The 55,768-nt window shown below is 72.2% G+C and carries 57 protein-coding genes (2 of these 57 cut by a window edge); 26 read left to right on the plus strand and 31 right to left on the minus strand.

Annotated features, from left to right (window positions below):
- Both IF655_RS05070 and IF655_RS05075 read right to left on the minus strand, forming a co-directional pair.
- On the minus strand, positions 1-1,080 hold the 5' portion of the coding sequence (locus IF655_RS05070; RefSeq protein WP_199582278.1) for an exonuclease SbcCD subunit D. Its footprint begins 84 nt before the window's first position; the window shows 1,080 of its 1,164 coding nt (coding positions 1-1,080); its start codon is at positions 1,078-1,080; the stop codon falls past the left edge of the window.
- Positions 1,081-1,234: 154 nt separating this feature from the next.
- On the minus strand, positions 1,235-1,861 hold the full coding sequence (locus IF655_RS05075; RefSeq protein ID WP_199582279.1) for a YigZ family protein: 627 nt from the start codon (positions 1,859-1,861) through the stop codon (positions 1,235-1,237).
- Positions 1,862-1,985: 124 nt separating this feature from the next.
- On the opposite strand from IF655_RS05075, the gene IF655_RS05080 reads away from it, so the two are divergent.
- Positions 1,986-3,968, plus strand: a complete 1,983-nt coding sequence (locus IF655_RS05080) for an amino acid transporter (protein ID WP_199582280.1) — start codon at positions 1,986-1,988, stop codon at positions 3,966-3,968.
- 6 nt (positions 3,969-3,974) lie between these two features.
- Here the strand turns inward: IF655_RS05080 and IF655_RS05085 are convergent, their stop codons facing one another.
- Entirely contained in the window at positions 3,975-4,544 is a 570-nt protein-coding gene (locus IF655_RS05085; protein WP_307814860.1) for a histidine phosphatase family protein, read from the minus strand.
- Positions 4,541-5,281, minus strand: coding sequence for a hypothetical protein (locus tag IF655_RS31010; protein WP_307814861.1), 741 nt, complete (start codon positions 5,279-5,281; stop codon positions 4,541-4,543). The genes IF655_RS05085 and IF655_RS31010 overlap by 4 nt, the downstream gene beginning before the upstream one ends.
- 164 nt (positions 5,282-5,445) lie before the next feature.
- Between IF655_RS31010 and IF655_RS05090 the strand changes: the two genes are divergently transcribed.
- Complete coding sequence (locus tag IF655_RS05090; RefSeq protein WP_199582282.1) at positions 5,446-5,856, plus strand: CoA-binding protein; 411 nt, start codon at positions 5,446-5,448, stop codon at positions 5,854-5,856.
- Between the two features lie 147 nt (positions 5,857-6,003).
- Positions 6,004-7,038 carry a cation diffusion facilitator family transporter gene (locus tag IF655_RS05095; protein ID WP_199582283.1) on the plus strand — a complete coding sequence of 345 codons (1,035 nt, stop codon included), beginning with the start codon at positions 6,004-6,006 and terminating at the stop codon, positions 7,036-7,038.
- Here IF655_RS05095 and IF655_RS05100 read toward each other — a convergent pair.
- From IF655_RS05100 to IF655_RS05110, 3 genes are all read right to left on the minus strand, one after another.
- Entirely contained in the window at positions 7,031-7,588 is a 558-nt protein-coding gene (locus tag IF655_RS05100) for a YbaK/EbsC family protein (protein WP_199582284.1), read from the minus strand. The genes IF655_RS05095 and IF655_RS05100 overlap by 8 nt on opposite strands.
- An 18-nt stretch (positions 7,589-7,606) precedes the next feature.
- The gene (locus IF655_RS05105; protein ID WP_199582285.1) at positions 7,607-8,182 is read right to left on the minus strand and encodes an XRE family transcriptional regulator; all 576 of its coding nucleotides are present in this window, start codon (positions 8,180-8,182) and stop codon (positions 7,607-7,609) included.
- A gap of 157 nt (positions 8,183-8,339) precedes the next feature.
- Positions 8,340-9,104: an acyltransferase gene (locus tag IF655_RS05110; protein ID WP_199582286.1), complete on the minus strand. Its 765-nt coding sequence runs from the start codon at positions 9,102-9,104 to the stop codon at positions 8,340-8,342.
- A 175-nt stretch (positions 9,105-9,279) separates the two neighbouring features.
- Here IF655_RS05110 and IF655_RS05115 point away from each other — a divergent pair, with 175 nt between their 5' ends.
- On the plus strand, positions 9,280-9,807 hold the full coding sequence (locus IF655_RS05115; RefSeq protein WP_199582287.1) for a gamma carbonic anhydrase family protein: 528 nt from the start codon (positions 9,280-9,282) through the stop codon (positions 9,805-9,807).
- 86 nt (positions 9,808-9,893) lie between these two features.
- On the opposite strand, the gene IF655_RS05120 is transcribed toward IF655_RS05115, so the two are convergent.
- Positions 9,894-10,547: a DedA family protein gene (locus tag IF655_RS05120; RefSeq protein WP_199582288.1), complete on the minus strand. Its 654-nt coding sequence runs from the start codon at positions 10,545-10,547 to the stop codon at positions 9,894-9,896.
- Positions 10,548-10,828: 281 nt separating this feature from the next.
- The gene (locus tag IF655_RS05125; protein ID WP_199582289.1) at positions 10,829-11,281 is read right to left on the minus strand and encodes a DUF4442 domain-containing protein; all 453 of its coding nucleotides are present in this window, start codon (positions 11,279-11,281) and stop codon (positions 10,829-10,831) included.
- Between the two features lie 74 nt (positions 11,282-11,355).
- Here IF655_RS05125 and IF655_RS05130 point away from each other — a divergent pair, with 74 nt between their 5' ends.
- Together IF655_RS05130 and IF655_RS05135 are read left to right on the plus strand one after the other, a co-directional pair.
- A complete protein-coding gene (locus tag IF655_RS05130) occupies positions 11,356-12,354 on the plus strand; it encodes a hypothetical protein (RefSeq protein ID WP_199582290.1) in 999 nt (332 codons plus the stop codon).
- Between the two features lie 198 nt (positions 12,355-12,552).
- Complete coding sequence (locus tag IF655_RS05135; RefSeq protein ID WP_242488565.1) at positions 12,553-13,755, plus strand: MFS transporter; 1,203 nt, start codon at positions 12,553-12,555, stop codon at positions 13,753-13,755.
- Between the two features lies 1 nt (position 13,756).
- On the opposite strand, the gene IF655_RS05140 is transcribed toward IF655_RS05135, so the two are convergent.
- From IF655_RS05140 to tuf, 3 genes are all read right to left on the minus strand, one after another.
- A complete protein-coding gene (locus IF655_RS05140; protein ID WP_199582292.1) occupies positions 13,757-14,560 on the minus strand; it encodes an alpha/beta fold hydrolase in 804 nt (267 codons plus the stop codon).
- 103 nt (positions 14,561-14,663) lie between these two features.
- Complete coding sequence (locus IF655_RS05145; RefSeq protein WP_199582293.1) at positions 14,664-15,509, minus strand: spermidine synthase; 846 nt, start codon at positions 15,507-15,509, stop codon at positions 14,664-14,666.
- Positions 15,510-15,594: 85 nt separating this feature from the next.
- Positions 15,595-16,764, minus strand: coding sequence for an elongation factor Tu (gene tuf, locus IF655_RS05150; RefSeq protein WP_199582294.1), 1,170 nt, complete (start codon positions 16,762-16,764; stop codon positions 15,595-15,597).
- Between the two features lie 321 nt (positions 16,765-17,085).
- On the opposite strand from tuf, the gene IF655_RS05155 reads away from it, so the two are divergent.
- The 4 genes from IF655_RS05155 (at position 17,086) to lnt (ending at position 22,152) form a co-directional block, all read left to right on the plus strand.
- Positions 17,086-17,886, plus strand: a complete 801-nt coding sequence (locus IF655_RS05155) for a TVP38/TMEM64 family protein (protein ID WP_199582295.1) — start codon at positions 17,086-17,088, stop codon at positions 17,884-17,886.
- A gap of 156 nt (positions 17,887-18,042) precedes the next feature.
- Positions 18,043-18,921 (plus strand): undecaprenyl-diphosphate phosphatase, encoded by an 879-nt coding sequence (locus tag IF655_RS05160; RefSeq protein WP_199582296.1) that lies wholly within the window; start codon positions 18,043-18,045, stop codon positions 18,919-18,921.
- A 129-nt stretch (positions 18,922-19,050) separates the two neighbouring features.
- A complete protein-coding gene (locus IF655_RS05165) occupies positions 19,051-20,445 on the plus strand; it encodes a HEAT repeat domain-containing protein (RefSeq protein WP_206775408.1) in 1,395 nt (464 codons plus the stop codon).
- A 120-nt stretch (positions 20,446-20,565) separates the two neighbouring features.
- Positions 20,566-22,152 (plus strand): apolipoprotein N-acyltransferase, encoded by a 1,587-nt coding sequence (gene lnt / locus IF655_RS05170; RefSeq protein WP_206775409.1) that lies wholly within the window; start codon positions 20,566-20,568, stop codon positions 22,150-22,152.
- Here lnt and IF655_RS05175 read toward each other — a convergent pair.
- Both IF655_RS05175 and IF655_RS05180 read right to left on the minus strand, forming a co-directional pair.
- Positions 22,070-22,981, minus strand: a complete 912-nt coding sequence (locus IF655_RS05175; protein ID WP_199582297.1) for a Gfo/Idh/MocA family protein — start codon at positions 22,979-22,981, stop codon at positions 22,070-22,072. The genes lnt and IF655_RS05175 overlap by 83 nt on opposite strands.
- A gap of 8 nt (positions 22,982-22,989) precedes the next feature.
- Complete coding sequence (locus IF655_RS05180) at positions 22,990-24,168, minus strand: FAD-dependent monooxygenase (RefSeq protein ID WP_199582298.1); 1,179 nt, start codon at positions 24,166-24,168, stop codon at positions 22,990-22,992.
- A gap of 113 nt (positions 24,169-24,281) precedes the next feature.
- Between IF655_RS05180 and IF655_RS05185 the strand changes: the two genes are divergently transcribed.
- Both IF655_RS05185 and IF655_RS05190 read left to right on the plus strand, forming a co-directional pair.
- Positions 24,282-24,866 (plus strand): TetR/AcrR family transcriptional regulator, encoded by a 585-nt coding sequence (locus IF655_RS05185; RefSeq protein WP_199582299.1) that lies wholly within the window; start codon positions 24,282-24,284, stop codon positions 24,864-24,866.
- Positions 24,867-24,921: 55 nt separating this feature from the next.
- The gene (locus tag IF655_RS05190; protein ID WP_374100166.1) at positions 24,922-25,482 is read left to right on the plus strand and encodes a DinB family protein; all 561 of its coding nucleotides are present in this window, start codon (positions 24,922-24,924) and stop codon (positions 25,480-25,482) included.
- An 827-nt stretch (positions 25,483-26,309) separates the two neighbouring features.
- Here IF655_RS05190 and IF655_RS05195 read toward each other — a convergent pair.
- From IF655_RS05195 to IF655_RS05225, 7 genes are all read right to left on the minus strand, one after another.
- Positions 26,310-26,798, minus strand: coding sequence for a hypothetical protein (locus IF655_RS05195; RefSeq protein WP_199582300.1), 489 nt, complete (start codon positions 26,796-26,798; stop codon positions 26,310-26,312).
- A gap of 148 nt (positions 26,799-26,946) precedes the next feature.
- Positions 26,947-27,633: a uracil-DNA glycosylase gene (locus tag IF655_RS05200; RefSeq protein WP_199582301.1), complete on the minus strand. Its 687-nt coding sequence runs from the start codon at positions 27,631-27,633 to the stop codon at positions 26,947-26,949.
- Positions 27,634-27,726: 93 nt separating this feature from the next.
- On the minus strand, positions 27,727-29,304 hold the full coding sequence (locus tag IF655_RS05205; RefSeq protein WP_199582302.1) for an ABC transporter substrate-binding protein: 1,578 nt from the start codon (positions 29,302-29,304) through the stop codon (positions 27,727-27,729).
- A gap of 217 nt (positions 29,305-29,521) precedes the next feature.
- Positions 29,522-30,283 carry an SDR family oxidoreductase gene (locus IF655_RS05210; protein WP_199582303.1) on the minus strand — a complete coding sequence of 254 codons (762 nt, stop codon included), beginning with the start codon at positions 30,281-30,283 and terminating at the stop codon, positions 29,522-29,524.
- Positions 30,284-30,336: 53 nt separating this feature from the next.
- The gene (gene fabG, locus IF655_RS05215; RefSeq protein ID WP_199582304.1) at positions 30,337-31,098 is read right to left on the minus strand and encodes a 3-oxoacyl-ACP reductase FabG; all 762 of its coding nucleotides are present in this window, start codon (positions 31,096-31,098) and stop codon (positions 30,337-30,339) included.
- A gap of 144 nt (positions 31,099-31,242) precedes the next feature.
- Positions 31,243-31,692, minus strand: coding sequence for a DUF3037 domain-containing protein (locus IF655_RS05220; protein WP_199582305.1), 450 nt, complete (start codon positions 31,690-31,692; stop codon positions 31,243-31,245).
- Positions 31,689-32,453, minus strand: a complete 765-nt coding sequence (locus IF655_RS05225; RefSeq protein ID WP_199582306.1) for a HipA family kinase — start codon at positions 32,451-32,453, stop codon at positions 31,689-31,691. The genes IF655_RS05220 and IF655_RS05225 overlap by 4 nt, the downstream gene beginning before the upstream one ends.
- Positions 32,454-32,525: 72 nt before the next feature.
- On the opposite strand from IF655_RS05225, the gene IF655_RS05230 reads away from it, so the two are divergent.
- The 4 genes from IF655_RS05230 (at position 32,526) to IF655_RS05245 (ending at position 35,472) form a co-directional block, all read left to right on the plus strand.
- Positions 32,526-32,915, plus strand: a complete 390-nt coding sequence (locus tag IF655_RS05230) for a VOC family protein (protein ID WP_199582307.1) — start codon at positions 32,526-32,528, stop codon at positions 32,913-32,915.
- An 89-nt stretch (positions 32,916-33,004) separates the two neighbouring features.
- Complete coding sequence (locus tag IF655_RS05235; RefSeq protein WP_199582308.1) at positions 33,005-34,306, plus strand: cytochrome P450; 1,302 nt, start codon at positions 33,005-33,007, stop codon at positions 34,304-34,306.
- Between the two features lie 155 nt (positions 34,307-34,461).
- Positions 34,462-34,902, plus strand: coding sequence for a Rieske (2Fe-2S) protein (locus IF655_RS05240; protein WP_199582309.1), 441 nt, complete (start codon positions 34,462-34,464; stop codon positions 34,900-34,902).
- A 99-nt stretch (positions 34,903-35,001) separates the two neighbouring features.
- On the plus strand, positions 35,002-35,472 hold the full coding sequence (locus tag IF655_RS05245; RefSeq protein ID WP_199582310.1) for a pyridoxamine 5'-phosphate oxidase family protein: 471 nt from the start codon (positions 35,002-35,004) through the stop codon (positions 35,470-35,472).
- 68 nt (positions 35,473-35,540) lie between these two features.
- Here IF655_RS05245 and IF655_RS05250 read toward each other — a convergent pair whose 3' ends face one another.
- The gene (locus IF655_RS05250) at positions 35,541-36,443 is read right to left on the minus strand and encodes a LysR family transcriptional regulator (RefSeq protein ID WP_199582311.1); all 903 of its coding nucleotides are present in this window, start codon (positions 36,441-36,443) and stop codon (positions 35,541-35,543) included.
- Positions 36,444-36,481: 38 nt separating this feature from the next.
- Between IF655_RS05250 and IF655_RS05255 the strand changes: the two genes are divergently transcribed.
- Positions 36,482-37,516 carry a DMT family transporter gene (locus IF655_RS05255; RefSeq protein ID WP_374100167.1) on the plus strand — a complete coding sequence of 345 codons (1,035 nt, stop codon included), beginning with the start codon at positions 36,482-36,484 and terminating at the stop codon, positions 37,514-37,516.
- An 89-nt stretch (positions 37,517-37,605) separates the two neighbouring features.
- Here the strand turns inward: IF655_RS05255 and IF655_RS05260 are convergent, their stop codons facing one another.
- Positions 37,606-38,934 carry an aminotransferase class I/II-fold pyridoxal phosphate-dependent enzyme gene (locus tag IF655_RS05260; RefSeq protein ID WP_199582313.1) on the minus strand — a complete coding sequence of 443 codons (1,329 nt, stop codon included), beginning with the start codon at positions 38,932-38,934 and terminating at the stop codon, positions 37,606-37,608.
- Between the two features lie 49 nt (positions 38,935-38,983).
- Here IF655_RS05260 and IF655_RS05265 point away from each other — a divergent pair, with 49 nt between their 5' ends.
- Complete coding sequence (locus IF655_RS05265) at positions 38,984-39,682, plus strand: pyridoxamine 5'-phosphate oxidase family protein (RefSeq protein ID WP_199582314.1); 699 nt, start codon at positions 38,984-38,986, stop codon at positions 39,680-39,682.
- A gap of 26 nt (positions 39,683-39,708) precedes the next feature.
- Here the strand turns inward: IF655_RS05265 and IF655_RS05270 are convergent, their stop codons facing one another.
- Together IF655_RS05270 and IF655_RS05275 are read right to left on the minus strand one after the other, a co-directional pair.
- Positions 39,709-40,608, minus strand: a complete 900-nt coding sequence (locus IF655_RS05270; RefSeq protein WP_199582315.1) for an EamA family transporter — start codon at positions 40,606-40,608, stop codon at positions 39,709-39,711.
- On the minus strand, positions 40,605-41,315 hold the full coding sequence (locus IF655_RS05275; RefSeq protein ID WP_199582316.1) for a nitroreductase family protein: 711 nt from the start codon (positions 41,313-41,315) through the stop codon (positions 40,605-40,607). Before IF655_RS05275 ends, IF655_RS05270 begins: the two co-directional genes overlap by 4 nt.
- A 140-nt stretch (positions 41,316-41,455) precedes the next feature.
- Between IF655_RS05275 and IF655_RS05280 the strand changes: the two genes are divergently transcribed.
- Positions 41,456-41,941, plus strand: a complete 486-nt coding sequence (locus tag IF655_RS05280) for a MarR family winged helix-turn-helix transcriptional regulator (protein ID WP_199582317.1) — start codon at positions 41,456-41,458, stop codon at positions 41,939-41,941.
- 83 nt (positions 41,942-42,024) lie between these two features.
- On the opposite strand, the gene IF655_RS05285 is transcribed toward IF655_RS05280, so the two are convergent.
- The 3 genes from IF655_RS05285 to IF655_RS05295 form a co-directional block, all read right to left on the minus strand.
- Entirely contained in the window at positions 42,025-42,975 is a 951-nt protein-coding gene (locus IF655_RS05285; RefSeq protein WP_199582318.1) for a DMT family transporter, read from the minus strand.
- A 190-nt stretch (positions 42,976-43,165) separates the two neighbouring features.
- Positions 43,166-44,167, minus strand: coding sequence for a DMT family transporter (locus IF655_RS05290; protein WP_374100168.1), 1,002 nt, complete (start codon positions 44,165-44,167; stop codon positions 43,166-43,168).
- Positions 44,168-44,315: 148 nt separating this feature from the next.
- Complete coding sequence (locus IF655_RS05295; RefSeq protein ID WP_307814862.1) at positions 44,316-44,858, minus strand: Clp protease N-terminal domain-containing protein; 543 nt, start codon at positions 44,856-44,858, stop codon at positions 44,316-44,318.
- A 224-nt stretch (positions 44,859-45,082) separates the two neighbouring features.
- Here IF655_RS05295 and IF655_RS05300 point away from each other — a divergent pair, with 224 nt between their 5' ends.
- Positions 45,083-45,253, plus strand: a complete 171-nt coding sequence (locus IF655_RS05300) for a hypothetical protein (RefSeq protein WP_199582321.1) — start codon at positions 45,083-45,085, stop codon at positions 45,251-45,253.
- Positions 45,254-45,260: 7 nt separating this feature from the next.
- On the opposite strand, the gene IF655_RS05305 is transcribed toward IF655_RS05300, so the two are convergent.
- Positions 45,261-45,914: a PadR family transcriptional regulator gene (locus IF655_RS05305; RefSeq protein ID WP_199582322.1), complete on the minus strand. Its 654-nt coding sequence runs from the start codon at positions 45,912-45,914 to the stop codon at positions 45,261-45,263.
- 219 nt (positions 45,915-46,133) lie between these two features.
- Here IF655_RS05305 and IF655_RS05310 point away from each other — a divergent pair, with 219 nt between their 5' ends.
- Both IF655_RS05310 and IF655_RS05315 read left to right on the plus strand, forming a co-directional pair.
- On the plus strand, positions 46,134-47,231 hold the full coding sequence (locus IF655_RS05310) for a protein kinase family protein (protein ID WP_199582323.1): 1,098 nt from the start codon (positions 46,134-46,136) through the stop codon (positions 47,229-47,231).
- Positions 47,232-47,329: 98 nt separating this feature from the next.
- Positions 47,330-48,142 (plus strand): PhzF family phenazine biosynthesis protein, encoded by an 813-nt coding sequence (locus tag IF655_RS05315; RefSeq protein WP_199582324.1) that lies wholly within the window; start codon positions 47,330-47,332, stop codon positions 48,140-48,142.
- 46 nt (positions 48,143-48,188) lie between these two features.
- Here the strand turns inward: IF655_RS05315 and IF655_RS05320 are convergent, their stop codons facing one another.
- Entirely contained in the window at positions 48,189-48,929 is a 741-nt protein-coding gene (locus IF655_RS05320; protein WP_199582377.1) for a CPBP family intramembrane glutamic endopeptidase, read from the minus strand.
- A gap of 425 nt (positions 48,930-49,354) precedes the next feature.
- Positions 49,355-50,872 (minus strand): glutamate--cysteine ligase, encoded by a 1,518-nt coding sequence (locus tag IF655_RS05325; RefSeq protein ID WP_199582325.1) that lies wholly within the window; start codon positions 50,870-50,872, stop codon positions 49,355-49,357.
- 594 nt (positions 50,873-51,466) lie between these two features.
- Here IF655_RS05325 and IF655_RS05330 point away from each other — a divergent pair.
- The 4 genes from IF655_RS05330 to IF655_RS05345 all read left to right on the plus strand — a co-directional run.
- The gene (locus IF655_RS05330; protein ID WP_199582326.1) at positions 51,467-52,051 is read left to right on the plus strand and encodes a hypothetical protein; all 585 of its coding nucleotides are present in this window, start codon (positions 51,467-51,469) and stop codon (positions 52,049-52,051) included.
- 383 nt (positions 52,052-52,434) lie between these two features.
- Positions 52,435-52,641 carry a DUF5999 family protein gene (locus tag IF655_RS05335; protein ID WP_116152356.1) on the plus strand — a complete coding sequence of 69 codons (207 nt, stop codon included), beginning with the start codon at positions 52,435-52,437 and terminating at the stop codon, positions 52,639-52,641.
- 295 nt (positions 52,642-52,936) lie between these two features.
- Positions 52,937-53,467 (plus strand): universal stress protein, encoded by a 531-nt coding sequence (locus IF655_RS05340; protein WP_199582378.1) that lies wholly within the window; start codon positions 52,937-52,939, stop codon positions 53,465-53,467.
- Positions 53,468-53,876: 409 nt separating this feature from the next.
- Positions 53,877-55,768, plus strand: the 5' portion of a protein-coding gene (locus IF655_RS05345) for an APC family permease (RefSeq protein ID WP_199582327.1). The gene runs 61 nt beyond the window's last position; the window shows 1,892 of its 1,953 coding nt (coding positions 1-1,892); its start codon is at positions 53,877-53,879; the stop codon falls past the right edge of the window.

A 55,768-nucleotide genomic window follows, 5' to 3' on the forward strand; every position in this document is an offset into this window, starting at 1 on the left:
TCCGGCGCCGCGCACATGGGCGACGAAGTCCTCGGCGACCTGCTGGTCGTCGCGTCCGGCGAGGCGGCGGGCGTAGGAGACGGCGGGGTCGTCGGGGGCGCGCTCGGGTGCGAAGACGAGGCTGAGGGTGTGCGGGAAGCGGGCGGCGATGCGGGCCATGGGGTCGGCGGGGCGGATCGCGTCGGTGAGCGTTGCCTCGACCCAGGCGTCCTCGTGGCGGTCCAGGCGCGGGTCGGCCAGCAGGTCCTCCAGGGTGCCCCGGATGCGGGCGAGCGGGCGCGGGACCGGGCAGTCGAGGCGTTCGGCGCCGACCGAGCCGTCGGCGCCGAGGTCGATCAGCCACATGCTCTTGCGGTGGTCCGCCTCGGAGAAGGAGTAGGCGAGCGGGGAGCCGGAGTAGCGGACGCGCTCGGTGAGGGTCTGGCAGCCGTGCAGATGGCCGAGGGCGACGTAGTCCACGCCGTCGAAGACCCCGGCGGGTACGGCGGCCACTCCCCCGACGGTGATGTCCCGCTCGCTGTCGCTCGCCTCGCCGCCGGTGACGAAGGCGTGGGCGAGGACGACGGAGCGGGTGCCGGACGGGCGGGCGGCGAGGTCGGCGCGGACCCGGTCCATGGCGGCGGCGAGCACGGCTTCGTGTCCTGCCTTGGTCACCCCGAACTCGTCCTTGACGAGGGCGGGTTCGAGGTAGGGCAGGCCGTAGAGGGCGACCTCGCCGTGGGCGTCCGCGAGGACGACGGGGGTGCCCGCGGCGGAGGGTTCGGTGCGCAGGTGGATGCCCGCGCGGTCGATGAGTCCGGCGCCGACGCCGAGGCGGCGGGCGGAGTCGTGGTTGCCGGAGATCATCACGGTGGGCACGCCGAGGTCGGCGAGGCGGTGCAGGGCGTCGTCGAACAGCTCGACGGCGGCGAGCGGCGGGACCGCGCGGTCGTACACGTCCCCCGACACGACCACGGCGTCCACGGCGTGCTCGCGCACGGCGTCGACGAGGTGGCCGATGAACTCGGCCTGCGCACCGAGCATGTTCACCCGGTGGAAGGACCGGCCGAGATGCCAGTCGGAGGTGTGCAGGAGTCTCATGATTCCCGAGACTAACGGGAGGGTCCGACAACGGGCTCCGTCGCTTGCGTACCGACCGCCCCGTGCTTGACCGTTATGCCCGTTTCATCCCAATTGCCGGGCACTGTCGCCCGCTTCCCTGCTCAGACGTTCCCCTCCTCGCACGCTCCCCGGCTCAGACGTCCCCGTAGGCTTCCCCGCCCAGCTCGAAAGCCGCCGTCCCCGCCGTCGCGTCCGCCAGCCAGCCCCGGAAGGCGGCCACGTCGGCGTCCGGGAGGGCGATCTCGATGGCGACCGCCTCGCCGTAGCGCACGTCACGCACCTCGCGCCCGGTGGAGCGCAGGTCGTTCTGCACCTTGCCCGCGCGCTGGTGGTCGACGGTCACCGTGGCGAGCCGGTAGCGGCGCCGGGTGCGGCTGCCGACCGCGTCGAGTGCCTCGCCGACCGCGCCGCCGTAGGCCCGGATCAGTCCGCCCGCGCCGAGCTTCACGCCGCCGTAGTAGCGGGTGACGACGGCGACGACGTACCGCATGTCGCGGCGCAGCAGCATCTGGAGCATCGGCAGACCGGCGGTGCCGCCCGGCTCGCCGTCGTCGCTCGCCTTCTGCACCGAGGCGTCGGCGCCGATGACGTACGCCCAGCAGTTGTGCGTGGCGTCCGCGTGCTCCTTGCGGACAGCCGCGACGAACTCCTGCGCCTCGCGCTCGGTGGCGGCCGGGGCGAGCGCGCACAGGAAGCGGGAACGGTTGATCTCGGTCTCGTGCGTGCCCGCGCGGGCGACTGTGCGGTACTCGTCCTGCATCCCGCCAGCCTATGCGGAGCGCCGCGCTGGCCCGTGCCCCGGTGTGCGGGTGAGGATGCGGGGCATACGCGCCGAGCGATCAGGCGACCGGGGTCCCGGGCGCCGTACGAGGAGGCAGCACCGTATGACCCGCGTCCCCGTGCACCCCGACGCCACCGGCGCGGCCGGGCGGCACGGCGTGCTCCCCCGGTGCCGCTCCTGGCTCCTGGAGGGTCTGAGCGAGCAGACCGCCCGGCACCCGGGACCACACCGCACCCCGAGCCCGGAGCAGAAGGGCCACCCGTGGTGGCGGGTGATGTGCCTGACCGGTGTCGACTACTTCTCCACGCTCGGCTACCAGCCCGGCATCGCCGCCCTCGCGGCCGGGACGCTCTCCCCGCTGGCCACCCTGGTGCTGATCGCGCTGACCCTGTTCGGCGCGCTGCCGGTCTACCGCCGCGTGGCGCACGAGAGCCCGCACGGCGAGGGGTCCATCGCCATGCTGGAGCGGCTGCTGTCCTGGTGGTCGGGGAAGATCCTGGTGCTGGTGCTGCTGGGGTTCGCGGCGACCGACTTCATGATCACGATCACGCTGTCCTCGGCGGACGCCGCCGCGCATGTGCTGGAGAACCCGTTCGCCCCGCACTGGATCGAGGGCACCAACACCTGGATCACGCTCGTGCTGATCGGGCTGCTCGGCGCGGTCTTCCTCAAGGGCTTCAAGGAGGCGATCGGGATCGCGGTCACCCTGGTGGCCACCTATCTCACGCTCAACGTGGTGGTGCTCGCGACCTGTGCCTACGAGGTCCTCAGCCGCCCGGTGCGGATCTCCGACTGGACGCACGCGATGACCACCGCGCACTCCTCGCCGCTCGCCATGGTCGGCGTCGCCCTGCTGGTCTTCCCCAAGCTCGCGCTCGGCATGTCCGGCTTCGAGACCGGCGTCGCGGTGATGCCGCAGATCAAGGGCGCCCCCACGGACACCTGGGAGAACCCGGCGGGGCGCATCCGGGGCGCCCGCAAGCTGCTGACCACCGCCGCGCTGATCATGAGCTGTCTGCTGCTCCTGTCCAGCCTGGCGACGACGATCCTCATCCCGCAAGCGGACTTCAAGTCCGGCGGCCCCGCCAACGGCCGCGCCCTCGCCTATCTGGCCCACAAGTACCTGGGCGAGATCTTCGGCACCGTCTACGACCTCTCCACCATCACGATCCTGTGGTTCGCGGGCGCCTCCGCCATGGCGGGTCTGCTCAACCTCGTCCCGCGCTATCTCCCCCGCTACGGCATGGCTCCCGAGTGGACCCGTGCCGTACGCCCGCTGGTGCTGGTCTTCCTGGTCGCGGCCGTGCTGATCACCCTCTGGTTCCACGCGAGCGTGGACGAGCAGAGCGGCGCCTACGCCACCGGCGTGCTGGTCCTGATGCTCTCGGCGGCCTTCGCCTCCACGGTCGCCGTGCACCGCCGACGGCACCGGGGCGCCACGATCGGCTTCGGGCTGATCACCGCCGTGTTCCTGTACACCCTGGTCCTCAACGTGATCGAGCGACCCGACGGCATCAAGATCGCGTCCATCTTCATCGTGGCGATCATGCTCACGTCCTTCGGCTCGCGCGTGCACCGCGCCTTCGAACTGCGCGCCACCGACGTGGTCTTCGACGAGACCGCGCTGCGCATCGTCGACGCCGCCGCCGAGCGCGGTCCGCTCCAGCTCATCGCCAACGAGCCGGACGAGCACACCAGGCGCGCCTACCGCGCCAAGGAGCAGGAGCAGCGCGAGCACACCCGGCTGCCCAAGGGCGCCGACGTGATCTTCCTGGAGGTGTTCGTGCGCGACTCCTCCGACTTCACCGCCGAGATCACCGTGCACGGCGACGAGAAGCACGGGGTACGACGGCTGCGCGCGGACGGTCCCACGGTGCCCAACACCATCGCCGCCGTCCTGCTCGCCCTGCGCGACCGCACCGGCAAGCCGCCGCACGTCTACTTCAACTGGACCGAGGGCAACCCGGTCAGCCATCTCGTCCGCTTCCTGGTCTTCGGCAGCGGCGAGTCGGCGCCGGTCACCCGCGAGGTCCTGCGCCGCGCGGAACCGGACCAGGAACGCCGGCCCTGGGTGCACGTCGGCTGAACCGGGCTACGGCTGCTCCCCGCGTGGCGCCTTCTCCCCGCCCGGCGTCCTCTCCCCGCGTGGCGTCCTCTCCCCGCGTGGCACCGTGACCGAGGTCAGCCGCGCCGTGCCGGGGGCGAGCGCCGTCCAGTCGGCGCCGTTCCAGTCCAGCACCGCGACCGCCGAGGTGGGGAACTTGGCCCGCACCCGCTCCAGGGTGTCTCCGGCCGCCTCCCCCGCGAGCCCCTCGATGAGCCCTTCGAGTCCGGGGCTGTGCCCGATCAGCAGCAGCGTCCGCACCTCGGGCGGTGTCTCGCGCACCACCTCCAGGAGCCGGGCGGGGGGCGCCTCGTAGATCCGCCGGTCGAAGCGCACCGGCGGCGCCGCTGCCCACTCGGCGGCGGCCAGTTCCCAGGTGCGGCGGGCTCGTACGGCGGTGGAGCACAGGGCGAGGTCGGGCGGGTCGAGCGCCCGTCCGGCGGCGGGGGCGTCGCGCAGACCACGCGTGCCGAGCGGGCGGTCGTGGTCCGGGACGCCGTCCGGCCAGGCGGACTTGGCGTGCCGCAGCACGACCAGTCGGCGCGCCGGTCCGCTCACGCGGTGCCGCCCAGACCGCTCGCGAGGTCGAGGGCGAGGAGGCGGTCGGCGTACATGTATGTCTCGAAACGGGCGCCGTCGGACACTCCCGGCGCCCCGGCGACCTCGCGCAGCACGGCGAGCACGCCGGGCAGGTCGAGGTCGTCCTCCCAGGCGGCGCGCAGCCGGGTGCGCACCTCGTCCGGCACCGGCCGCGAGGGCTGCCGCGCCCAGCCCGCCACGTCCGCGCGCCATCCGGCGACGGTCCGCGCGGCTTCCTCCAGCGTCGCGCGGTCCAGGCGGACCGGTGCGGTGCGCGGGACGGAGAGCAGGGCGAGGCGGAGGGCGTCGGGGTGGTCGAGCAGCTCGGCGAGCGGCTCCTCACCGGACTCCGTCCACTCCACGGGAGCCACCGCGAGCACCGGACCGGTGCCGGGGGCGGGCGTGTCCCGTCTGAGGACGTGCACGGTCTGCGCCTCGCCGAGCCCCGACGCCAGGTCGCGGCTGTCCTCGAAGGGGCGGATGCCGAGGGTGGTCCCGGCGGTGCGCAGCTCCGCCTGTTCGCGGGGCGCGCTGAGCAGGGTCCACAGTGGGGTGCCCGCCAGCTCCAGGGCGCGCACGAGGAGGTCGGCGGCGAGCAGGACCCGCAGCGCCGTCAGGTCCAGGCCGGGCACATGGGCCTCGACACGGGTCAGCCCGCGGCGTGCGGGGGTGGGGGTGACGGGCTCGCCGGTCCGGGCGTCGAGGATGCGCAGCACGCAGCGAGCGTAGGCGGGCGAACGTCCGAACGCAGCACCTTGCGCCGATTTGGGCCACGTCGTTATCCGATGAGCGGTCTCCTCGTGTCCATGGCGGGGGAATCGGCGCGCGCGGGGCGTTGTTCGAGCCCACGGCACTTCCGCCGAGAACCGAGGAGGACGCCGTGTACGGCGACGAGGCGACGATCCGCAGCATCCTGACCGAGCTGGGCGACACCTGGGCGGTGGTCGGTCTGTCCAACAACCGGAACCGGGCGGCGTACGGCGTGGCGCAGGTGCTCCAGCGGTTCGGCAAGCGGGTCGTGCCGGTGCACCCGAAGGCCGAGACCGTGCACGGCGAGCAGGGGTACGCCTCGCTCGCGGACATCCCCTTCGCAGTGGACGTGGTGGACGTGTTCGTCAACAGCGAGTTGGCCGGCGCGGTCGCGGACGAGGCGGTGGCCAAGGACGCGCGGGCGGTGTGGTTCCAGCTCGGGGTCGTGGACGAGGCGGCGTACGAACGGACGCGGGCGGCGGGGCTGAGCATGGTCATGGACGCGTGCCCGGCGATCGAGATCCCCCGGCTGGGTCTCTGACGCGACCGGGTGCGGGGCCCGCGGTCCGGCGCGGGTCTCGCTCCTGCGCACCATGTGCAGGTGAAAGGTGCATGCTTGGGCATTCGCGTCCACAATGTCCCCGTGGGCGCGGCGCGTCCAGGCGCCGCCCGGCGGAAGGGAACCGATGTGAGCCACCGTCACCCTCGTCATCGTCACGCTCCTCACGCGGGTCCGCTCCACCGGCTCGCCCATCTCCTCACCCCGCACTCGCACGCCACCGCCGACCGGACCGACTCCGCCCTTGAGTCCTCGGCGCGCGGGCTGCGGGCGCTGTGGGTGTCGCTGGCCGTGCTGGGGGCGACCGCGCTGGCGCAGGCGGTGGTGGTCGTCGTCTCGGGGTCGGTGGCGCTGCTCGGGGACACCGTGCACAACGCGGCGGACGCGCTGACGGCGGTGCCGCTCGGCATCGCGTTCCTGCTCGGACGCAGGGCGGCGACCCGGCGGTTCACCTACGGCTACGGGCGGGCGGAGGACCTGGCCGGGCTGGTGATCGTGCTGACCATCGCCGCCTCCGCCGTGTTCACCGCCTGGGCGGCGGTGGACCGGCTGCTCGACCCGCGCCCGGTGGCGCACCTGCCCGCCGTCGCGGGCGCCGCCCTGGTCGGCTTCCTGGGCAACGAGTGGGTGGCCCGGTACCGGGTCCGGGTGGGACGGGAGATCGGCTCGGCCGCGCTGGTGGCGGACGGGCTGCACGCCCGCACCGACGGCTTCGCCTCCCTGGCCGTACTGCTCGGCGCCGGGGGCTCGGCGCTTGGCTGGAGCGCGGCGGACCCGCTGGTCGGGCTCGCCATCACGGCGGCGATCGCCCTCGTCCTGCGGGACGCGGCGCGTGAGGTGCTGCGGCGGATGCTGGACGCGGTCGATCCGGAGCTGGTGGACCGGGCCGAGCGGGCGGCACGGGAGGTGCCGGGCGTGCGCGGGGTGGGCGAGCTGCGGATGCGCTGGATCGGACACCGGCTGCGCGCCGAACTCGCGGTCCTGGTGGACGGCGAGGCGACCGCGCGCGAGGCGCACGCGGTCGCCGTGGCCGCCGAACACGCTCTGCTGCACGCCGTACCCGGGCTCACCGCCGCCCTGGTGCACGCCGATCCGGCGCCGGCGGAGGGCGAGAGCGACCCGCATCTGCCGCTCGCCCACCACGTGCCGGTACGGCTCAGTTGAGGCCGAGCCCCTCGATCACCACGGCGCCGGGCAGTTCCGCGAACACCTCGCCGGGCACGAGGAGTTTGCCCTGCCTGCGCCCGCTGCCGACGAGCACGTACGGCAGCTCCACGACGGCGGAGTCCACCAACAGCGGCCAGGTGTCCGGCAGCCCGATCGGGGTGATGCCGCCGTACTCCATGCCGGTCTCGCCGGTCGCCGTGTCCATCGGGGCGAACGACGCCTTGCGGGCGCCGAGTTGGCGGCGCACCACGCCGTTGACGTCCGCCTTGGTGGTGGAGAGCACCAGGCACGCGGCGAGCGTGGTCTCCCCGCCCCGCTTGCCCGCGACCACCACGCAGTTGGCCGACCGCTCCAGCAGCTCGGCACCGTAGTGCTCCACGAAGACGGCGGTGTCCGCCCACTGCGGGTCGGTGTCCACGTAGACGATCCGGTCGGCCGGGGTCTTGCCCTGCCAGTCGCGCAGGGCGGCGGCGACGGGCGCGGTCAGCCGGTCGAGGGCGTCGGGCGCCGGGAGGGCGGTGTCGAAGTTTCCGATGGGGGCGCGCATGACGGCACGCTAACAGCGTTATGGGCGCACGGGCGGGACGGAGACGGTCATGACCATCTCCATGGGGACCTCGCCCTCGTTGCCGTACGTGTGCGGGGTGTTGGCCTCGAAGGTGGCGCTCGCCCCGGCCGGTACGCGGTGGGGGGTGCCGTCCACGGTGAGGGTCAGCTCGCCGGAGGTGACGTGGACCAGCTCGACCGTGCCGGTGGGGTGCGGGTCGGAGGGGCTGCTCTCGCCGGGCATCAGGCGCCAGTCCCACAGCTCCAGCGGTCCGGGCGCCTCGGTGCCGGTGAGCAGTCTGCTGTAGCTGCCCGCGTCCGTGTGCCACAGGCGCACCGCCTGCTCGGCGGGGACGACCCGGACGCGTGGCCCGCGCTCGTAGTCGAGCAGGGTCGGCACGCTCACGCCGAGCGCGTCCCCGATCTTGACGACCGTGCCGATGCTGGGGTTGGTACGAGCCTGCTCGATCTGGATCAGCATGCCCCGGCTGACCCCGGCGCGGGCGGCGAGGGTGTCCAGGGTGAAGCCGCGCTCGGTGCGCCAGCGTCTGACGTTGCGCGCCAGGGACTGGGTCAGCAGGTCGAGGTCCGACACATCACGTCCATCGAGTCCATCGGGGCCATCGGGTGCGCAGGAGTACGCAGGAGGGGTGCGGGGGTTGCTGCGCTGCACCCCGTCGTACACCGCACTGTACTGCGGGCGGGCGGCGCGCAGCAGTGGGATTCGGCGCGGGGCGGCACCGGAGACGGGGTCAGCCCTCGGCGTCCAGCCGCGCCAACTGCTCGATCTGCCCCTCGTCCAGCTCGGCCAGCGCCCGGAACTGCGCCGGGGTCGACCCGTCCGGGGGCGGTACGGGCGCCGGGGTGCGCAGCGGGGGCTGCCAGCCCTCCTCCGGGGTCCAGCGGCGGACCACCCGGGCGGGGGCGCCCGCGACCACGGCGTGGTCGGGGACCGTGCCGCGCACCACCGCACCGGCGGCGACGACCACGTTCCGGCCGATCCGGGCGCCCGGCAGGATCACCGCGTTGGTGCCGATCCAGCAGCCGGGTCCGATCTCCACCGGCTCCATCCGGGGCCACTGCCTGCCGATGGGCTCGTGCGGGTCGTCGTAGGAGTGGTTGGTGGAGGTGACGTAGACGTACGGACCGAAGTAGCAGTCGCGCCCGATGGTGACGGAGGTGTCCGCGATGACGTGGCTGCCGCGGCCGAGGACCACGCCGTCCCCGATGGTCAGGATCGGCTCGGGTCCGAGGTCGAGGTCGGGCATGAGTCCGGCGGTGAGGGTGACCTGCTCGGCGATGATGCAGTAGGCACCGAGCCGGATCCAGGGCTCCCCGAAGACCGTGCCGAGCGGGAAGGCGAGCCGGGTGCCCTCGCCGATCGCGCCGAAGCGGAGGCGTCCGGGGTGCTCGGCGGAGACGGAGCCGGTGCGCCGCGCCCACTCCCAGACCGCGTGGACGGCCCGCTGGGCGAGGCCCTTCCGCCAGGAAGAGAAGGTGTTCGCGGTCTTCGGCACGCGCTCACGTTACTCACCGGTCGCCTCCGGCGCGGGGCAGTACCGCTGTGATCTTCACCCCATACGACAGTCCCCTGTGACGAGAGGTGCCATGCACTAGCGTGCGCGGAGACGCGACCTCGCCGACGCGACGGCTTCGCGACCTCGACGACTCGAAGAAGAGACGGTGGACCGCATGACGCACCAGCCCTTGATCGTGGGCATCGGCGGCAGGGAGCCGAAGATCGACCCGGACGCCTTCGTGGCACCCACCGCCTCGGTGATCGGTGACGTCACGCTGAGCGCGGGGGCGAGCGTCTGGTACGGCGCGGTGGTGCGCGGTGACGTGGAGCGGATCGCCGTCGGCGCGGACGCCAACGTCCAGGACAACGTCACCCTGCACGCCGACCCCGGGTTCCCGCTGACGGTCGGGGAGCGCGTCTCCATCGGGCACAACGCCGTGGTGCACGGGGCGACCGTCGAGGACGACTGCCTGATCGGCATGGGCGCGACGGTGCTGAACGGCGCGGTGATCGGCGCGGGTTCCCTGGTGGCGGCACAGGCGCTGGTCCCGCAGGGGATGGTCGTGCCGCCGGGCTCGCTGGTGGCGGGGGTGCCCGCGAAGGTCCGCCGGGAGCTGTCGGAGGAGGAGCGTCAGGGCGTCACGCTCAACGGCACGCTGTACGCGGAGCTGGCGAAGACGCACCGGGCTGTGCACGAGTGAGGCACGGGGTCGTACGGGGGGTAGGGCGCGCCGGGGTCGGTGGTGCGCCAGGTCAGTGGCGCGTTGGGGTCAGTGGCGCGTCGGGGTCAGTCCCCCGCGCCCACCGGCTCCGCCTCCGGGGTCTGCTCGGCGGCGGTCTCGTTCCGCTTCGCCCGGCGCCTGACGATCAGGAGGGAGCCGATGCCGAGGGCGAGAGCCGCCGCGAGACCCACGTACGAGAAGCGCTTGAGCCAGTCCTCGGCGACGATGCCGACGTAGTGGACGACGGCGGTGGTGCCGCCCGCCCAGACGATGCCGCCGAGGACGTTGGCGATCAGGAACTTCCAGTAGGGCATCTGGAGCACGCCCGCGAGGGGTCCGGCGAAGATGCGCAGCAGGGCGATGAAGCGGCCGAAGAAGACGGCCCACATGCCCCACTTCTCGAAGGACCGCTCGGCGGTGGCCACATGGGCCTCGCTGAAGTGTTTCGGAAGTTTCTTCGCCAGCCATGCCAGCAGGGGGCGCCCGCCCTTGCGGCCGATCGCGTAGCCGATGGAGTCACCGATGACGGCACCTGCTGTGGCGCACGCGCCGAGCACGAACGGGTCGATGCCGGAGTGGCTTGAGGACATGAGCGCGGCCGAGACCAGGACGATCTCGCCGGGCAGCGGGATGCCCAGGCTCTCCAGACCGATCACCAGGGCCACCACGGCGTAGACGGCGAGCGGGGGCACCGAGTCGAGCCATTCCTGGACGTGCACCGCCGGTTCCTCCCAGTCGCTGACCCTGATCGCGGGGCCACGCCTGCTTCAGGGGCCCTGCGGGAAGGCTACCCGGTCGGTGGCAGCGGACGGTCTGCCTCCACCCGCTCGGGGGCGTGACCCGCCACTCGGGGGCGTGACGCGGACCACGGGGGCGTGATCCGGGTCATGGGGGCGCGGTGCGCGGCTCAGGGGCGCGGTGCGCGACTCGGGGGCGCGTGCCCGCCAGGACTCGCGCCCCCGAGATCACCCGGAGATCACCCCGAGACCCTCCCGCCCCGTCAGCCGTTCGGCCGCAGGGTCCAGACGACCGTCATCTCGCCGGAGACGGAGCCGTCCTCGCGCTCGATGGTGATGGCGACGGGGAACTCCGGCCGCTTGCCCGCGTCGAGGTCCGCGACGACCTCGGCCGCCGGGCGGCCCAGGGTGGCGGTGGCGGTGACCGCGCCGAGGGCGAGCTTCTTGTAGTCGATCTCGGCGCGCACCGCGAGCGGCACCGCGCGCGAGAGCTGCTCACCGAAGGCGGTCAGCACGATGGCGCCGCTCGCGGACTCCGCCAGCGTGAACATGGCACCGGCGTGCGGTCCGCCGAGGTGGTTGTGGTACTCGGCCTGGTCCGGCAGCCGGAGCACCGCGCGCTCGGGGGTGACCTCGATGAACTCCAGGTTCAGGGTCCGCACCATCGGCACCGCGGCGGCCAGCATGTCGCCCATGGAGGCGCTCTCAACTGTCATGTCCGTGATGTTACCGACGGGTAGCGACCCTGACCAGTCCGAATCATGTCCATGGCGCATTAGGGTTGCTGGCCATGTGGCCAGGAGAGCAGCCGCCAGGGGGCGCGCAGAACCCGCAGCAGAACCCGTACCAGCAGCCGGGTTACCAGCAGCCGAATCCGTACCAGCAGCCCGGCTACCAGCAGTACCCGCAGGGCAGCCCCTACGGGCAGCAGCCGCAGTGGGGTGGACCCCAGCCGCCGCAACCGCCCAAGGGCGGCGGGAACCGGACCAAGGTCGTCGCGATCGTCGCGGCCACCGCCGTGGTCGTCGCGGCGGCCGTGACCGGCTTTCTGGTCCTCGGCGGTTCCAGCAAGGACGAGGCCCACGACGGCAAGGACGGCCGGAAGACCGCGCAGCCGACCACGAAGGCGCCGTCCACGAGCGCGTCCACGCCGGACGACAACCCGCGCGGGGACGACAGCGCCGAGAAGCCGGTGATCGCGGGCTGGAAGGCGGTCGTCAACCCGAAGTTCGGCACCGCCTTCGACGTGCCGCAGGACTGGCAGCTCGAGTCGGTGGACACCTCCTACTTCATGGAGGACCGCGCCGACGACGACAAGCTGATCACCTCCGTGTCCGCCCCTGCCGTCTACAAGTCCAAGTGGTGCACCTCGGACAGCGACCGGGACGGCCACAGCGACGACACCTCGCTGGCGGTCGCGGGCACCCGGGGCGAGAACGGCGCGAAGACCACGGCCCAGGCGGCGGTCGCGCGCGTGCCCTGGTACGTCTACGGCGGCTACACCCAGCCCGACAAGAAGAGCATCACCTTCGACAAGAAGGCCAAGCACTACGTCACCAAGTCGGGTGTCGAGGGCGACTACGCGTGGGCGCGGTCGAGCAGGACCCCGCAGAAGGGCAAGTGCGCGAGCGACGGCCAGGCGATCTCGTTCGCGTTCAAGAACGCGGCGGACGACATCGTGTCGTTCGACCTCTACGGCGCCAAGGGCGTCAAGGGCGAGGTCGACACCGCGACGATCATGAAGATCCTCAGCTCGGTGCGGTTGCACGGGCAGCCGACGGGAGGCTGAGCGGGGCGCCCAGCGCGCGGACGGGCGGTGGGACTCCGGTGGCGGGTAACCCGCTTGGCAGGTGCGACGGCCAGGGGCGATAGTCACCGGGTGACCTCCCGACCGGACCCCGCCGCCGAGCCCGCCGACCACCCTGCCGTCGGGCACGCGGTATCGGGGTCCGGCTCGGGACCGTCCCGTACGGGTCGCAACTACCGGTTGCTGACCGGGGCCGCCGTCGTCACCGCGCTCGGCGCCAACGGCTCGTTCATCGCGGCCGCGTTCGCGGTGCTCGACGCGGGCGGCGACAGCTCGGACGTGGGTCTGGTCGCCGCCTCCCGCACCCTGCCGCTCGTGGTGTTCCTGCTGGTGGGCGGCGCCGTCGCGGACCGGATGCCCCGGCACCGGGTGATGGTCGCCGCCAACGCCCTCAACTTCCTCTCCCAGGGCGCGTTCGCGCTGCTCGTGCTGACCGGCGAGGCACGGTTGTGGCAGATGATGCTGCTCACCGCGCTCGGCGGCACCGGGCAGGCGTTCTTCAGCCCGGCCGCCGAGGGGATGCTGATGTCCTCGGTGGAGAGCGAGCACGCGGGGCGGGCGTTCGCCCTGTTCCGCATGGCCACCCAGGGCGCGGCGCTCGGCGGCGCGGCACTCGGCGGCGCGCTCGTCGCCGCGGTCGGTCCCGGTTGGGTGCTCGCGCTGGACGCGGCGGCCTTCGCGGTCGCCGGGTCGCTGCGCGCGTTCCTCGACGTGCGCCACGTCCCGGCGCGGGACGAGGGCGGCGGTCTGCTGTCCGATCTCCGGGAAGGCTGGCGGGAGTTCATCGGACGACCGTGGCTGTGGGGCGTGGTCGCCCAGTTCTCCCTCGCCAACGCGGTGGTCGGCGCGGCCGACGCCGTCTACGGACCGCTCGTCGCCCGCGACAGCCTGGGCGGCGCGGCTCCCTGGGGTCTGGCGCTCGGCGCCTTCGGCGCGGGCACGGTGGTGGGCGCCCTCCTGATGACCCGCTGGAAACCCCGCCGCCTGCTCTTCACCGGCACCCTCTGCGTCTTCCCCCTCGCCCTCCCCTCGGCCGCCCTGGCCGTCCCGGTCCCGGTGGAGGTCCTCTACGCCGTCATGTTCTTCGCCGGCGCCACGGTCGAGGTCTTCGGCGTCTCCTGGATGACCGCCCTCCACCAGGAGATCCCCGAGGACAAACTCTCCCGCGTCTCCGCCTACGACTGGTTCGGCTCGGTCGCCCTGATGCCCCTGGCCACCGCCCTGGCGGGCCCCGCCGAATCAGCCGTCGGCCTCACCACCGCCCTCTGGGGCAGCTCCGCCCTGGTCGTCCTCGTCACCGCCCTGGTCCTGCTGATCCCCGACGTCCGTACCCTGACCCGCCGCACGACCCCGGTGACGGCCGTCGACCGCCAGGCGGTCTGATTCAGAAACCCAGCCGTCCCGCCGCGTCCCGGATGGTGTCGGCCAGGACGTCAGGAGCGGCGAGGTGGGCGATGTGTCCCTGGCCGGCGAGCGTCACGATGCGCGCACGCGGCAGGACCGCCGCCAGGTCGGCCAGACGTTCGCGCAGGTGGGACGGGCTGAGATCGCCCTCGACCAGGGTCGTCGGTGTTTCGAGGGCAGCAAAGCGATCAATGCCGACGCCGAGCGCGTCGATCGCTTCGTTGTCCGCGATCTGCGCCGCCGCGGACGCGGACAACGCTGCTCGCACGTGCTGGTCGGCGAACACGGCGTCGACCACGGTCGCGGGCATGCGGACGATGTCCCGCATGTGGATCCGCATCGCCTCGACCGGGTCGCCTCCGTCGAGGGCGGCACGGGCGCGTGCTCCCGCCGTCCCGGCGATCAACTCCTTGGTCGGCAAAGGCGGTTCGTAGAGGAACAGTCCGCAGAACGCCGAGGGGGCGGACAAAACCGCTTCCAGTGCGGCAACGGCACCCGAGGAGTGCCCCGCGAGAAGCACAGGAGGCTCCAGGAGATCCGCGACAGCGAGAATGTCGGCTACCTCGGTGGTCATCGAGTGGGGCAGGGCGATGTCTGCCTCGGGAACGTAGATCCGTCGTCGGATCCTGACGACACGGAAGTCGTCGGTGAGGTGGCGGATGACACCGTCCCAGGTCGTCGCGTCTCCGCCGCCCGGATGGACCACCAGCAGGTTCGGCCCGGATCCCTCGTCGAGGGCGGTGACGGCGCGGCCGTCGTCGGACGATGCGAGAAGCTCGGTCATACGCACAAGCTTGTACCGGTCCGCCGACACCACACCGACAGACTGCCGACATCCCGTGCCGTCGGCCCAGCCGGGAACATCCACCGGCTGACCACCACGCGCCTCACCCGATGCCGAACGCCCCGTCCGGAGGTTCGGGTGAGGGTACGGCGTCGCCGTCCTCGACCGGGCGGGCGCCTGCGGTGAACTTCCGTAGCGCGGGACCGTGTTCGACGCGGGCGGGGAAGACGTCGGCAGCCGTACGGCGAGCCAGTGCGGTCAGGTCCAGGGGGCGGTGCGAGGCGAGGAGTACGGCGTTGCCGAAGCGCCGGCCGCGCAGGACGCCCGGTTCCGCGATGAGGGCCAGTTCCTCGAACAGGGCGCCGAAGGTGGCCAGTTGGGAGCGGAGGAAGGTGAAGGGCGTGCCGTCCGCGAGGTTGGCGAGATAGACGCCGCCGGGACGCAGCACCCGCTCCGCCTCGGCCGCGTAGCCGAGGGAGGTGAGGTGGGCGGGGACGCGGGAGCCGCCGAAGACGTCCGCGACCAGCACGTCCGCGCTGTCGTCCGGGGCGCTCTCCAGCCAGGTGCGGGCGTCGGCGGTGTGGACCGTGATGCCCGAGCCGGGCGGCAGCGGAAGGTGCTCGGCGACCAGTTCCGCCAGCCCCCGGTCGGCCTCCACCACGTGCTGCCGGGAGCCGGGCCGGGTCACGGAGACGTACCGGGGCAGGGTGAGCGCGCCGCCGCCGAGGTGCAGCACGTCCAGCGGACGGCCGTCCTCGGCGGCCACGTCCAGGGCGTGCCCGAGGCGTCGCGCGTACTCGAACTCCAGATGCGCGGGGTCGTCCAGGTCGACGTAGGACTGGGGCGCCCCGTCCACGGTGAGCAGCCAGGCCCGCTCCCGGTCCACGTCGGGCATCAGCTTGGCGGTGCCGTGGTCGACGGTCCTGGTCACGGGTATGGCTTCGGTCACGGGACCATTCTCCCCCGACCGAAGCCGTACCCGGGTGCGCGGGGACGGCGACCCGTCCCCCGCGCACAACGCGGTCACCCCGCGCTCACCGCACCGAGGTCACCGTCCCGGCGCCGACCGTCCGCCCGCCCTCGCGGACGGCGAAGCCGAGCCCCGGCTCCAGCGGGACCTCGCGCCCCAGCTCCACGGTCATCTCCACCGTGTCACCGGGCCGCGCGACCGCCGCCTCGCCGAGGTCGATGTCCCCCACCACGTCGGCGGTCCGGATGTAGAACTGCGGCCGGTAGCCGCTCGTGACCGGGGTCGTACGGCCGCCCTCGCGCGCCGAGAGGACGTACACCCGCGCCGTGAACCGCCGCCCGGGCGTCACGCTCCCCGGCGCCGCCACCACGTGCCCCCGCCGGACCGCGTCCCGGGGCACCCCGCGCAGCAGCAGCGCCACGTTGTCCCCCGCCTGCGCCTCGTCCATCGGCTTGCCGAAGGTCTCCAGACCGGTGACGACGCTCTCCACCTCCGCGCCGAGCACCTCCACCCGGTCCCCGACCCGCACGGTCCCGCGCTCGACGGCACCCGTGACGACGGTGCCGCGCCCGGTGATGGTGAGCACGTTCTCCACCGGCAGCAGGAACGGCGCGTCCAGATACCGCTCCGGCATCGGCACGTACGTGTCGACCGCGTCGAGCAGCGCCTCGACGGACGCCGTCCAACGGAGGTCGCCCTCCAGTGCCTTGAGTCCGGAGACCCGTACGACCGGTACGGCGTCGCCCGCGTAGCCCTGCGCGGTGAGCAGCTCGCGGACCTCCAGCTCGACCAGGTCGGTCAGCTCCTCGTCACCCGCGTCGGCCTTGTTGAGCGCGACCACGATGTGGTCGACGCCCACCTGCCGGGCGAGCAGCACGTGCTCGGCGGTCTGCGGCATGATCCCGTCGAGCGCGGAGACGACGAGGATCGCCCCGTCGAGCTGGGCGGCACCGGTGACCATGTTCTTGACGTAGTCCGCGTGGCCCGGCATGTCCACGTGGGCGTAGTGCCGGGTGTCGGTCTCGTACTCGACGTGCGCGATGTTGATGGTGATGCCGCGCGCGGCCTCCTCCGGGGCGCGGTCGATGCGGTCGAACGGCACGAAGGTGCCGGTGCCGCGCTCGGCCAGCACCTTGGTGATGGCGGCGGTCAGGGTGGTCTTGCCGTGGTCGACGTGGCCCATGGTGCCGATGTTGAGGTGCGGCTTGGTGCGCACGTATGCCGTCTTGGGCATGGGAAGTCCTCGTGGTGGTGATACGTGAGGCGCGGGAACGCGCCGGACCCCGGTGACTCTCCGACCCTCCCCCTGCGGGGTCCGCCGGACGATCCGGAGAGGGTCAGCTTCGGGCGCCGTCGACAGCGGCCACGAGGAACGGGACGGCAGCCTTCGGTGCATCCGCGACCGCGGATGCTGCGAGAAGGAAGGCGTACCGGAACATGACGCAGATCATTGCGGACGCGTCGCCCCACGTCGAACGGTTTTCCGCGGGCGGGGCGTACCCAACAGCCGCCGTCCGTACACCGATCACACACCCGCGTCGGTTAGGGTCACCGGATGCCCGCTGCCACCAACCGCTCTGGGGGCACCGCCATGGCCACTCCCCGGGCCACTGTCACCGAACCGGCGCTCGCCGTCTCCGAATCGGCACTCGTTGTGTCCCAACCGGCGCTCGCTCGCCGGGGATTCGCCGCGCGCTCAGTCGCCGTCCTGCTGTCCCCGTACGCGCGCCTGTCGTTGCTGCTGCTCCTGCTCGCGGGCGGTGCCGGATGCGTGCTGGCCTTCGCGCCCCAGCAACTGCTCACCCGGCAACTTCCGCCGGGCATCGGCGGCTTGGCGGCGGCCACGGTGTTCGCGGCGGGGTACGGCCTGTGCACGGTGGCGTTCGTACCGCGCCCCCTGCTGAACCTGGCCGCGGGCGCGCTGTTCGGCTCCCCGCTGGGGCTGACCTCGGCGCTCGCGGGGACGGTGTTCGGCGCGGGGCTCGCCTTCGTACTGGGCCGGGCGCTGGGGCAGGACGCGCTGCGCCCCCTGCTGCGGGGGCGCTGGCTGCGGGCGGCGGACGGGCAGTTGAGCCGGCACGGGTTCCGCTCGATGCTGGCGGCGCGGCTCTTCCCGGGCGTGCCGTTCTGGGCGGCGAACTACTGCGCCGCCGTCTCCCGGATGCGCCTCACGCCGTTCCTGCTGGCCACGGCGCTGGGCTCGGTCCCGAACACGGCGGCGTACGCCGTCGCGGGCGCCCGCGCCTCGGCGCCGACCTCGCCGGCCTTCCTGATCGCGATGGCGTGCATCGCCGTACCGGCGCTGGCGGGGACGTGGGTGGCGTGGCGCAAGAGGCATCATCTGAACGGCAGTTGACGCGGCGAGTCGCTCTACTTGATCCGCGACGGTCAGGCACCCCGGATAACCATCCCATGACCAACCCCCGATGATTACTTTGCCATCGGGGACCGCTACGCTGCCCCCGTCACATGATCACGCCTGCCTTTCCGAGCGCTTGGACGTCCTGCCGCCATGTCTTGGTTCGAATCCCTCGTCCTCGGACTCGTCCAGGGGCTCACCGAGTTCCTGCCCGTGTCCTCCAGCGCCCATCTGCGGCTGACCGCGGCGTTCTCGGGCTGGAAGGACCCCGGCGCGGCCTTCACGGCGATCACCCAGATCGGCACGGAGGCGGCGGTGCTGATCTACTTCCGCAAGGACATCGGGCGGATCGTGACGGCGTGGTTCCGCTCGCTGTTCGACAAGGCGGCGCGGGGTTCGCACGACGCGCGGATGGGCTGGCTGGTGATCGTCGGCTCGATCCCGATCGGTGTGCTCGGGGTGACGCTGAAGGACCAGATCGAGGGACCGTTCCGTGATCTGCGGGTCACGGCGACGATGCTGATCGTCGTCGGCGTCCTGATAGGCATCGCCGACCGGCTGGCCGCCCGCGACGAGTCCGGCGCCCGTCACCGCACCCCCAAGCAGCGCAAAACCCTCGAGAACCTGAGCGTCCGCGACGGCCTGATCTTCGGTCTCTGCCAGGCGTGCGCCCTCATCCCCGGCGTCTCCCGCTCCGGCGCCACCATCAGCGGCGGCCTCTTCATGGGCTACCGCCGCGAAGCCGCCGCCCGCTACTCCTTCCTCCTCGCCATCCCCGCGGTCCTCGCCTCCGGCGTCTTCGAGGTGAAGCACTCACTGGGCGAGAGCGGGGACGTGTCGTGGGGACCGACGCTGTTCGCCACGGTGATCGCGTTCGGGTCGGGATATGCGGTAATCGCATGGTTTATGAAATGGATCTCAAATAAGAGTTTCATGCCTTTTGTCTGGTACCGCATCGCCCTGGGCATCGTCATCATCGCGCTGGTGAGCATGGGCGTACTGAGCCCGCACGCGGCGGAGTCGGCGGGCTGACCTCTGGTGGGAAGCCCCCGGCGGTGCCGTCCTGCCCCACCGCATGATCATTGCCGTTGACCCCGCCCCCACCCCCCGTACACAATCTCCGGGCCCGCGACCCCCGTGGGCTCACGGGGAGGGGCACCCATGTGTGACACATGCGATCACCGCGAGACCATTTCGGCGCTCGCGGGGAATCCCGCGGCACCGGTCGAGGTTCTGACCAGGCTGCTGTCCGAGGATGCCAAGGACGCCTGGAGCAGGCTTGCTTGGCGTGAGTTGCCGGAGGAGCTGGTGGACGCCGTCGTCGCGCATCCCGACCGCAGACTGCGGGAGAGCTTCGCCGCGAGCCCCTCGATGACGCCGGAGCAACGCGCCCGGCTCGTGGACGACCCCGATCCCGGCGTCCGGCACGCCCTCGCCTCGGGACCCCACTGGTTCCGCGTCACCGAGGAACCGCTGCCCCTGTCCGCCCAGCGGCGACTGCTCGCCGATCCGGACCCGGAGATCCGCCGCAGCGCCGCCTTCAGCCGTCAGACCGCTCCGAGCCTGATCGCCGCGCTGGCCGACCACCCGGAGGCGGAGCTTCGCCAGGCAGCCTGCGGCCAGTGGGCGCTGCTCGGCGAGGACACCCGAAGCCGACTGCTCGACGACGCGGACGCGACCGTACGCCGGGCAGCCATGATGGAAGCCTGCCGCGAGGACGCGGACTGTACGGACCTGCTGCTCGCCGCCGGACTCAGCTATGTCCCCAGGTGCGAGGTGATCCGGTACGGCGCCATGAGCGCGGCGACCGCCGAACGGCTCGCGGCGAGCGCGGAGGTGGAGGACCGGCGGGCGTTGGCGGCGAACCTCGGCATTCCCGTCGACGTCGTCAGGACGCTGGCGACCGACGAAGCGCACAGCGTCCGGCTGGAGGTGTCGGTACGCCCCGAACTCACGGAGACCGAACGCGCCGCCATCGACGTCACCATCGAGCCGTCCGACCGGCTCCGCCCCGTCGCATGGGTGCTCCGGTGCACCGATCCCGAGATCCTGCGCCGGTGCGCCACGTCGTCCCACACCTGGCTGCGCCGCAGCGCCGCGTGCGCCAAGCACCTGCCCGCCGACGCCGTCGAGCTGCTCTCCGGGGACGACGACCACCCCGTGCTGCTCCTGCTGTGCGAGAACCAGCCGACCGTCGACGGCGAGACGGTGCTCCAGACCTACCTGGACTGCCAGGTCATCACCAAGGGCGCACTCCTGAACCACCCGAACTTCCCCCGCACGGGCAACGCCGCACGCTTCGCCGACGACCCCGACCCCGCCAGACGCCGCCTGGTGGGACTCGACCCCGAAGCCCCCGCCGACACCATGTCCCGCCTGCTCACCGACCCCGACAAGGGCGTGCGCTCCATGGCGTCCGCCCACCCCTCCCTCCCGGTGCACCTGATCCTCCAGAGCGTCCAGGACCCGGAGACCGCCCCCTACGCCCTCGGCAACCCGAGCCTCCCCGTGGACGCGATGCACCAGTACCTGGACGACCTGGGCATCCCCCGCTGAGGCGACGGACCGCCGTCAGAGCCGTCAAAACGGAGCACCCGGCGAGCAACCCCCGCCCCTGTCCTGGATCGCCCCCGCGTCGCACACTGGAAGCAGGCCCAAGGAGTGGGGAGACTCCGGATGAGCAGCGGTGTGCGGGATGCGGGGTGGTGGCTCGCGGGGCCCTGGCGGCGGTCCGGGGTTGCCGTGGTCGCGGGGGCGCTGCCCGTGCTGGCGTTTCCGGGGACCGCGTGGTGGTGGCTGGCGTACGGGGGGCTGGTGCCGTGGATCCTGCTGGCCAGGGTCGCGCCGAGTGCGCGCAGGGCGGCGTACGACGGATGGTGCGGCGGGTTCGGGTTTCTGCTCGCGGTGCACAACTGGCTGTTGCCGAGCCTGCATGTGTTCATCTTCCTGATCGCCGCGCTGCTCGGCGCGCTGTGGGCGCCGTGGGGATGGCTGGTGCGCAGGCTGCTGGGCGGGACGCCGTCGCCGGGGCGGTGCGCGGCGGCGATGGCCGTGCTGCCGTCGGCGTGGCTGGTGGTGGAGCTGGTCAGGTCCTGGCAGGGGCTCGGCGGTCCGTGGGGGATGCTCGGCGCGAGTCAGTGGGAGGTGGAGCCCGCGCTGCGGCTCGCGTCCGTGGGCGGGGTCTGGCTGCTGAGCTGGCTGGTGGTGGCGGTGAACGTGGCGGTCGCGGCGCTGATCGCGGTGCGCGCGGCCCGGCTGCCCGCCGCCGCCTCACTGCTGGCCACCGCCGCCGCGACCTCCGCCGCCTGGGCGTGGGCGCCGCGCCCCGCGACGGAGGACACGGCCAGGATCGCCGTCGTACAGCCCGGCGTCGTGGACGGTCCGCGCAGCGTGGACGACCGCTTCGACCGCGAGGAGCGGCTGACCCGGCGCCTGGCCGGGCAGGACGTGGACCTGGTGGTGTGGGGCGAGAGCAGCGTCGGGCACGATCTCGCCGCCCGCCCGGACCTCACCCGCCGACTGACCGCGCTGTCCCGGCTCACCGGCGCCGACGTGCTGGTGAACGTGGACGCCCGCCGCTCCGACCGCCCCGGCGTCTACAAAAGTTCGGTCCTGATCGGCCCGGACGGTCTCACCGGCGAGCGGTACGACAAGATGCGGCTGGTCCCCTTCGGGGAGTACATACCGGCCCGTTCCCTGCTCGGCTGGGCCACCTCGGTGGGCAAGGCGGCGGGCGAGGACCGGCACCGGGGCACCGAGCAGGTCGTGATGGACGCCGGGCACGGGCTGCGGATCGGCCCGCTGGTGTGCTTCGAGACCGCGTTCCCGGACATGAGCCGCCACCTCGCGGACGACGGCGCGGGCGTGTTGCTCGGCCAGTCCTCCACCTCCACCTTCCAGGGAAGCTGGGCGCCCGAGCAGCACGCCTCGCTGGCCGCCCTGCGCGCCGCCGAGACCGGCCGCCCGATGGTGCACGCCACGCTGACCGGCGTGAGCGCCGTCTACGGCCCGGACGGGCAGCGCGTCGGACCCTGGCTCGGCACGCGCGCGGACACCGCCCGCGTCTACGACGTCCCGCTCGCCCACGGCGTCACCCCGTACGTCCGCCACGGCGACTGGGCGGTGCGCGGCGCGCTCCTGGTGCTGGCCTCGCTGGGCGCGGTGGAGGGCGTACGGGCGCTCAGACCGCGCCGGACGGGTCCTGAACCGCTCGTACGACCCGCTCGCACAGCTCGTGGGTGGCCAGCGCGTCCCGGGCGCTGAGCAATTCGCCCGCGCGGACGGCGTCGAGGAAGGTCAGCACCGCCTGCTCGATGCCGCGCTGCCGGGACACCGGCACCCAGTCGCCGCGCCGCCGCAGGGTCGGCTGGCCCTTGTGGTCGATGACCTCGGCGAGGTTGACGACCTGGCGCTTGGTGTCCTGCCCGGAGACCTCCAGGATCTCCTCGGCGGAGCCGCTGAGCCGGTTCATGACGCCGAGCGCGGTGAAGCCGTCCCCGGCGAGCTGGAGCACGACGTGGTGCAGCAGCCCGTCCACAAAGCGGGAGCGCACGGTGACGTCGTCGACCGGACCCGGCACCAGGAAGCGCAGGGTGTCGATGACGTGGATGAAGTCGTCCAGGACCATCGAGCGGGGTTCCTCGGGCAGCCCGACCCGGTTCTTCTGGAGAATGATCAGCTCGCGCGGGTGCTCCAGGCACTGCGCGTACGCGGGGGCGTAGCGGCGGTTGAAGCCGACGAACAGCGGGACGCCCCGCTCCTCCGCGAGCGCCACCAGCCTTTCGGCGTCGGCGAGTTCGTAGGCGAGCGGCTTGTCCACGTAGGTGGGGACGCCCGCGTCGAGGAGCCGGGTGACGATCTCGGGGTGGACGGCGGTGGGCGCGTGCACGAAGGCGGCGTCGAGACCCGCGTCCAGGAGGGAGTCGAGGCTCTCGTGCCGCCGCTCCCCGGGCAGGTGCAGCGAGTCCGCAACCGCCGTCAGGGTGGCGGGGGTGCGGGTCTGGAGGTGGAGGTCGACCCCGGGCAGTGTGCCGAGCACGGGCAGGTACGCCTTCCGCGCGATGTCCCCGAGTCCGATGCAGCCGACCTTCACATGCTCTCCTAGTGGCGGTACTCCGTGTGTTCCTCTGCGGAAGGATACGGCGGTCGCCAGCTCGCGACGGCGTCGAAGCCGCGCAGCAGCAGAGCCGGGACGGCCTTGGAGGCGGCGGCGATCAGGTTGTCGCGCAGGACGCAGACGACACGCCCGTCGGCCAGGTTCAGCCGCGCCGCCTGGACGGACCGGCGGGCGATGCCGGTGGTGCGCGGGAGCCGGTCGGCGGTGTAGGCGGCCAGGTCGGGGGCGCGGTGGGCGAGGACCACGGCGTCCTCGATGGCCTGGTTGGCACCCTGGCCGAGCATGGGCGGCATGGCGTGCGCGGCATCGCCGAGGAGCGCGGTGCGACCGAGGTGGTACGCGGGCAGGGGGCGCGCGAGGTGGTACACGTCGTGCCGGAGCACGTCCTCGGGGCGGGCGGCGGCGAGCACGTCGGGGACCGGGTGATGCCAGGTGCCGAACTGCCGTCGCAGTTCGCCGAGTTCGTCGTCCGGGGCGTGCTGTCCGGGCGGGGCGGCGGTGGCGGCGTAGGCATAGACCCGGCCGTCCTTGAGCGGGTGCGTGCCCCAGAGGCGTCCCCTGCCCCAGGTCTCGTGGGAGGCGAACTCCGCGCCGGGCAACGGGATCAGCAGGCGCCAGGTGGTGAAGCCGGTGTACTCGGCACCGGGGTGTGCGGGGAACAGGGCGTGCCGGACACGGGAGTTGACGCCGTCGGCGCCGACGACCAGCTCGGCTTCCCACTCCTCCTCGCCCACGGCCACTCGGGCGGGCGTCTTGCCGTCCCCGGGGTCAACCAGGTGCGCGGGGGCGGCTGTTCGGACGGCGCCGGACGGCAGCAGCGCGGCCAGGCGGTCGACCAGCGTCGCGCGCGGCAGCAGGACCAGCGGACCGCCGAAGCGGGCGGCCATCGCCTCCGCGTCGGACCGGGACAGCCAGCGACCGCTCGGCGCGCGCAGCCCGCCGTCGCCCTGCCAGGCGGCCAGGTCGCGGATCTCGTCCCCGACGCCGAGCACGTCGAGGGCGCGCAGCCCGTTGGGCGCGAGCGAGAGGGCGGCGCCGACCGGCTCCAGCGAGGGGGCGCGCTCCAGGACGGTGACCTCCCAGCCGCGCCGGTGCAGGGCGGCAGCGGCGGCGAGCCCACCGATTCCGCCGCCGACGACCACTGCGCGCGTGCGTTCCGCCATGACTCCTCCGGTTCACCACACCTGCGACTACACCTGTAGTGCACGATCGACCTTACTACATCCGTAGTAGCGCGTCCGTAGGAGCACGGTGGGGCGCGGGTAGGGTCGACGCCATGCCCGTGAGCACCCCGAACCGCGCCGCCCTGGTCGCCGACACCGCCATCGCCCTGCTCGCCGAGCGCGGGATGCGCGGGCTGACCCACCGGGCCGTGGACGAGGCGGCCGGGCTGCCGCAGGGCTCGACCTCGAACGTGGCGCGCACCCGGCAGGCACTCCTGGAACTCGCCGTACGACGGCACGCCGAGCGCGAGGCGGGGGTGCTGGCGGAGGGCGAGACGCCGGACCCCTCCGGCGGGGCGGAGTCCCTGGCCGACGGTCTCGCACTGGCGGTCCACCGCCTGCTCACCGAGGGCCGGACCCTGCTGGTCGCCCGCTACGAACTCGCCCTGGAAGCCACCCGGCGCCCCGAGCTGCGCGCCTTCTACGACGCGACGGGCGCCGTGTTCAAGGACCAACTGGCCGCACTGCTCACCGCCGCGGGCTCACCCGACCCGACCCGGCACGTACTGTCGCTGCTGGCCTGGATGGACGGTCTGATGTTCGCGTGCACGGCGGGTTCGTTCAGCCGTGAGGTGCCGGGGCTTGAGGAAGTCCGGGCGGATCTGCGGGAGTTGCTGGCGGGGATGCTGCGCGGCTGAGATCCGGGTGAGGACCGCGGAAATTGCCTGTCGCCGTCGTGGCCCGGCTGCGAGGATGCCGATCATGACTGCCGCAAGCCAGGTCCCCGCCGAGACCCCCGCTCCCGACGACCGTCCCTCCCCCGCCCTGGACGCCGGTGAACGCGCCATGCTGGAGGGCTGGCTCGACTACCACCGCCGCACCCTCGCCTGGAAGTGCGAGGACCTGACCGACGAACAGCTCCGCACCGCTTCCGTGCCGCCGTCCGACCTGTCGCTGATGGGCCTGGTACGGCACATGACCGACGTCGAGCGCGCCTGGTTCCGCAAGGTGCTGGCCGCCGACGACCAGGGGTGGATCTACTGGACCGACGAGGACCCGGACGGCGACCTCCACCTCACCGAGGCGGACACCTGGAAGGACGCGTACGCCGTCTGGCAGACCGAGATCGAGACCGCCCGGACCAACGCCGCCCGCTTCGAGCTGGACGACCTCTCGATCGGCAGGCGCCGCCCCCACGACGAGCGGCGCTACAGCCTCCGCTGGATCTACACCCACATGATCGAGGAGTACGCCCGCCACAACGGCCACGCCGACCTGCTGCGCGAACGGATCGACGGCCGCACCGGCGAGTGAGCGTCAGCCTCGGTACGCCCGCGTCCTCCCTGCGGGCGACGGGATCACTCCTGCGAGTGGACCACCCGTGCGTAGCTGGTGCCAAGGCGGCGGCGCGGCCAGCAGAGTTGCCCGAGTGCACCGACCGACGACCACCGCAGCGCTCTGGGTCACCGTGGCCGTCTCGGCCCTCACCGGCTGCGTGACCGTACATGCCCCGGCCCCCGTCGCCCCCCGCCCGGCGACGGGCACGGCGACCCCCCGCCCGGTACAGGCGCCCGCCCGCGAAGCCCTGGCCCGCATGGGCCCACCCCCGGACGACGCGAAGCACCCGACCACCTCCCCCCGACCGTCCCCTCCCCCACCGGCACCCCCCACCACACACCCCACCCCCACCGCCCCCCGCAACCCCCTCCGCCCGACCCCCGCCCCCCGCTCCCGCCCCACCCTCAAAGCCCCGGACATCTGCGCACTCGGCCGCAAGTACGGCGGCTGGCGCAGGGACAGCCCGGCATCGGTGATCTGCGGGAGGGCGTACAGGCGCTGAGGGGGCGGGGGCGGGTGCCGCTCGCGCGATACCGGGCGTGGGTCGGGCGCCCCGGCTGGGCAGCGGTGTCCCCCGACGGGTCGCCCGAGGGGCATCGCCCCACCGGCACGAGCCGCTTGCTCCACCGGGCGTGAGACCCGCCGCCCCACCGGGCAGGCGGCACGCCCGCCTCAACCAAGCCTGGGACAAGCCGTCGCTGCGACGGAGTCGCCTCACCTCGCCGGGGCGGGCTCTCCCTCGACCGGCCGGGGTCGCCCGGTGGGCCGGCGCCCCGCTCGTCCACCCCGCCCGGTCGCGTCCCCTACCCCACCGGCCGCTGTCGCGGTGGCCCGTACCCCTCCCCGTCCCCCAGCCGCAGCTCCAGGCGCGTGATCGCCGCGCGGACTCCCGCGCCGTAGCCGTCGTCCGCCAGGGAGTCGGCGGCGTGGCGGGCTCGGTGGAGGTGGGTGCGGGCGGCGTCGGAGTGGCCGAGTTTGAGGTAGTCGGCGGCGAGGTTGAGGTGGAGGGAGGGGTAGAAGCCGCGGACGGGTGAGGGATCGGTCAGTTCCTGGGCGGCCGACAGCGCCCGGAGGTCCCAGGCGAGTTCGACGTCGGGGTCGTCCTGGGTGTCGGCGAGGTAGTGGGCGAGGGTGCAGCGGTGGAGCGGGTCGCCGGTCTCGGCCGTCTCGGCCCACAGCTCCAGGAGCCGCCGCTGAGCCTCCTCGCGGTCGCCGCCGTGGTGCAGCATCACGACCTGCCCGATCCGGGTGAGCAGGGCATCCGGCGCCGTCTGCTCCTGCCGCTCCGCCACCGCGCCCTCCGAGCCGTCACCGCCGGACCGCTGTCCGGCCCGCCTGCCCCGACGCTAGCCGCAGCCGGTGGAGATGCCGGGCAGGCGGCCCCGTACACCGGGGTGACACACCCGAACCGGCACCCCCGCGAGCCCCCTACAGGCGTCCTCAGACCGCCAGGTTCCGAATCCGCCAGTCGATCGCCTCGTGCCCCTGCTGCTCGATCGCCTCGTTGATCTGGGTGAACGGACGGGAGCCGAAGAACCGCTTCGCCGACAGCGGCGAGGGGTGCGCGCCCTTGACCACGACATGGCGGGTCTCGTCGATCAGGGGAAGCTTCTTCTGCGCGTAGTTGCCCCACAGCACGAAGACCGCCGGGTCGGGACGGGCGTCGACGGCGCGGATCACCGCGTCGGTGAACTTCTCCCAGCCCTTGCCCTTGTGCGAGTTGGCCTCGCCCGCGCGCACGGTCAGCACCGCGTTCAGCAGCAGGACGCCCTGCTCGGCCCAGGGCATCAGATAGCCGTTGTCCGGGACCGGCAGGTCCAGCTCCTCGCGCATCTCCTTGTAGATGTTCCGCAGCGAGGGCGGCGTCTTCACACCGGGACGCACCGAGAAGCACAGCCCGTGCCCCTGGCCCTCGCCGTGGTACGGGTCCTGGCCGAGGACGAGGACCTTGACCTTGTCGTACGGCGTCGCCGCGAGCGCCGCGAAGACCTCCTCGCGCGGGGGGTAGACAGGGCCCTTCGCCCGCTCCTCCTCGACGAACTCGGTCAGCTCCTTGAAGTAGGGCTTCTCCAGTTCGTCGCCCAGAACCCCGCGCCAGGACTCGGGCAGCATGGCGATGTCGGTCACGTCAACGTCCTCACGATGTGCGGTCACTTCCAGCACTCAGAACCTACAGGCGACCGCTGACAACGGGCACGCGAGGATGCCGTACACCCCCGCTCACCAGCTCGTCTTCCGGTACAGCTCCCACATCGTCATGATCGTCGAGGGGTCGAGCGCCCGCTCCCCGCCGGAGATGTCCCCGCTCGCCGCGACGTACTGCCGCCCCTGCCACAGCGGCAGCAGCCGCGCGTCGTCCGCCAGCTCCTGCTGCGCCTCCGCCATGTCCTTGACCACCTCGGCGCGGTCGCGCATCGCGCGCGAGCGGGGCAGCAGTACCGAGGTGATCCTCTTGGCCGGATAGGGCGTGCCCAGCGCGTTGTTCTCGCCGACGAACGGCGTGATGAAGTTGTCCGGGTCGGGGAAGTCCGGGAACCAGCCGCGCCCGAACACCGGGTACTCCCCCTTCTGGTACCCGGCCACATAGCTCTTCCAGGGCCGCGCCTCCAGGGTGATCGTGAACAGCCCCGAGGCGTCGAGCTGCCGCTTCAGCTCCTGGAACATCAGCGCCGTCTCGGAGCCGTAGCGGTCGCTGGTGTACCAGAGCGTGAGCGGGACGCGCCGCTTGATGCCCGCGCCGGTGAGGGTCTTGCGGGCCTTGGCGGTGCTCGGGTCGCCGAAGGTGTCGAAGAACGGCGTGGTGTGCCCGACCAGCCCCTTGGGGACCATGGAGTACAGCGGGTCCACGGTGTCCTTGTAGACCCGGTGCGCGATGGCCCCGCGGTCGACGACCTGCGCGACGGCCCGGCGTACGGCGTCCTGCCGCGCCCAGGGGTCCTTGGGGTTGAAGACCAGGTAGCTGATGTCGATCCCGGCGCCGTCGATCAACTGGAGGTCGGTGCTGTCCTGCTTCTCCAGGGCGACGATGTCACCGGCGGCGAGCCCCCGGTAGGTGACGTCGATCCGCTTGTCGCGCAGCGCCTGGACCATGGAGCGGGAGTCCTGGAAGTAGCGGATGGTCACCGCGTCGTTGAGCCGCTTGGCATAGCCGTCGTAGTGGTCGTTGCGCACGAGGACGGCCTGCTTGCCCTCGTCGTAGGACTGGAGGCGGTAGGGACCGGAGCCGTGGACGTCGCCCTTGTCGCGCAGGGAGTGGGCGGGGTAGTCGCGCGGGTCCACGATCGACATCGCGGGGGTGGCCAGCACGAACGGGAAGGTGGCGTCGGCCTTCTTGAGGTGGAAGACCACGTCGCGGTCGCCGGAGGTCTCCACCCGGTCCAGGCTGCCGAGCAGACCGGCGGGGCCGCCCGGGGCGTTGATGAGACGGATGCGGTTGATGGACGCCTGCACGGCCTGGGCGTCGAGCGGGTGGCCGTCGGAGAACTTCATGCCCGGGCGCAGCCTGCAATGGTAGGTACGGCCCGTCGAGTCGGAGAAGCCGCAGCTCTGGGCGGCGTCGGGCTGGGGGGTGGTGGCGCCGGTGGGGTAGGCGAGGAGGGTCTGGTAGACGTTGCGGAACAGTTCCCAGGAGCCGTCCCAGGAGCCTGCCGGGTCCAGGGTGCTGGGGGCGCTGGTGGTGCCGACGACGATCGGTCCGTCGTCGGTCCGGGCGCTGCCGGGGAGCAGGGCGCAGCCGGACACCAGGCTGATGGACGCGGCCGCCGCGACTCTTCGAAGGAATCGGTTCCGCTTGAACACGCGCACGCTCCTCGATCCGCCGTACCAAGGTCGGCAGACCATACCGCAGCATTTGGCCTCCTGAACCTCCCCTGAAACAGCCGTTGTTGACGGATCGGACGGTGACAACGTCGTCATGGCGAAAGCCGGTCGCCGCACAGCGCTCCGGGCGCCGTTCCGCTGGGGAACGGCGCCCGGAAGAGACGGCCGGTCAGGGGCGCGTGGCCCCCGGGAGAGGTCAGCCCACCCCGGCGTTGAGGAAGATGCCGCCGTCCACGACGAGCGTCTGGCCGGTGATCCAGTCGGACTGCTCGGAGGTGAGGAAGGCGGTGGCGCCGCCGATGTCGGAGGGCACGCCGAGCCGGCCGAGCGGGTAGGAGGCGGCGGCCTCCGCCTCGCGGCCCTCGTAGAGCGCCTCGGCGAACTTGGTCTTCACCACGGCCGGGGCGATCGCGTTGACCCGCACCTTGGGCGCGAACTCGTGCGCGAGCTGCTGGGTCAGGTTGATCATGGCGGCCTTGCTGACGCCGTAGGCGCCGATGAACGGCGAGGGCGCGAGACCCGCGACGGAGGCGATGTTGACGATCGCGCCGCCGTGCTCGCGCTGCCAGGCGTGCCAGGTCTTCTGGGCGAAGCCGAGCGCCGAGATGACGTTGGTCTCGAACACCTTGCGGGCGACGTTCAGATCGACGTCCGCGATGGGGCCGAAGACCGGGTTGGTGCCCGCGTTGTTCACCAGGAAGTCGACGCGGCCGAAGGCTTCCATGGTGCGCTCGATCACCGTGCTCTGGTGGTCGAGGTCGTGCGCCTTGCCCGCGACGCCGATGACGCGTTCGGCGCCGAGTCGCTCGACGGCTTCCTTCAGCGCCTCCTCGTTACGGCCGGTGATGCACACGCGGTCGCCGCGCGCTATCAGCGCCTCCGCGACGCCGTAGCCGATGCCCCGGCTCGCGCCCGTGACGAGCGCGACCTTGCCGGAGAGCTCCGGGAGTTCAGTCATGTCCTTGGTCCTCAGATTCCCGAGTGGCTGGGTTGCTCAGTTTTCCCGGGCGGCTAGTCGAGCGGTCCGCCGGCGACGTAGAGCACCTGGCCGGAGACGAACCCGGCCGCCTCGCCGGTGAAGAAGGCGATGGCGTTGGCGATGTCCTCGGGCTCGCCCACGCGCTGGACCGGGATCTGGGTGGCGGCGGCCTTCTTGAAGTCGTCGAAGCCCATGCCGACGCGCTCGGCGGTGGCCTTGGTCATCTCGGTGGCGATGAAGCCGGGGGCGACGGCGTTGGCGGTGATGCCGAACTTGCCCAGCTCGATGGCGAGGGTCTTGGTGAAGCCCTGCAGACCCGCCTTGGCGGCCGAGTAGTTGGCCTGACCGCGGTTGCCCAGCGCGGAGGACGAGGAGAGGTTGACGATCCGGCCGAAGCCCGCGTCGACCATGTGCTTCTGGACGGCCTTGGTCATGAGGAAGGAGCCGCGCAGGTGCACGTTGAGCACGGTGTCCCAGTCGGACGCGCTCATCTTGAACAGCAGGTTGTCGCGCAGCACACCGGCGTTGTTGACGAGGATCGTGGGCGCGCCCAGCTCCTCGGCGACCCGGGCGATGGCGGCCTCGGTCTGCGCCTCGTCGGAGACGTCCGCGCCGACCGCGATGGCCTTGCCGCCCGCCGAGGTGATCTTCTCGACGGTGTCCTTGCAGGCGGCCTCGTCCAGGTCGATCACCGCGACGGCGTGACCCTCGGCGGCCAGACGTACGGCGGTGGCGGCGCCGATCCCTCGTGCCGCGCCGGTGACTACCGCGACCCGCTGTTCCGTGGTGGACATTGCTGCTTCTCCTCGCCCTTGAGAGAACCCGAGTGGCCCTTGACAGGACCCGAGTGCGGTGAGCGACCGCTTAGTACCTTCCGCACCCGTGACGCTAGAAGCCCTGGCACCCGGTGTCAACGGGACACCGGGTGGTGTGATCCATTACCTGACCAGGAGGTCGAGCAGCCGTTCGGTCTCGGCCACCGGATCGGCGGTGAGCCCGGTGTGCACAGGTCCCGGCTGTACGACGGCGGAGCGGGGCGCGATCAGCCAGCGAAAACGCCGCCCGGCGTCGTCGCCCGCCGCCTGACCGGCGCCTTCGCCGCCCGCGCAGATCCGTTCCACGGCGCCGAGCGCGGCCCTGATCCCGGCCACGTCGGCGCCGGGGTCGAGGGCGAGGAGGCGTGCCTCGTCCAGATGGGTGCGGGCGCCGACGTAGTCGTGGGCGCGGCAGTAGACGAGGACCCCGGCGTTGATCCGCTCACCGCGCTCGACGCGGGGGACGACACGGAGCAGGGCGTACTCGTAGACAGCGCGGTCGCCGCCCTGACCCGTCCGGGTGATGTGGCGCTCGACCACATGTCCGGCCATGTGAATGTGGTGGTCGCTCACTTGCTCTCCTGGAGGCCGTCGATGCGCTCGTGGACGGACGCCGCCCGCGCGAGGAGGGGCCGGGCGTAGGCGCGGCGCAGGTCGTCCGGGGTGTCGAAGCCGGGTTCGCCGGTCAGCCACGCGTCCGGGATCTCGGCGGTGACCTCGGCGAGCAGGTCCTCGGTGACCATCGGGGCCAGCTCGGCGGCAGCGGCGACGACGTCCGGGGCGAAGCGGGCGAGGGCGTGGTCGGTGGCGTTGTACGGGCGCGCGGCCGAGGCGTCGGCGGAGGGCCAGTTGTGGTGCCAGATCATGGTGGCGCCGTGGTCGATGAGCCACAACTGCCCTTGCTGCACCAGGAGGTTGGGGTTGCGCCAGGAGCGGTCCACGTTGTTGATCAGCGCGTCGAACCAGACGATCCGGCCCGCCTCCTCGGGCGTCACCGGGAAGGCGAGCGGGTCGAAGCCGAGGGCGCCGGAGCGGAAGTCCATGCCGAGGTTGGCGCCCCCGCTGGAGCGCAGCAGGTCCTGCACCTGCCGTTCGGGTTCGCCGAGTCCGAGGACGGGGTCGAGTTGGACGGTCACCAGCTCGGGCACCCGGAAACCGAGGCGGCGGGCGAGTTCCCCGCAGACGACCTCGGCGACGAGGGTCTTGCGGCCCTGCCCGGCGCCGGTGAACTTCAGGACGTACAGCCCGAGATCGTCGGCTTCGACGAGCCCCGGCAGCGAGCCGCCCTCACGCAGGGGCGTGACGAACCGGGTGGCGGTGACTTCGGTCAACATTTGCCCAGGTTATCTCGCGTGCGGCGCCCTTCCGGGGGCTCCCGTTTCCGCCGCTCCTGCGAGGATCGGCACATGACGGACTCTCCGCTGCGGATCAACGCCCTCATCGTCGACGCCACGGATCCCGAGCGGCTCGCCGCGTTCTGGTCCGCCCTCCTCGGCAGGGCGGTCGTGAGCCGGACGGGCCCGTACGTGTGGCTCCGGCGCGAGGACGGCCTGGGCATCGGGTTCCAGCGGACGGCGGCGCCCAAGTCGGGCAAGAACCGTATGCACTTCGACGTCACCGCCGCCGACCCGGCCGCCGAGCAGCGGCGCGTCGAGGCGCTGGGCGGGCGTCGGCTGACCGAGTACGACGACGGCGGGTTCCTGGTGATGGCGGACCCGGAGGGCAACGAGTTCTGCGTCATCCCCGAGGGCTCCGTCGAGCTGGACGACGACGGCCGCGCCCACTACCTCGGCTGACCCCTCTCCACGCGACCCCTCCCGCGCCTACGATCGGCCGGACACCGTCCCCGCACGTCCGGACCGGCCCTACGACCGTCAGGAGAACCGTGGAGACCTCGCCCGCAGGAGCCCCGCACCGCCCGGACCCCGCCGGAGGCGCCCCGCACCGCCTCGATCCCGCCGGAGGCTGCCCGCACGCCGACAACGCCCGGCTGCTCGCCCTCGGCGCGGTGGCGCCCGTCGAACTGCCGGGCGGGGTCGAGGGGATGGCGGTCCTCGGGCACGAGGCGCTGAGGGAGTTCCTCCAGCATCCCGAAGTCGCCAAGGACGTACGGCACTTCGCGGCGTTGCGGGAGGGGCGGATCGAGCCGGGCTGGCCGCTGCTGACCTTCGCCACCGTGCGCGGGATGACCACGGCGGACGGCGAGGACCACCGGCGGCTGCGCTCCCTGGTCGCCCGGGTGTTCACTCCCCGCCGGGTCGAAGCACTGCGCCCGCGCGTCGTGGAGCTGACCGACGCCCTCCTCGACGACCTGGCGGCGGCAGCGGAGGCGGGTGCGGGCGTCGCCGATCTGCGCAGGCACTTCGCGCTGCCGCTGCCCATGAGCGTGATCGGTGAACTCCTCGGTGTGGAAGCGGAGTTCCGCGACCGGCTGCACAAGCTGAGCAACGCGGTGACGGGAACCGACATCGAGCCGGAGGCGGTGCTCGCCGCGAACCGCGAACTCGTGGGCGTGCTCGGTGAGATCGCCGCCGCCAAGACCGTACGCCCCGGCGACGACCTGACCAGCGCCCTCATCGCCGCCCGCGACGAGGGCGGCGACCGGCTCGGCCAGGAGGAACTGATCGGCACCCTGGTGCTGTTGATCGTCGCCGGGCACGAGACCACCCTGAACCTGATCACCAACGCGGTGCGCGCCCTGTGCGGTCACCGCGACCAACTCGCCCTGGTGCGCGCGGGCGAGGCGAGCTGGTCCGACGTGGTGGAGGAAACCCTGCGCTGGGACGCGCCGGTGAGCTACTTCCCGTTCCGCTACCCGGTACGGGATCTCGTGGTCGACGGCACCGTGATCCCGGCGGGCACCCCGGTCCTCGCGGGCTACTCCGCCGCCGGACGCGACCGGGCGGCGCACGGTCCGGACGCCGACCGCTTCGACGTCACGCGCCCGTCGCGCTCCGACGCCGTACGACACCTCTCCCTCGGCTACGGCGCGCACTTCTGTCTCGGCGCTCCGCTCGCGCGGCTCGAAGCGACCACCGCGCTCGAGCGCCTGTTCACCCGCTTCCCGGACCTCGAACTCGCCGTTGAGGAAGCCGACTTGCCCCGCCTCCCCAGTTTCGTCGGCAACACCGTGCACGTGCTTCCGGTCCGACCCGCCCCGAACGGGCGATCTGAGCGGGCGACTTGAGCGGGCGACCCAAGGCTGACTGACCCTCCACCGAGCCTTACGCCCTCCTCATTCCCGAGCGGTGAGGATCGGGGCACGTGACTGAACGGGCGGTGCCACCGGACCGTACCCCTGGACAGATCACGTACGACCACCCCGGCGGAAGGGAACACCCCATGACCAGCGCATCGTCCCAGCCCGTAGCGAACCCCGCCCGGCGTACGGTGATGGCGGCGGCCGGAGCGGCCGGGCTCACCGTGGCGCTGGCGGCCTGCGGCTCGGACGGCGGTTCGGACGGCGGTTCGGACACCGTCGGCAGCGGCGCCGCCGGTTCCGCGCTCGGCAAGACCTCGGACATCCCGGAGGGCGGCGGCAAGATCTTCAAGGACGAGGGCGTGGTGGTGACCCAGCCCTCCGCCGGGACGTACAAGGCGTTCTCCGCCAAGTGCACCCACCAGGGATGTGCGGTGGGCAGCGTGAGCGACGGGGTGATCGTGTGCCCGTGCCACAACAGCCACTTCTCGGCGGAGGACGGCAGTGTGAAACAGGGGCCCGCGACACAGGGGCTGCCCGCGAAGAAGATCAAAGTGTCCGGCGACTCGATCGAGCTGGCCTGATCACGCTCCCCCGGGCCGTGTTCCTTTTTCCGGCGCCCTGCCGGAGGATCGGCGGCACGGGGGTGTTCTCTTGGACAACTGGGGAGAAGAGGGGGCCGTATGACCGTCACCGAGCAGCGTCGGGGCCGGAAGATCATGATGACTCCGGGCGAGCTGGACGCGTTCCTGACCGTCCAGCGCACCTGCCGGGTCGCGACCGTCGCGGCGGACGGCACCCCGCACGTGAGCGCGCTGTGGTTCGTGTGGGACGGCACCTCGCTGTGGCTCTACTCCGTGGTGCGCAGCAGGCGTTGGTCCCAGCTCAGCCGTGACCACCGGGTCGCGGTGGTGGTGGACGCGGGTGAGGAGTACGACCAACTGCGCGGGGCGGAGCTGTCCGGGCGGGTGGAGTTCGTGGGCGAGGTGCCGCGCACGGGCGAACTGTGTGCCGAACTCGACGCGGTGGAGACGCTGTTCGCGCGCAAGAACTTCGGTCTGGACGAGATGCCGCACGACGGGCGGCACGCCTGGGCCCGGCTCACCCCGGAGAAGATCGTCTCCTGGGACTTCCGGAAGCTGGGCAGGGCGTAGAAGCAGGTGCGCAAGTCCCGTACGGAAAACGGGACTTGCGCAGTGCCGCACCGGCGGCTCGCCTCGGCTCAGCCGAGCTGCCGGGCCGCCGTCCGCAGCGCCTCGACCGCCGCGCGGATCGAGGGACGGCGGTCGGCGTCCGCCCGCCAGACCACGTAGACATGTCTGCGCACCCGCTGCTTGAGCGGGACCAGGACCACACCCGGCGGCACCGGATCGCGTCCCAGCAGGGGCGCGATGCACACCCCCAACCCGGCTGCGACCAAGGCGAGTTGAGTGTGGGTCTCGCCCGCCCGGTGTCCCACGAGGGGTTCGACTCCCCGGGAGCGCAGGGTGAAGATCAGCCATTCGTGGCAGAACTCGCCCTCGCCCCAGGTGATCCACTCGTCCTCGGCGAACTCGGCGAGGTCCACCTCGGCACGGTCCGCGAGCGGATGTCCGGCGGGGATCGCGACCTCCGCGGGGTCGTCCAGCAGCGGCGCCTTGACCAGACCGTCCGGCACGGGCATCGGCTTGTTGTACCAGTCGAGCACCACCGCGAGGTCGAGGTCGCCGCGGACGACTCCGGCGACGCCCTGCTCCGGTTCCAGCTCGCTGGAGCGCACCCGCAGCCCCGGATGCAGGGCGCGCAGTCCGGCGAGCGCCGCCGGGAAGAGCCCCCGGGCGGCGGTGGGGAACGCCGAGAGGCGCAGTTCGCCGACGACCTGCCCCCGGTGCGCCTCCAGGTCCGACTGGGCCAGCTCCACCTGGGAGAGGATGCGCGCGGCGTGCTCCGAGAGGAGCCGACCCGCGTCGGTCAGCCGGACCCCGCGTCCGTTCTTGGCGAGGAGCCGCTGCCCGACCTCCCGCTCCAGCTTGCCGAGCTGCTGCGAGACGGCGGAGGTGGTGACGTGCAGCGCGTCGGCGGCGGCGCTCACCGAGCCGTGCCGGGCGAGGGCATCCAGGGTGCGCAGGCGCTCCAGGTTCAACATGTAAGCAATCCTAAGAGATACCGTGCGCCAATTCTCGATTGTGCTACGAAGTTGCGAGCCGCATCTTTGATGGCATGAGCACGGTCTCCCCTTCCCGCACGGCAACGCCCGCATCTGCCGACTCCGCGTCCGCCGACCCCACGCCCGTCGACCTCGCGTCCGCCGATTCCGCGTCCACCCCCGCCGCCACCCCACGCCCCCGCACCGACTGGCGGCTCCGCTTCGGTCTTCTCTCCCTGATCTGGGGCTTCAGCTTCCTCCTGATCAAGGTCGGCACGACCTCGTACGCCCCGTTCCAAGTGACCCTCGGCAGGCTGGTGTTCGGTACGGCGGTGCTCGTGGCGGCGATGGCGGTCAAGCGCGAGCGACTGCCGCGCGGGGCGCGCACCTGGGGGCACATGGCGGTCGCCGCGTTCTTCCTGAACGCCGCGCCGTTCTCCCTCTTCGCCTACGCCGAGCTGACCATCCCCTCCACCCTGGCCGGCATCTGCAACGCCACCTCGCCGCTGTGGAGCATGGTCCTCTCCCTGGTCGCCCTCTCCGAGGACCGCCCGACCCGGGTCCGCTTCGCGGGACTCGGTCTCGGCTTCCTCGGGGTGCTGACGGTCCTCGGCGCCTGGCAGGGCTTCCACGGCATCGACGCCACGGGCACGGCGATGGCCCTGCTGGCCTCGCTCTGCTACCCGGTCGGCTGGATCTACGTCCGCCGCACCCTGTCGGGCACGGGCAACTCGCACCTCGCCATGACCGGGGCGCAGTTGCTCCTGGCGACCGTGCAACTGGCTGTTGTCACACCCCTGTTCACGTCCTTCCCGACCCACTTCGCGCTCGTCCCGCTGCTCGCGGTGGCCGCCCTCGGCGCCCTCGGCACGGGCGTGGCGGTGCTCATCCAGTACGGGCTCGTCGCCGAAGTCGGGCCCACCACCGCACAGATGGTGACCTACTTCATCCCGGTCATCGCCACGGCGGCGGGCGTGGCGATCCTCGGGGAGTCGATCGCCTGGACCACTCCGGTGGGCGCGGTGATCGTCCTCGCGGGAGCCGCGCTCACCCAGGCGAGGCGGAAGAGCTGAGCACCGGACCCGCCACGAGGGCGGGAGCCGGAGCGCCCCGAGTCACCCGCACGGACCGTCCCGTGTCACCCGCGCAGACCGCCCCCGCGTCACCCGTACGACCGCGCCGGTGACGGCCGTACCGCCGCCGCCACCGCGTCCGCCAGCGGCTCGATGTCGGACTCCGTCAGCGGCGAGACGGTGATGCGGACGCCGGGCGGGGTGTCGAGCCGGAAGCGGGCGCCGGGCGCCACGGCCCAGCCGGACTGGAGGAGCCGGGCCACGGCGCCCGTCTCGTCCGGGACCGGCACCCACACGTTCATGCCGCTGCGCCCGTACGCGGTGACCCCGCGCCGCGCGAGCGCCTCGGTCAGCGCCGTGCGGCGCGCGCCGTAGGACCGCGCGACCGAACCGTCCACCGCGCCGTCGGCCCACAGCCTGGCCACCGCGCGCTGGAGCAGCAGGCTCACCCAGCCGGGCCCGAGCCGCTGGCGCCCGCGCACCCGGTCGACGGTGCGGGCGTCCCCGGTGAGGACGGCGACGCGCAGATCGGGGCCGTAGTTCTTGGAGACCGAGCGCACGAACGCCCAGTGCGCGGTGGCGCCCGCGAGCGGATGCGGCGGGAGGTCGACGAAGCCGTGGCCGTGGTCGTCCTCGATGAGCAGCACGTCCGGGTGTGCGCGCAGCACGCCCCGCAGCGCCCGCGCACGCGACGCGCTCACCGAGGCGCCGGTGGGGTTCTGCGCGCGGACGGTGACGATCAGCGCCCGTGCCCCGGCGTCCAGGGCCGCGCGCAGGTCCGCCACGCGCGGACCCTCGTCGTCCACGCCCACCGGTACGGCGCGCAGTCCGAGCGCCGGGACGAGGTCCAGGACACTGCCCCAGCCCGGGTCCTCCACCGCGACCGCGTCGCCGGGTCTGAGGTGGGCGGCGAGGACCCGCTCGATGGCGTCGAGGGAGCCGGAGGTGACGGTGAGCGGACCCTCGGGCACGCCGTCGGCGTCGAGTCCGGCGCGGGCGATGCGGGCGAGACCGGGGTCGACCGGCTCGGTGCCGTAGAGGACGGGGGCGCGGTCCGCGCGGGCGGCCGCGTCGGCGAACGCCGGGCCGAGCGGGGGCAGCAGGGCGGGGTCGGGGTTGCCGGTGGACAGGTCCCGGCCGCCGGGCGGCACCTCCACGCGCAGCTCGTCGCGACCGGTCGTGGCGGGCTTGGGACGCACCCGGCTGCCTCTGCGCCCGGCGGTCTCGATCACCCCGCGCTCGCGCAGGGTGCGATAGGCGGACGCGACGGTATTGGGATTCACCCCGAGACGCGTGGCCAACTCCCGCAGCGGGGGCAGGACTTGTCCCGGTCGCAGCTCACCGCTGCTCACCGCGCGCTCCACACTGGCCGCGATCTCCGCTGCGCCACGCCCTTCGATCGGATACTCTCCTAGCACAAAGCAGATTATGCACTAGTGCAAGAGAAGAGTCCAGGGAGGGACCGCCATGCAGGGGACCGAGGAGAAGCCCGCCGCCTACACGCCGACCGACCGCACCGTGCCCACCCGCTCCGCCGACCGGGCGTCGTACGACAAGGAGCTGGTGCACGCGATCCTGGACGAGGGGTACGTCTGCCACCTCGGCTTCGTGCGCGACGGCGCGCCGGTGGTGCTGCCGACGCTGTACTGCCGGGTCGGCGAGCGGCTCTACGCCCACGGCTCGACCGGTTCGCGCCCGCTGCGGATGTCCGGCGCCGAGGACCCGGGTCTGCCGGTCTGCCTCACGGTCACGCATGTCGACGGTCTGGTCCTGGCGCGCTCCGCCTTCCACCACTCGATCAACTACCGCTCGGTGGTGGTCCACGGCGTCGCTCACCAGGTCACCGACCCCGAGGAGCGCTCGATGGCCCTCGACGCCCTGGTGGACCAGGTGGTCCCGGGCCGCTCGGCCGACTCCCGTCCCGCGAACAAGAAGGAACTGGCCGCCACCGCGGTGATCCGCATCGACCTGACCGAGGTCTCGGCCAAGCTCCGCACCGGCGACGCCAACGACGAGCCGGAGGACCTCGCCCTCCCGCACTGGGCGGGCGTGCTCCCCCTCCGCAAGGGCTACGAAGCCCCGCTGTCCAACGGCGACTTGGCGCCGGAAGTTGAACTCCCCAACTATCTGGCGAAGTTGGCGGAACCCGCGACCGAGACCGTCTAACCGCGCCACGGCCGGGGCTGACCCGTTCAGCCCCGGCTCGTCGTACGGACGCGTGGCGCCGACGCGGACACGGCGCGCGACTGCGCCAGGACGACAGCCCCGATCACCGCTACGGCTCCCAGCAGTTGGAGCGGGCGCAGCGCCTCGTCGAGGACGAGATACCCGAGGACCGTCGCGCACAGCGGGGACGCGAACGCGAGGAACGACACGGCGAGGGCGGGCAGTCGCGCCACCCCTCGGAACCACAGCGCGTAGGCGACCAGGGCGCCGATGACGCCGAGGTAGGCGAAGCCGCCGATGTTGCTCCAGGTGAGGTGGTCCGGCAGACCCTCGCGGGCGAGAGCGAACGGTGTCAACACCAGCCCGCCCACGGTGAGTTGCCAGCCGGTGAAGGACAGCAGACCCACCCCGTCGGGGCGCCCCCACTTCTTGGTGAGCACCAGTCCGGACGCCATGGACAGCGCGCCGAGGAGACCCGCCGCGATGCCGATGCCGTCGAGACCCGCCCCCGGTTGCAGCACCAGCAGACCGACACCCGCCGCACCGAACAGGCAGGACACCACGTGCCGTTGGCGTATCGGGTCGTTCAGCAGGAGCGCGCTCAGCACCAGCACGATCATCGGCTGGACGGACATCACGAGCGCGGCGACCCCACCGGGCAGGTGATAGGCGGCAAGGAAGAGGAAGTAGAAGAACGCGCCGATGTTCAGCACGCCGAGCACCGCCGCCCGCCACCACCAGATGCCCTTCGGAAGCGTCCTGGTGACCAGCAGCAGGATCAGCCCCGCGGGCAGCGCCCGCAGCACGGACGCCAGCAGTGGCCGGTCGGGCGGCAGGAACTCGGTGGTGACGAGATAGGTGGTCCCCCACACCGCCGGGGCGAGAGCGGTGACCGCCGAGGTCACCGCGAGGCGCTGACCGCTCACCTCGCCTCTCCGGAGACCTGGTCACGGCGCCCGGCGCCGGTCCCGCACGGTGTCGGGCCGTAGGTCTCCCGGTGAACCGTCAGGGAACGGTCCCGGCGGCCGGGATGCGTCCGGGACTCGGCGGGACGGCCGAGCGGCAGAAGCAGGGCGATGTGCAGATCGTCGCGGTCCGGAATGCCGATGGCCTTCTTGACCTCTGCCTCGTCCCAGCCGTTCATGGGGCTGGTGGCGAGCCCCGCGGCGTGCGCGGCGATCATCAGGAAGGACGCGGCGATCATGGCGTCCTTCACCGCGTACTCGCGCTCAAGACCCCGGCGGCGCGGGTCCGCGTAGAAGGCGCGCGCGTCGCCGGGCGCGGCGGCGGCGAACGGCTCCGGCCACGCTCCCCCGCGCCGTGCCCGCTCCCAGATGTCGCCGCGGTCCTCGCGCCAGGCGCCGGACTCGGCGACGAAGACCAGTGTCACCGGCGCCTCCCGGGGATGCGGCTGCCCGCCCGTGGCGTCGGCGAGCGCCGCGCGGCCCGGCTCGTCGGTGACGACGACTACGGACCGCGCCTGGAGGTTGAAGCTCGACGGCGCCTCCAGCGCGAGGTCGACCAGTTCCTGGAGCAGGTCGGCGGGCACGGGGTCCGGCCGGTAGTGACGGATGCTGCGACGCGAGCGGATGACGCGGGACACGGCGTCACGCTCCAGCGGAGACAACTTCACGACCGAATACCTCACTTCGACGTCGAACTATCTGACGTCGAGAAAATATGCCGTCACCTAGGATGGCGTCAAACACTTCGATGTCGAATCAAGCTGGTCCGGCGAGAGCAGTCCGGCGAGAGCAAGGGTGAGGTGACCACATGCGGGACGCCGTCGACGGCTTCCTCGGTCAATGGGCCGACCGGCGCGACGACTTGGACCTCGACGCGATGGGCACGATCGGCCGCGTGCTGCGGCTGTCCCGGCTCGTCGGCGCGCGCGTGAAGGAGTACTTCGCTCAGCACGGCATCGAGACCTGGGAGTTCGACGTGCTCGCCACGCTCCGCCGTGGTGGCCGACCGCTCACGGCGAAGGAGCTGGCCGCGAGCGTCATGATCGGCTCGGCGGCTCTGACCAACCGGGTCGACCGGCTCGTCGCCCGTGGTCTCGTCACGCGCGAGGCGGTCCCGGGCGACCGGCGCAGCCTGCACATCGACCTGACCGAGGAGGGCCGGGCGCTGGTCGACGCGACCGTGGAGGGGCATGTCCGCAACCAGCGCGAGATCCTCTCGGGTCTGTCCCCGCAGGACGCCGACGAGTTCAACCGGCTGCTGCGCACCCTGCTGATCTCCCTGGGGGACGAGTGATCTCCCTGAGGGGCGACGCCCGCTGACACGGCCCGCCTCCGCCGACCCGGGGCGGCGGACCGTGCCGACGGACCGCTCCGGCGCTACGCGGGCACCGGCACCCGGTCTCCGGCGCCACGCGCCTCCCCCGCCGCGAGCGCCGCGACCGCGCCGAGCATCAGCAGGGTGCCCGTCACCGTGGCCGCCGTCAGGTGCTCGCCGAGCAGGGCGACGGCGAGGACGGCGGCGGTCACCGGCTCCAGGAGCATGATCACGGAGACGGTGGCGGAGCGTACGGCGGCGGCTCCCGCGAAGTAGAGCGCGTACGCGAGGGCGGTGGGCACGGAGGCGAGGTAGGCGAGCAGCGCGAGGAGCCGCAAGGGGTGCCCGGTGTGCGGGAACACCCCTCCGACCAGGGCGAACGGCAGCAGGCACAGGGTGGTGACCGCGAAGGCGCCGACCGTGGTGGCTCCCGCGTCACCCGCTCCCGTACGACCCCACCAGCGGGTCAGCAGCGTCATCGCGCTGTAGCCCGCGGCCGAGCCGAGCGCGCAGAGCACACCCGCCGGACGGACGGTGCCGCCCGAGCCGCCGAGGGTGAGCACGGCGAGCCCGGCGAGCGCGCCGCCGACCGCGAGGACACCTCCGGCACCGAGCCGTTCCCCGAGCAGGAACCGGGCGCCGAGCGCGATGAGCACGGGACCGGCGCCGAGGGTCACGACGGTGGCGACAGCGAGCCCGGTGGCGTCCACGGCGGCGAAGTAGGCGGTCTGGAAGACGGCAAGACCGACACCGGTGGCCAGCGCCTGCCGCAGCAGGGCGGCGCGATCACGCGGGGCGGCAGCCCGGGAGCGGCGCCCGCGGCGCAGCAGCCGGCCCGCGACCAGCAGGACGAGTCCCGCCGCGCAGCGCCAGAAGGACAGGGCGAAGGGGCCCATGCCCCCGGTCCGGTAGACCAGGGAGGCGACGGCGCCCGCCGTGCCCCAGGTCGCACCGGTGACGGTCAGATAGAGCAGGCCACGCCCGACGGGCAGGCCGGAGACAGCGTTCGACACGAGGTTTCTCCGCAGAAACGCACTGGATCAGTGCGGAAGTGGGAAGGCGTCCGACTCGGACGCGCGGACTTCATCTGCGGGCAGCGCCGTCCCGCCCGGCGCGCGCTGCGCGGGGCGTGTTCTTCCCGGAGGCCCGCCTCAGGCAGCCGGGGGCGGAAGGACGAGTGCGCTGGAGTACATGATCACCAGCCTAGGCGGCGGTCCCCCGCGCGGACAACTCCCGTTCCGCGCCGCCGCTCTCCGCGACCGGCTCCGCGAACCCCTTGGCGGGTGTGGCGGACTGCGCGATGAACGCGCCGACCAGGACGACCGCGCCGCCGAACACCTGCGGCGCCGAGAGGTGCTCACCGAGCAGCACCCAGGCGAGCACGGTCGCGATGACCGCCTCCAGACAGGCGACGACCCCGGCGACCTGCGGCGAGAGCCGCCGTACCGAGAGCACGCCGGTGACGTACGCGAGCACGGTGGCCACGAGGACGATCCAGACGAGCAGCACGGCGGCGGGCACGGCGCTGCCGTCGAGCCGCACGCTGCCGCCCAGCACCCGCCAGTCCATGCCCCACGGGCGGGCGACGACCGTGAGGACGACGGCACCGACCAGCAGACCGTACGCGATCACGCCCAGCGGGTCCGGCGCCTCCTCGCCCGCGTCGCCGCCCTGGTCGGACAGGACGAAGTAGCCGACCTGGCAGCAGGCGGCGCCGAGCGCGAACAGCAGACCGAGCACGTCGAAGCTCAGCCCCGACCAGACCTCGACGACACAGGCGAGCCCGCCCGCCGCGAGGACGACACCGAGCGCGGCGGCCTTGGTGACCGGCCTGTGCTGCACGAACCGCACCCAGCCCAGCACCAGCGCGGGCGCCAGATACTCCACGAGCAGCGCCACGCCGACCGGTATGCGCGAGAGCGAGGCGAAGTAGCACGCCTGGACTCCGGCGACGGCGAGGAGCCCGAACCCGGCGAGCAACGCGGGGCGGCGCAGCGGCAGATCACAATGACGCACGGCCACGGGGAGCATGACCAGCGCGGCACCGGCCACGCGCAGCCACACGACATGCAGCGGGTCGAGCCCCGCCTCGATCAGCGGCTTGGCCGCGACTCCCGACCCACCGAACGCCACGGCCGACACCAGGGCGAGCCCCAGCCCGGCGCCGCGGCCGCCTTCTCTGCTCCCAGACGCGTGCACGCGCACATGATGACAGGCGACGACATGAGCGTCACCCTTTTTAACTCCTGTCTCGGGGAGTGGACCGGGGCGCGGTGTGGGCGGCGGGAGTGACGGTGACGACGGACGCGCCGACGGGGCGGCAGCCCCCGCGAGCGCCCGGGATCAGCAGGGGTCAGCAGGGCGGCGCGTCGTCGGTCGTACGCGCCCGCAGCCGGTCCCGCAGCTCGCCCGCCGGAATCCCGGCGCGCTCCAGCACCTCGACGGCCCGCGACCGCGGGTCGGTCACGAGGGCGGCGAGCAGATCGACGCCGTCGGCACCGCCGTGCGCACCCCGGCGCAGGGTGCCTCGCGCCTCGGCGTCGCGCAGCGCGGCGGCCGCGACCGGCGACCACCGTTCGCCGCCCGCGGCGACTTCCGCGCCGACCACCTCGGCACCGCCCTGCCAGCGCAGCCCGTATCCGATGCTGCGCTGCACGAGATACCCGAGCAGCCGGGCGAGCTGGGTCGGCGTGCCGACGGCCGCGCGCGCCTCGGGGTCGGACTCCAGGAGCGAGTGCAGCAGATGGGCGCTGTCGATCTGCCGGTCGCCGTCGCGTACGGCTCTGCGGCGGGCACCGGCGATCACCGACGCGAAGCCGGTGCCGGTCCCGGCGTCGTTCTCGGCACGCGGCACGCCCTCGTCGGGGGCGGACCGGCCGACTGTGCGGGGTTCCACACCAGACACCTCATCAGCCGCCGGAGCGGACGGCATCCACGAGGGGAACCATTCTCGCGTCCCACGCTGAGCGGACAACCGACCCGTCCCTCTCATCCTCACGGAGGAGATCCGGTCGATTCCGACTCAGGGGCGCGCGCCGCCTTGCATACGCCCCATGAGGCAACCTCTTGCCCCTTTCGTACGTCACACATCAAGTGGAGGACGGATGTCTGTGCTGGCTGGTGGGCCTGCCGGCGGTGGACGGCAAGCAGTACGTGTACCGGGTGTACGCCCCGGACGACGCCCTGCTCGCCGACCTGTTCTGGGATGCCTGGCACTGCCACGACGAGAGCGCCCTCCCGCGCGCGTGGGACCTGTTCGACGCGGCGGTGATACGACGCGTACGAACGTAAGGCTGGGTCAGTCCTCGTCCGCGAGGATGAGGTACAGCTTCTTGCGGGCCTCGTTGATGACGGTGAGCGCCTTCTCGCGCTGTTCCTTCGTGCCGGTCTTCCACACCTGACCGAAGGCTTCCATCAGCCCGAACCCGGCCTGCCGGATCTCGCTCAGCGCCTCCCAGTCGACACCGCGCGTGGCCTCCTCCCAGGGAGCTTCCGGACCTTCCTCGGCGGACGCGCGCCCGGTCTCGGTGAGGGAGAACAGCTTCTTGCCGCCCTCGCTCTCGCTGGCGATCAGACCCTCGTCCTCCAGGAGCTGGAGCGTGGGGTAAACGGAGCCGGGACTCGGCTTCCACGCACCCCCGCTGCGCTCCGCGATCTCCTGGATCATCTCGTACCCGTGCATCGGCCGGTCCTTGAGCAGCGCCAGGATCGACGCCCGCACGTCACCACGCCGCGCCCGCCCCCGGCCACCGCCGCGCCCCATGCCACCCCACGGCCCCGGCCCGAACCCGTGCCGCCCCGGCCCCCCAGGACCACCAGGACCGAACCCCGGTCCCCCGGGCCCGAACGGCCCGAACGCCTCCCGCAGCCCCTCGACTCCCTCGAACGCCCCCCAGCCCTGCCGCCCGGGCCCGCCAGAACGATGCCCACGCTCGAATCCATGGTTCCGCATCGCGACCACTCCATTCCATCGTCGATCAGTCACGTACCCATCGCGTTCCTTACGCGACATCTCAACGATATATCGGTACCCGACTTACGACAATGCCTTCGCGCAGAAATCCCTGACCGAGCGGATCACCGCCCCCACCGTGAGAGAGTGGCGAACAGCTCTCGTCCAGGCGTCCGTTGGAGTGGGTACGACTGGCGGGTGTCCGGCTGGAGGCCCGGAATGAAGATCCCTGACGTGTCACGCGGTGCTCGCCTGGCAGCCCACGGCGCCGTTTCCACGTCGTTGGCACTGTGCGGTGATCGCAGACTGCGCGAACTCGTGGAGGGAGCCACACCGGTCGGTTCCGGCATCGGCGGCGCGACCGTACGGGTGGACGTCGACGGAACCCCGGTCTTCGTCAAGCAGGTACCCCTGACCGAACTGGAGCGACGGCCGGAGAACCTTCACTCCACGGCGAATCTGTTCGCCGTTCCCTCCTTCTGCCAGTACGGAATCGGCAGTATCGGCAGCCCGGGGTGCGGAGCCTGGCGGGAGCTGGCCGTGCACACCATGACGACAAACTGGGTGCTGGCGGGAGACTACGAGGGTTTCCCCCTGATGTACCACTGGCGGGTGTTACCGGGGCCCGTCCGGCCGCTTCCCGAGGAGCTGGCCGATGTGGAACAAGCCGTCGCCTACTGGGGAGGCCGGTCGGGCGTACGGCGCCGGATCGAGGCGCTTCAGCGGTCCACGGCGAGCCTCGTGCTGTTCCTGGAGTACATCCCGCACAACCTGCACGACTGGCTGGGCGTCCAGTTCGCGGCCGGTGACGAGGCGGCCGGGCGCGCCTGCGCCCTGGTGGACCACGAGTTGCAGGCCGGCACCTCGTTCATGAGCGCCCGCGGGCTGCTGCACTTCGACGCTCACTTCAAGAACATCCTGACCGACGGCCACCGCCTGTACTTCGCGGACTACGGCCTCGCGCTCTCCTCCCGCTTCGACCTGTCCCCGGACGAGGCAGATTTCCACCACCGGCACCGAGACCACGACCGCGCCTACACGGCCTCGTACCTGGTGTACTGGCTGGTCACCGCCCTGTACGGGTACGACTGGGACGAGCGCCTCGCGCTGGTCCGCGCATGTGCCGAGGGCGAGCGCCCCACGGGGATCCCGGCGGCGGCCGCCGCGCTCATCACCCGCCATGCGCCGCTCGCCGCTGTGATGTGGGACTTCTTCCGCAAGCTCCAGGAGGAGAACTGGGAGACTCCCTACCCGCTGGAAGCGCTCCGCCACGCCGGGCGGCAGGACAGCCCGCTTGATACGCAGACAGAGCCATGAGCCCGCTCTCGTGATCACCACGCCGACCGCCCACGCCGGTCCACCCCGCCCCAACTGGCCTTGGACGCCCCCTCGTCCGGCGCTCTAGGGTCGGCGCCATGCGCATTCGAATCGTGGACGCCTTCACCGATCTGCCCTTCACCGGGAACCCCGCCGGAGTGGTCCTCCTGGACGACGTGTTTCCCGACGACGACTGGCTGCAGAACGTCGCCGCCGAGGTGAACCACCCCGAGACCGCGTTCGCCCACCGGTTCCCGGAGGGCGGTGAGGCGGACTGGGCGCTGCGCTGGTTCACCCCCGCCACCGAGGTCGCGATGTGCGGGCACGCCACCCTCGCCACGGCCCACATCCTGCACACCACCGGCACGCACGAGGGACCGGTACGGTTCGCCACCCGCAGCGGGGTCCTCACGGCCACGCCCGGCGACGAAGGCTGGATCACCCTGGACTTCCCGACCGCCCCGCTCACCGAGGTGGCCGCCCCGGAGGGACTCGCGCGGGCGCTCGGCGCGGACCCGGTCGCGGTCTACGACACCGGACCCGAAGTGGGCGACCTGCTGGTCGAGTTGGCCGACGAGAAGGCCGTACTGGAGCTGTCCCCCGACCCCAAGGAGATCGCCGGGTGCTCCTCGCGCGGCGTCATCGTCACCGCCCGCGCCGAAAACCCCACGCTCGGCTGCGACTTCGTCTCCCGCTGCTTCTTCCCGAACGTCGGCATCGACGAGGACAGCGTCACCGGCAGCGCCCACACCGCCCTCGCCCCCTACTGGTCCGCCCGCCTCGACCGCGACGACCTCACCGGTCTCCAGGCGTCCCGCCGCACCGGCTACGTCCGCACCCGGCTGCGCGGCGACCGCACCCTGCTGATCGGCCGCGCGGTGACGGTGATCGACGGGGAACTGCACGCCTGATGGGCGGAGTTGCGCAAGTGGGACGGTGTCGACTCGGCGCCGTCCCTCAAGCCGTCGGCAGCCACCCCACCTTGCCCGCGAGGAGCGCGTACCCGACGAACGCGCCGATGTCGAGCAGCGAGTGCGCGACGACCAGGGGACCGACCCGGCCCCAACGGCGGTACAGCCAGACGAAGACCACGCCCATGACCATGTTGCCGATGAAGCCGCCGATGCCCTGGTAGAGGTGGTACGAGCCGCGCAGCACCGCGCTGGCGACCAGGGCGGTACCGGGCGTCCAGCCCAACTGCCCCAGTCTGCGCAGCAGATAGCCGACGACGATGACCTCTTCGAGCACCGCGTTCTGCACAGCGGACAGCACAAGGACGGGGAACTTCCACCACACGTCGGGCAACGCCTCGGGCACCACGGTGAGGTTGAAGCCGAGGGCGCGTGCAGCGAGGTAGAAGGCGATACCGGTACTGCCGATCACCGCCGCGACCGCGGCGCCCCGCGCCAGGTCCGACCACGGGCGACTGCGGTCGAACCCGATGACCCGGAGGCTCTTGCCCTCCCGCTGCAGCAGATGCGCCACGAGGAACACGGGCACCAGCGCGGACGCGATGCCGAAGAGCTGCCAGGCGAGGTCCAGCCAGGGACGCCCGGGCGCGGCCGAGGCGTTGAGCGTGGCCGCCTGATCCTTGAGCCCCCCGGGTTCGGTGACCGACCCGACGAAACTGATGAGCGCGGACACCCCGCTCGCCCCCAGCGAGAGCGCCAGCACGAGCAGGGTCTCGTCCCGCAGCATCCGCCGCGGACTCCGCTCCCGGGGAAGGGACTCGGCCACCGGTTCAGCCTCCACCTGCGCTCGACCTCGAAGACCCCGCAAGGATCGCAGAACCGAGGAGGCGAACCACGCACCGGGTCACCGCCCCTGAGCCAGGCACGGTCCACGTCGCCGCTCCGTAACACCGACGCGGTCAAGCGGCAGCGCCACGCAAGACCCCGGAAGCACCCGGGCACAGCCGACCTCGCCGCCCCGCCCCGGAGCACCGGCGTCGCCGACCCCGCCCGCCCTTCTCACCCGAGAAGCACCGGCGCGACCGGCTCCACCACGCCCCTCACCTCATGAGCACCCGGCGCAGCGACGGCACCGTCCGGTCACCCCAGGAGCACTGCCCCCCTCAGAAACCACGCCCGCCCCAACACCTCGCCACACCCGCGGAGCGCCCCTCACCCCAGAGCCACCGCCGCAGGCACCCCCACCGGCCACGTGTGCACCGGCTCGCCCGCGTGCATCAGCTCGCCGTACCGACGTGTCGTGGCAGCCAGGGCCGCCTCCCGGTCCATGCCCCGTTCCAGGGCCCGGTGGAAGGTGGCCGCCTGCCAGGAGGCGCCGTTGACGCGGCGGCGGCAGCGTTCCTCGATCACGCCGAGGTAGAAGTCGCGGTCGGCGGGTTCGATGCCCCAGGCGTCGAGCCCGGCCGAGGCCATGGGGAGGAGTTCCTCGCGGACGAGGGTGACCGCGTCGGTCTCGCCGACGCCGCCGTAGCGACCCCGCCGGGGCCAGACGAAGCGGGCGTCGATGCCGTACCGGCAGGCCGCGTCGAAGTTGGCCTCGGCGGCGGTGAACGGCAGCCGGGTCCACACCGGGCGGGGCTCCTCGGCGAGGGCGCGCACCAGCCCGTAGTAGAACGCGGCGTTGGCGATCACGTCGGTGATGGTGGGTCCCGCGGGCAGCACCCGGTTCTCCACGCGCAGATGCGGTACGCCGTCCGCGATGTCGTAGACGGGCCGGTTCCAGCGGTACACCGTGCCGTTGTGCAGGACGAGTTCGGCGAGCCGGGGGACGCCGCCCGCGTCGAGGACCTCCAGCGGGTCCTCGTCGTCGCAGATCGGCAGCAGGGACGGGAAGTAGCGCAGGTTCTCCTCGAACAGCTCGTACGCGGAGGACACCCACCGCTCCCCGAACCAGGTCCGCGGTCGCACCCCCTGCGCCTGCAGCTCCGGCGGACGCGTGTCCGTCGCCTGGAGGAACAGCGGTGGCCGGGACTCGCGCCACAGCTCGTGCCCGAAGAGGAAGGGCGAGTTGGCGCCGACCGCGATCTGTGCCGCGCTCGCGACCTGCGCCGCGTTCCACACGTCCGCGAACCGCCCCGGCGTGACCTGGAGATGCAGTTGTACGGAGGTGCACGCCGCCTCGGGGACGATGGACTTGGAGGTGCACCGCAGATGCTCGACCCCGTCGATGTCGAGCCGGAAGTCCTCACCGCGCGCGGCGACGATCTGGTCGTTGAGGAGGGCGTACCGGTCCACCTCGGAGAGGTTGGAGGAGACCAGGTCGTCACGGCCGAGCGTGGGCAGGATGCCGATCATCAGGATGCCCGCGTCGACCTCGCCGGCCTTGCGGTCGGCGTACGCGAGCGACGTGCGCAGTTCCTCGGCCAGCCCGTCGAAAACCCGGCCGCCCAGCCGGTGCGGCGCTATGTTCACCTCCAGATTGAACATGGCGAGTTCGGTCTGGAAATCCCGGCTGGCGATCCGCTCCAGAACCTGACCGTTCAACATTCGCGGCAGGCCGTCGGCACCGGCGAGATTCAATTCGATCTCGAGCCCCATGAGGTTCTTGGGCCGGTCGAAACGCTTCTCTGCCAGCAGCCGCTCCAGTCCCGCCAGGCACCTCTGGAGCTTTTCGCGGTAGCGCCCGCGATCGGACAGGTCGAACGACCCTGCCACGACCTTCTCCCCCATGCAAATATCCCTCCTCGGACGGGCGACCCGAGGGTCCGGCCGCCGGGCTCACCGGTCCGGGCTCCCCGGATCAGGTGGGATGATGCCCAGCGGAAGCGATCCATAACGCCGCATCCGGCCTCGCCGCCCGTTATTCTGTCGTGGTGTCCCGCGGCACATTCACTGGGCATACCGCAGCACGCACCTTCGGGTGCCCAGATCGTCTCGTGAAAAACGCCGACGACATTCGGCCGACCGCGTGACACGCGGAGCGCGAGGTCAGCGGCGCGGACCGCCCCGGAAATCGGGAGGAATACCGCAGATTCCCGGCCGGATATCCGCTTGTTCCGATCACCGGAATCCGATAGCCGAAACACCACCTGAACACGTGTCGTATAAACTTCGCGGAGAAGGCCGAAGGTTGGCGCCCCGGTATCGGTTTCCGACGCGTTCCCACCGTGTTCCCGCCGTCAGGTGACGGACGGCGGGCCTCAGCCACACCCGCGTCCACCGCCCCGGGCCCCCATCTCCCAGGCCGCCCACCTGTGAGCAGACAGCGCCGTCCGCCCTACCCTCCTCGCGCCGCCGCGCCTGTCGAACGAGAGGCGACCCACCATGCCGCTGCACGTTCCCCCTGCCCCCGCGCCCGCACTGCGCACCGTCCTCACGGCCCTCGGTTCCCCCACCGCGGTACGTGAGGCCCGCACCCCCTCCCTGCGCGCAGCTCAGGGACCTGTCACCGCCGAACTCCCGCTCGCCGTGCACGTGTTGGACCACGCCACCGACCCGGGTCCGGCCGCGACCCGGCTGGCGGGCTGGCGTTTCCTCATCCGCTCCGGCGACCGTGTCGTGGCCGCCGCGGACACCATGCCGACCCCCGACGGCTGGGCCTTCTCGCGCTTCTTCGAGGGTCCCTACCTGCCCTCCACCGAACGCGCGCTGCAGCAGGCCGAGACCCTGCAACAGCCGTACCAGCCACGCCTGTTGTCCGTACCCGGTCTGTACATGCTCACCCTGTGGCTGCACGGCGACATCACCGCCGACCCGGCCGAGGGATTCCCCGCCGCCGACGACCTGCTGATCCCGCTCGCCCCGGCACCGCCCGGCATCTCCGCGCACCGGCCGCACCGCGTCTCGGAGTTGCTGCCCGTCCTCACCCTCCGGGCGAACCGCCTCCCGCTCCTCGGCTCCCCCGCCTGACCGAAACCGACACCGGACCGAGCCCGACAGCGACACCGGTGCCGACACCGGCACCGGACTGAATTTGCACCCCCGTACCCCGCTTCCGCGCGCCGGAAGCGGGGTACGACTGTCCCCGGGCCGACGCCACGACCCGCATGGAGCCGCCGGATCATCCCGGACCGCCCATGTGGACCATGCGGACTAGCCCCTTCCGGTGGCTGCGAACCACCCAAAATGACAGTGCAGTTGGATTGAACCGTCCGCGTGGGTGACACGTCATCAACCTGTGAGAAGCGGTGCCGCGAAATCCCTGCGGAACGACCTCCGTAGGGCAACACTGGGTTCCGACCGACTCATTACGGGGGACGGACATGACCACGACAGAGCGAGAGATCCCACCCATGTGCCAGCACCAGCCGCCGTGCCCGCCAGCCGAGTCCGCCGACCGCGAGTCCGCCCGCCTCGTGGCGCACCACCCGGAGCAGGGATGGAGTCTGCTGTGCAACGGCGTCCTGCTCTTCGAGGACACCGGTGAGCTGCTGCCCGACGGCCGGGTGATCGCCCCGCACCGCCCGCTCGGCGCGGACCACGTGATGACCGCCGCCTGATCCTGAGCGGCGCACCGAGCACCACCCGGGTGCCCCGCGGGGCACCCGGCGATCCGAGGGGCCGGACGCACACCGACCATGTGCGCACCGGCCCCGACGCATGTCCGGGACCGGTACACGCCCGGACCCTCCCCTCGACCGGACCGTCCCTCCGACCGAACCCTCCCCTCAGCCCCACCCCCTCGTCAGGGACCTGCCAGGGAAGCCCCGCCGACTGGTCGGATCCGCCCGGTGGGAGTGGGATGGAAGGAGAGCCCCGCGCGCGGGGAGAGCCGTCTTGAGGAACGGTGCTGTGATGCCGGGTTACGACGCCTCCGTCATCACCCGGGTGGTGGCCGGCGTGAGCGGATCCCTAGGGAGCGTGGCGGCGCTGCGCCAGGCGACCGCGCTGTCCCGCCGACTGGGCGCCGAGCTGTGGCCCGCGCTCGCCTGGGAGCCGCCCGGCGGAGAACCGGCCGCGCGCCGCTCGTTCGTCCACGATCCGCTCCTGGAGGAGTGGCAGCGCCTGGCTGAGCAGCGGCTGGTCTCGGTCCTGGAGGAGGTCTTCGGGGAGACCGGTCCGGGTTTCCCGCTGCACCCCGTGATCATCCGGGGCACCCCCGCCCGCGCCCTGGTCATGGTGGCGGACCGCGAGAGCGACCTGCTCGTCGTCGGCGCCGGACGGCGCAAACTGCGTCACCCCTTCTCCGGTCGCGTCTCGCGCCACTGTCTCTCCCACGCCCACTGCCCGGTCCTCGCCGTGCCGCCTTCACCGCTGGAGTCCCAGTTGGTCGCCGTGCACCGGCGCAACGCCTGGCATCGGCGTATCGACACCCGCGAGCTGTGAACACAGGTCACACCCGAGCCGGAGCGGCGAGCCGTATCTCCCCCTGCGCGCGCACCCGCGCCGAGCCCGCCGTACGCCCCCCACCGGCTGCGGACGCGCCCCGCCCGGGGCAGCATGGAAATGTCGTACGAGACGCATGGACGACCTAGCTTGAGATGACGCTCGGTGTCCGCCCCGGGAGCGCGGACCAGACCTCCTCCGATCCCTGTCCGCCGTGCCCCGCCAGGCTCCGGGCCTCCGCTTTTGCTGCTTCGCCACCACCAGTCGGGCCATTCTTAACGCAAGATTGACGCCGCCGGCTCCGGCAGGCATGGGCCCTGGCGTCACTCTCCGCTTACGCTGGTGCCGCCGTCCGCGTGATGGCCGCAGAGAGCCGCAGAGAGCTGAGCCGCACCCCAGGAGCACGCCGATGGCCACGACCGAGCACCCTCCCAGTCGCCTGCGCGCCTGGATGCTTGAGGGGCTGTCCGACATGGGCAGGAGCGGCGGCCTGACCGGACCCCACGCCGAGCCGGAACCCCCGCACAAGGGGCAGCGCTGGTGGCGGGTGATGTGCCTGACCGGTGTCGACTACTTCTCCACCCTCGGCTATCAGCCGGGCATCGCTGCCCTGGCCGCCGGACTCCTCTCCCCCGTCGCGACCGTCGTGCTGGTCGTCGTCACCCTGGCGGGCGCGCTCCCGGTGTACCGGCGGGTGGCGCAGGAGAGTCCGCACGGCGAGGGCTCGATCGCGATGCTGGAGCGGCTGCTGTCGTTCTGGCAGGGCAAGCTGTTCGTGCTGACGCTGCTCGGCTTCGCGGCAACGGACTTCCTGATCACCATCACCCTGTCCGCCGCCGACGCCTCGACCCACCTGGTGGAGAACCCGCATCTGACGAGCCTGCTCCAGGGGCATCAGATGCTGATCACCCTGCTGCTCGTGGCGCTGCTCGGCGCGGTGTTCCTCAAGGGCTTCCTGGAGGCGATCGGCGTCGCCGTCGCCCTGGTCGGCATCTACCTCGGGCTGAACGTGGTCGTGGTGATCACGGGGCTGTGGCACGTGCTGACCGCCGAGCACGTGGTGACCGACTGGACCACCGCGCTGACCGCGCAGCACGGCAACGTCTTCGTGATGATCGGCGTCGCCCTGATCGTCTTCCCGAAGCTCGCCCTCGGTCTGTCCGGTTTCGAGACCGGTGTGGCCGTGATGCCGCACGTGCGGGGCGACGAGGGCGACACCGAGGAACGCCCCACCGGGCGCATCCGGGACACCAAGAAGCTGCTGACCACGGCCGCCGTGATCATGAGCTGTTTCCTCATCACCACCAGCTTCATCACCACGCTGCTGATCCCGGCGCAGGAGTTCAAGGCGGGCGGCCAGGCGAACGGCCGCGCCCTCGCCTACCTGGCGCACGAGTACCTGGGCAATGCCTTCGGCACGGTGTACGACGTGTCGACCATCGCGATCCTGTGGTTCGCCGGTGCCTCCGCCATGGCGGGGCTGCTCAATCTGATGCCGCGCTATCTGCCCCGCTACGGCATGGCACCGCACTGGGCGCGTGCCGTCCGCCCGATGGTCATCGTCTTCATCCTGATCGCCTTCCTGGTGACCTGGCTCTTCGACGCCAACGTGGACAAGCAGGGCAGCGCCTACGCCACCGGTGTGCTGGTGCTGATCAGCTCCGCCGCCATCGCGGTGACCATCGCCGCGCACAAGGCGAAGGAGCGCGGCTGGACCATCGGGTTCGCGGTGATCGCGGCGGTGTTCCTCTACACGACCGTCGTGAACGTCATCGAGCGCCCGGACGGTGTGAAGATCGGCGCCTGCTTCATCGCGGGCATCATGCTGGTCTCGCTGCTGTCCCGGCTGGCCCGCGCCTTCGAGCTGCGCGTGACCAGCGTGACGATGGACCCGATGGCGGAACGATTCGTCAGGGACATGGCCAGCCGGAAGATCCGGTTCATCGCCAACGAGCCCGACCAGCGTGACAAGGCCGAGTACCGCGACAAGATCGAGCAGATCCGCGCCGACAACGACATGCCCGAGCAGGAGGACTTCGTCTTCGTCGAGGTCAAGGTGTCCGACCCCTCGGAGTTCGAGTCCTGCCTCACCGTGCACGGCGAGGTCCTGCACAACCGCTACCGGGTGCTGACCGTCGAGTCCGCCTCGATCCCCAACGGCCTGGCCGCGCTGCTCCTGCACGTGCGCGACATGACCGGCCGTACCCCGCACATCTTCTTCGAGTGGACGGAGGGCAACCCGTTCGCCAACTTCCTGCGCTTCTTCCTCTTCGGACAGGGCGAGGTCGCCCCCGTCACCCG

Origin of the sequence: Streptomyces sp. DSM 110735 (assembly GCF_016482685.1) — a bacterium.
Classification (GTDB): Bacteria; Actinomycetota; Actinomycetes; order Streptomycetales; family Streptomycetaceae; genus Streptomyces.

What these genes read in the sequence shown, in the direction of transcription:
- IF655_RS05075 (WP_199582279.1), bottom strand. Translation starts at nt 1,861, where the DNA reads ATGCAGGACGAGTACCGCACAGTCGCCCGCGCGGGCACGCACGAGACC.
- IF655_RS05080 (WP_199582280.1), top strand. Translation starts at nt 1,986, where the DNA reads ATGACCCGCGTCCCCGTGCACCCCGACGCCACCGGCGCGGCCGGGCGG.
- IF655_RS05100 (WP_199582284.1), bottom strand. Translation starts at nt 7,588, where the DNA reads ATGCGCGCCCCCATCGGAAACTTCGACACCGCCCTCCCGGCGCCCGAC.
- IF655_RS05115 (WP_199582287.1), top strand. Translation starts at nt 9,280, where the DNA reads ATGACGCACCAGCCCTTGATCGTGGGCATCGGCGGCAGGGAGCCGAAG.
- IF655_RS05125 (WP_199582289.1), bottom strand. Translation starts at nt 11,281, where the DNA reads ATGACAGTTGAGAGCGCCTCCATGGGCGACATGCTGGCCGCCGCGGTG.
- IF655_RS05130 (WP_199582290.1), top strand. Translation starts at nt 11,356, where the DNA reads ATGTGGCCAGGAGAGCAGCCGCCAGGGGGCGCGCAGAACCCGCAGCAG.
- IF655_RS05140 (WP_199582292.1), bottom strand. Translation starts at nt 14,560, where the DNA reads ATGACCGAGCTTCTCGCATCGTCCGACGACGGCCGCGCCGTCACCGCC.
- tuf (WP_199582294.1), bottom strand. Translation starts at nt 16,764, where the DNA reads ATGCCCAAGACGGCATACGTGCGCACCAAGCCGCACCTCAACATCGGC.
- IF655_RS05155 (WP_199582295.1), top strand. Translation starts at nt 17,086, where the DNA reads ATGCCCGCTGCCACCAACCGCTCTGGGGGCACCGCCATGGCCACTCCC.
- IF655_RS05160 (WP_199582296.1), top strand. Translation starts at nt 18,043, where the DNA reads ATGTCTTGGTTCGAATCCCTCGTCCTCGGACTCGTCCAGGGGCTCACC.
- IF655_RS05165 (WP_206775408.1), top strand. Translation starts at nt 19,051, where the DNA reads ATGTGTGACACATGCGATCACCGCGAGACCATTTCGGCGCTCGCGGGG.
- lnt (WP_206775409.1), top strand. Translation starts at nt 20,566, where the DNA reads ATGAGCAGCGGTGTGCGGGATGCGGGGTGGTGGCTCGCGGGGCCCTGG.
- IF655_RS05180 (WP_199582298.1), bottom strand. Translation starts at nt 24,168, where the DNA reads ATGGCGGAACGCACGCGCGCAGTGGTCGTCGGCGGCGGAATCGGTGGG.
- IF655_RS05185 (WP_199582299.1), top strand. Translation starts at nt 24,282, where the DNA reads ATGCCCGTGAGCACCCCGAACCGCGCCGCCCTGGTCGCCGACACCGCC.
- IF655_RS05190 (WP_374100166.1), top strand. Translation starts at nt 24,922, where the DNA reads ATGCCGATCATGACTGCCGCAAGCCAGGTCCCCGCCGAGACCCCCGCT.
- IF655_RS05210 (WP_199582303.1), bottom strand. Translation starts at nt 30,283, where the DNA reads ATGACTGAACTCCCGGAGCTCTCCGGCAAGGTCGCGCTCGTCACGGGC.
- fabG (WP_199582304.1), bottom strand. Translation starts at nt 31,098, where the DNA reads ATGTCCACCACGGAACAGCGGGTCGCGGTAGTCACCGGCGCGGCACGA.
- IF655_RS05225 (WP_199582306.1), bottom strand. Translation starts at nt 32,453, where the DNA reads ATGTTGACCGAAGTCACCGCCACCCGGTTCGTCACGCCCCTGCGTGAG.
- IF655_RS05230 (WP_199582307.1), top strand. Translation starts at nt 32,526, where the DNA reads ATGACGGACTCTCCGCTGCGGATCAACGCCCTCATCGTCGACGCCACG.
- IF655_RS05240 (WP_199582309.1), top strand. Translation starts at nt 34,462, where the DNA reads ATGACCAGCGCATCGTCCCAGCCCGTAGCGAACCCCGCCCGGCGTACG.
- IF655_RS05245 (WP_199582310.1), top strand. Translation starts at nt 35,002, where the DNA reads ATGACCGTCACCGAGCAGCGTCGGGGCCGGAAGATCATGATGACTCCG.
- IF655_RS05250 (WP_199582311.1), bottom strand. Translation starts at nt 36,443, where the DNA reads ATGTTGAACCTGGAGCGCCTGCGCACCCTGGATGCCCTCGCCCGGCAC.
- IF655_RS05265 (WP_199582314.1), top strand. Translation starts at nt 38,984, where the DNA reads ATGCAGGGGACCGAGGAGAAGCCCGCCGCCTACACGCCGACCGACCGC.
- IF655_RS05280 (WP_199582317.1), top strand. Translation starts at nt 41,456, where the DNA reads ATGCGGGACGCCGTCGACGGCTTCCTCGGTCAATGGGCCGACCGGCGC.
- IF655_RS05305 (WP_199582322.1), bottom strand. Translation starts at nt 45,914, where the DNA reads ATGCGGAACCATGGATTCGAGCGTGGGCATCGTTCTGGCGGGCCCGGG.
- IF655_RS05310 (WP_199582323.1), top strand. Translation starts at nt 46,134, where the DNA reads ATGAAGATCCCTGACGTGTCACGCGGTGCTCGCCTGGCAGCCCACGGC.
- IF655_RS05315 (WP_199582324.1), top strand. Translation starts at nt 47,330, where the DNA reads ATGCGCATTCGAATCGTGGACGCCTTCACCGATCTGCCCTTCACCGGG.
- IF655_RS05320 (WP_199582377.1), bottom strand. Translation starts at nt 48,929, where the DNA reads ATGCTGCGGGACGAGACCCTGCTCGTGCTGGCGCTCTCGCTGGGGGCG.
- IF655_RS05325 (WP_199582325.1), bottom strand. Translation starts at nt 50,872, where the DNA reads ATGGGGGAGAAGGTCGTGGCAGGGTCGTTCGACCTGTCCGATCGCGGG.
- IF655_RS05330 (WP_199582326.1), top strand. Translation starts at nt 51,467, where the DNA reads ATGCCGCTGCACGTTCCCCCTGCCCCCGCGCCCGCACTGCGCACCGTC.
- IF655_RS05335 (WP_116152356.1), top strand. Translation starts at nt 52,435, where the DNA reads ATGTGCCAGCACCAGCCGCCGTGCCCGCCAGCCGAGTCCGCCGACCGC.
- IF655_RS05340 (WP_199582378.1), top strand. Translation starts at nt 52,937, where the DNA reads ATGCCGGGTTACGACGCCTCCGTCATCACCCGGGTGGTGGCCGGCGTG.